The organism is Streptomyces sp. NPDC021115 (genome assembly GCF_044333065.1).
Classification (GTDB): Bacteria; Actinomycetota; Actinomycetes; order Streptomycetales; family Streptomycetaceae; genus Streptomyces.
The window spans coordinates 334,930-378,072 of sequence record NZ_JBIRQF010000008.1 but is presented as its reverse complement, the minus strand read 5'-3'; the positions used below and the strand labels follow the sequence as shown (position 1 = coordinate 378,072).

41 protein-coding genes (1 of these 41 only partly in view) are annotated in these 43,143 nt (G+C 72.3%); 26 read left to right on the top strand and 15 right to left on the bottom strand.

Features of this window, described 5'->3' with window-relative positions:
- Positions 1–91: 91 nt before the first annotated feature.
- Positions 92–613, bottom strand: coding sequence for an ATP-binding protein (locus ACH4TL_RS25990; protein WP_398318751.1), 522 nt, complete (start codon positions 611–613; stop codon positions 92–94).
- A 308-nt stretch (positions 614–921) separates the two neighbouring features.
- Between ACH4TL_RS25990 and ACH4TL_RS25985 the strand changes: the two genes are divergently transcribed.
- The 6 genes from ACH4TL_RS25985 (at position 922) to ACH4TL_RS25960 (ending at position 6,350) form a co-directional block, all read left to right on the top strand.
- Positions 922–1,785 (top strand): helix-turn-helix domain-containing protein, encoded by an 864-nt coding sequence (locus ACH4TL_RS25985; protein WP_398318754.1) that lies wholly within the window; start codon positions 922–924, stop codon positions 1,783–1,785.
- 91 nt (positions 1,786–1,876) lie between these two features.
- Positions 1,877–3,334: an aldehyde dehydrogenase family protein gene (locus ACH4TL_RS25980; RefSeq protein ID WP_398318757.1), complete on the top strand. Its 1,458-nt coding sequence runs from the start codon at positions 1,877–1,879 to the stop codon at positions 3,332–3,334.
- Between the two features lie 125 nt (positions 3,335–3,459).
- On the top strand, positions 3,460–4,032 hold the full coding sequence (locus ACH4TL_RS25975; protein ID WP_398318760.1) for a DinB family protein: 573 nt from the start codon (positions 3,460–3,462) through the stop codon (positions 4,030–4,032).
- A 58-nt stretch (positions 4,033–4,090) separates the two neighbouring features.
- A complete protein-coding gene (locus ACH4TL_RS25970; protein WP_398318762.1) occupies positions 4,091–4,720 on the top strand; it encodes a PadR family transcriptional regulator in 630 nt (209 codons plus the stop codon).
- Positions 4,720–4,857, top strand: a complete 138-nt coding sequence (locus tag ACH4TL_RS25965; RefSeq protein WP_398318765.1) for a hypothetical protein — start codon at positions 4,720–4,722, stop codon at positions 4,855–4,857. Before ACH4TL_RS25970 ends, ACH4TL_RS25965 begins: the two co-directional genes overlap by 1 nt.
- 77 nt (positions 4,858–4,934) lie before the next feature.
- Complete coding sequence (locus ACH4TL_RS25960; RefSeq protein WP_398318768.1) at positions 4,935–6,350, top strand: hypothetical protein; 1,416 nt, start codon at positions 4,935–4,937, stop codon at positions 6,348–6,350.
- 27 nt (positions 6,351–6,377) lie between these two features.
- Here the strand turns inward: ACH4TL_RS25960 and ACH4TL_RS25955 are convergent, their stop codons facing one another.
- Entirely contained in the window at positions 6,378–7,790 is a 1,413-nt protein-coding gene (locus ACH4TL_RS25955) for a glutamate decarboxylase (protein WP_398318771.1), read from the bottom strand.
- A 48-nt stretch (positions 7,791–7,838) separates the two neighbouring features.
- Positions 7,839–8,534 carry a leucine efflux protein LeuE gene (leuE, locus tag ACH4TL_RS25950; protein ID WP_398318774.1) on the bottom strand — a complete coding sequence of 232 codons (696 nt, stop codon included), beginning with the start codon at positions 8,532–8,534 and terminating at the stop codon, positions 7,839–7,841.
- Positions 8,535–8,674: 140 nt separating this feature from the next.
- On the opposite strand from leuE, the gene ACH4TL_RS25945 reads away from it, so the two are divergent.
- The 3 genes from ACH4TL_RS25945 to ACH4TL_RS25935 all read left to right on the top strand — a co-directional run bounded on the left by ACH4TL_RS25945 (position 8,675) and on the right by ACH4TL_RS25935 (position 12,245).
- Entirely contained in the window at positions 8,675–9,433 is a 759-nt protein-coding gene (locus ACH4TL_RS25945; RefSeq protein WP_398318777.1) for a MerR family transcriptional regulator, read from the top strand.
- Between the two features lie 199 nt (positions 9,434–9,632).
- Complete coding sequence (locus tag ACH4TL_RS25940) at positions 9,633–10,325, top strand: DedA family protein (protein WP_398318780.1); 693 nt, start codon at positions 9,633–9,635, stop codon at positions 10,323–10,325.
- 210 nt (positions 10,326–10,535) lie between these two features.
- On the top strand, positions 10,536–12,245 hold the full coding sequence (locus ACH4TL_RS25935) for a threonine/serine exporter ThrE family protein (RefSeq protein WP_398318783.1): 1,710 nt from the start codon (positions 10,536–10,538) through the stop codon (positions 12,243–12,245).
- A gap of 88 nt (positions 12,246–12,333) precedes the next feature.
- Here ACH4TL_RS25935 and ACH4TL_RS25930 read toward each other — a convergent pair whose 3' ends face one another.
- A complete protein-coding gene (locus ACH4TL_RS25930) occupies positions 12,334–12,825 on the bottom strand; it encodes an inorganic diphosphatase (protein ID WP_009716864.1) in 492 nt (163 codons plus the stop codon).
- 86 nt (positions 12,826–12,911) lie between these two features.
- Here ACH4TL_RS25930 and dacB point away from each other — a divergent pair, with 86 nt between their 5' ends.
- The 6 genes from dacB to folE all read left to right on the top strand — a co-directional run bounded on the left by dacB (position 12,912) and on the right by folE (position 20,787).
- Positions 12,912–14,570 (top strand): D-alanyl-D-alanine carboxypeptidase/D-alanyl-D-alanine-endopeptidase, encoded by a 1,659-nt coding sequence (gene dacB, locus ACH4TL_RS25925; RefSeq protein WP_398318786.1) that lies wholly within the window; start codon positions 12,912–12,914, stop codon positions 14,568–14,570.
- Between the two features lie 119 nt (positions 14,571–14,689).
- Positions 14,690–15,829 (top strand): zinc-dependent metalloprotease, encoded by a 1,140-nt coding sequence (locus ACH4TL_RS25920; RefSeq protein WP_398318789.1) that lies wholly within the window; start codon positions 14,690–14,692, stop codon positions 15,827–15,829.
- A gap of 200 nt (positions 15,830–16,029) precedes the next feature.
- Positions 16,030–17,160: a tRNA lysidine(34) synthetase TilS gene (tilS, locus tag ACH4TL_RS25915; RefSeq protein WP_398318792.1), complete on the top strand. Its 1,131-nt coding sequence runs from the start codon at positions 16,030–16,032 to the stop codon at positions 17,158–17,160.
- Positions 17,161–17,222: 62 nt separating this feature from the next.
- Complete coding sequence (gene hpt / locus ACH4TL_RS25910; protein WP_398319681.1) at positions 17,223–17,762, top strand: hypoxanthine phosphoribosyltransferase; 540 nt, start codon at positions 17,223–17,225, stop codon at positions 17,760–17,762.
- A 256-nt stretch (positions 17,763–18,018) separates the two neighbouring features.
- Positions 18,019–20,061 carry an ATP-dependent zinc metalloprotease FtsH gene (ftsH, locus tag ACH4TL_RS25905; protein WP_398318795.1) on the top strand — a complete coding sequence of 681 codons (2,043 nt, stop codon included), beginning with the start codon at positions 18,019–18,021 and terminating at the stop codon, positions 20,059–20,061.
- 120 nt (positions 20,062–20,181) lie between these two features.
- A complete protein-coding gene (folE, locus tag ACH4TL_RS25900) occupies positions 20,182–20,787 on the top strand; it encodes a GTP cyclohydrolase I FolE (RefSeq protein WP_398318798.1) in 606 nt (201 codons plus the stop codon).
- 76 nt (positions 20,788–20,863) lie between these two features.
- Here the strand turns inward: folE and ACH4TL_RS25895 are convergent, their stop codons facing one another.
- From ACH4TL_RS25895 to ACH4TL_RS25870, 6 genes are all read right to left on the bottom strand, one after another.
- Positions 20,864–21,361: a DUF3180 domain-containing protein gene (locus ACH4TL_RS25895; RefSeq protein WP_398318801.1), complete on the bottom strand. Its 498-nt coding sequence runs from the start codon at positions 21,359–21,361 to the stop codon at positions 20,864–20,866.
- A gap of 64 nt (positions 21,362–21,425) precedes the next feature.
- A complete protein-coding gene (gene folK, locus ACH4TL_RS25890; protein ID WP_398318804.1) occupies positions 21,426–22,019 on the bottom strand; it encodes a 2-amino-4-hydroxy-6-hydroxymethyldihydropteridine diphosphokinase in 594 nt (197 codons plus the stop codon).
- Positions 22,016–22,375: a dihydroneopterin aldolase gene (gene folB / locus ACH4TL_RS25885; protein WP_398318807.1), complete on the bottom strand. Its 360-nt coding sequence runs from the start codon at positions 22,373–22,375 to the stop codon at positions 22,016–22,018. Before folB ends, folK begins: the two co-directional genes overlap by 4 nt.
- A gap of 262 nt (positions 22,376–22,637) precedes the next feature.
- A complete protein-coding gene (locus tag ACH4TL_RS25880; RefSeq protein ID WP_398318810.1) occupies positions 22,638–23,117 on the bottom strand; it encodes a nuclear transport factor 2 family protein in 480 nt (159 codons plus the stop codon).
- Positions 23,114–24,016 carry a dihydropteroate synthase gene (folP, locus tag ACH4TL_RS25875; RefSeq protein WP_398318813.1) on the bottom strand — a complete coding sequence of 301 codons (903 nt, stop codon included), beginning with the start codon at positions 24,014–24,016 and terminating at the stop codon, positions 23,114–23,116. Before folP ends, ACH4TL_RS25880 begins: the two co-directional genes overlap by 4 nt.
- Positions 24,017–24,086: 70 nt before the next feature.
- Positions 24,087–25,919 (bottom strand): phosphatidylglycerol lysyltransferase domain-containing protein, encoded by a 1,833-nt coding sequence (locus ACH4TL_RS25870; RefSeq protein ID WP_398318816.1) that lies wholly within the window; start codon positions 25,917–25,919, stop codon positions 24,087–24,089.
- A 166-nt stretch (positions 25,920–26,085) separates the two neighbouring features.
- Between ACH4TL_RS25870 and ACH4TL_RS25865 the strand changes: the two genes are divergently transcribed.
- Positions 26,086–27,216 (top strand): alpha/beta hydrolase, encoded by a 1,131-nt coding sequence (locus tag ACH4TL_RS25865; protein WP_398318819.1) that lies wholly within the window; start codon positions 26,086–26,088, stop codon positions 27,214–27,216.
- A gap of 327 nt (positions 27,217–27,543) precedes the next feature.
- Here the strand turns inward: ACH4TL_RS25865 and ACH4TL_RS25860 are convergent, their stop codons facing one another.
- Positions 27,544–28,701: a betaine/proline/choline family ABC transporter ATP-binding protein gene (locus ACH4TL_RS25860; protein WP_398318822.1), complete on the bottom strand. Its 1,158-nt coding sequence runs from the start codon at positions 28,699–28,701 to the stop codon at positions 27,544–27,546.
- A 129-nt stretch (positions 28,702–28,830) separates the two neighbouring features.
- Here ACH4TL_RS25860 and ACH4TL_RS25855 point away from each other — a divergent pair, with 129 nt between their 5' ends.
- The 4 genes from ACH4TL_RS25855 to ACH4TL_RS25840 all read left to right on the top strand — a co-directional run bounded on the left by ACH4TL_RS25855 (position 28,831) and on the right by ACH4TL_RS25840 (position 32,438).
- Entirely contained in the window at positions 28,831–29,508 is a 678-nt protein-coding gene (locus ACH4TL_RS25855) for an ABC transporter permease (RefSeq protein WP_398318825.1), read from the top strand.
- 5 nt (positions 29,509–29,513) lie between these two features.
- On the top strand, positions 29,514–30,251 hold the full coding sequence (locus ACH4TL_RS25850; protein ID WP_398319684.1) for an ABC transporter permease: 738 nt from the start codon (positions 29,514–29,516) through the stop codon (positions 30,249–30,251).
- Between the two features lie 46 nt (positions 30,252–30,297).
- Entirely contained in the window at positions 30,298–31,257 is a 960-nt protein-coding gene (locus ACH4TL_RS25845) for an ABC transporter substrate-binding protein (protein ID WP_398318827.1), read from the top strand.
- A gap of 74 nt (positions 31,258–31,331) precedes the next feature.
- A complete protein-coding gene (locus ACH4TL_RS25840) occupies positions 31,332–32,438 on the top strand; it encodes a hypothetical protein (protein WP_398318830.1) in 1,107 nt (368 codons plus the stop codon).
- A gap of 32 nt (positions 32,439–32,470) precedes the next feature.
- Here ACH4TL_RS25840 and ACH4TL_RS25835 read toward each other — a convergent pair whose 3' ends face one another.
- On the bottom strand, positions 32,471–33,613 hold the full coding sequence (locus ACH4TL_RS25835; RefSeq protein ID WP_398318833.1) for an NADH-quinone oxidoreductase subunit D: 1,143 nt from the start codon (positions 33,611–33,613) through the stop codon (positions 32,471–32,473).
- Positions 33,614–33,675: 62 nt separating this feature from the next.
- Entirely contained in the window at positions 33,676–34,725 is a 1,050-nt protein-coding gene (locus ACH4TL_RS25830; protein ID WP_398318836.1) for an SAM-dependent methyltransferase, read from the bottom strand.
- Between the two features lie 84 nt (positions 34,726–34,809).
- On the opposite strand from ACH4TL_RS25830, the gene ACH4TL_RS25825 reads away from it, so the two are divergent.
- Together ACH4TL_RS25825 and ACH4TL_RS25820 are read left to right on the top strand one after the other, a co-directional pair.
- Positions 34,810–36,006, top strand: a complete 1,197-nt coding sequence (locus ACH4TL_RS25825) for a sensor histidine kinase (RefSeq protein ID WP_398318839.1) — start codon at positions 34,810–34,812, stop codon at positions 36,004–36,006.
- A gap of 79 nt (positions 36,007–36,085) precedes the next feature.
- A complete protein-coding gene (locus ACH4TL_RS25820; RefSeq protein ID WP_398319686.1) occupies positions 36,086–36,781 on the top strand; it encodes a response regulator in 696 nt (231 codons plus the stop codon).
- A 462-nt stretch (positions 36,782–37,243) separates the two neighbouring features.
- Here the strand turns inward: ACH4TL_RS25820 and ACH4TL_RS25815 are convergent, their stop codons facing one another.
- On the bottom strand, positions 37,244–38,335 hold the full coding sequence (locus ACH4TL_RS25815; RefSeq protein WP_398318842.1) for a DUF5937 family protein: 1,092 nt from the start codon (positions 38,333–38,335) through the stop codon (positions 37,244–37,246).
- Between the two features lie 99 nt (positions 38,336–38,434).
- On the opposite strand from ACH4TL_RS25815, the gene ACH4TL_RS25810 reads away from it, so the two are divergent.
- Positions 38,435–38,767 (top strand): hypothetical protein, encoded by a 333-nt coding sequence (locus ACH4TL_RS25810; RefSeq protein ID WP_398318845.1) that lies wholly within the window; start codon positions 38,435–38,437, stop codon positions 38,765–38,767.
- A gap of 20 nt (positions 38,768–38,787) precedes the next feature.
- Here the strand turns inward: ACH4TL_RS25810 and ACH4TL_RS25805 are convergent, their stop codons facing one another.
- Complete coding sequence (locus ACH4TL_RS25805) at positions 38,788–40,023, bottom strand: threonine aldolase family protein (protein WP_398319689.1); 1,236 nt, start codon at positions 40,021–40,023, stop codon at positions 38,788–38,790.
- 179 nt (positions 40,024–40,202) lie between these two features.
- Between ACH4TL_RS25805 and ACH4TL_RS25800 the strand changes: the two genes are divergently transcribed.
- The 3 genes in view from ACH4TL_RS25800 to ACH4TL_RS25790 are tightly spaced (each overlapping or abutting the next) and all read left to right on the top strand, a layout consistent with a single transcriptional unit that may run on beyond the window.
- Positions 40,203–41,138, top strand: coding sequence for a Rossmann-like and DUF2520 domain-containing protein (locus ACH4TL_RS25800; RefSeq protein WP_398318848.1), 936 nt, complete (start codon positions 40,203–40,205; stop codon positions 41,136–41,138).
- Positions 41,135–42,112, top strand: a complete 978-nt coding sequence (gene panC / locus ACH4TL_RS25795; protein WP_398318851.1) for a pantoate--beta-alanine ligase — start codon at positions 41,135–41,137, stop codon at positions 42,110–42,112. The genes ACH4TL_RS25800 and panC overlap by 4 nt, the downstream gene beginning before the upstream one ends.
- A protein-coding gene (locus ACH4TL_RS25790; RefSeq protein WP_398318854.1) for an L-aspartate oxidase crosses the window boundary here: on the top strand, positions 42,109–43,143 show its 5' portion. The gene runs 699 nt beyond the window's last position; 1,035 of the gene's 1,734 nt are visible here — the first part of the coding sequence; the start codon lies at positions 42,109–42,111; its stop codon lies beyond the right edge, outside the window. The genes panC and ACH4TL_RS25790 overlap by 4 nt, the downstream gene beginning before the upstream one ends.

The window sequence follows — 43,143 nt, the reverse complement described above, 5'->3', positions numbered from 1 at the left end:
CCGGTCCGGGAGTAACGGCTCGATCCGCGCCCACTGCGCATCAGTCAACGGCACACCCGAACCAACGACCTGCTGATCCAAACGAAACTGCCTAGGTGCGGGGCAGCCGGAACAGGGCCCAGACGATCTTGCCGGGCAGCGTTCCGGCCAGCGGATGCCAGCCCCAGCCGTCGGTGAACGACTCCACCAGGTGCAGCCCCCGCCCCGACTCCGCGCAGGAACCGGCCTCCCCGGCGACCGGTCCGTCCTCGCTGGGGTCGCGTACGGCGCACACCAGCCGGGAGGCGGAGTACATCAGGTGCAGCCGCACCAGGGGCGGTTCGGGTCCGTCGTCGGACGGACCGGGCGCACCGGACGCACCGCCCGGCAGCGCCCCGGAGACCGCGTGCCGCAGCGCGTTGGTGACCAGTTCGGAGACGACGATGGCCACTTCGTCGAGCAGTTCGGGGATGTCCCACTGCCGCAGGGTGGCCCCGGTGAACTGCCGGGCCCCCTTGACCGCGTCGTAGCGCGCGGGAAGCGAACAGGAGACGGCGCCGGAGACGGCGGACGGATCGACCGCGGGAAGTCCTCTCCACAGCGGTTCCAGCAGGGCCGTACCTTCGCTCCCCATGCGAGCACTCCTGCATCCGTGGCCCTGACGAATCCTGGCCAGATCTCGTACGAGCTTGCACGTGCGCGTATCTCATCGTTTCGAATGCCGACGGCGAATGCAAGGGCAAATGCACGTGCACGCAGAGGTATTGAGCTGGTGCGCCCGGCTTTGCCATGCTTTCTTGCTACGTACATATGCGTAGCACTCCCGGTCGGGTAACTACTTGGACACAGCCGGGAGCCCGAAAAGTGGCAGACTTCGGCCTGCCGGGTTGCGGGGGCCCATCGCCGGAAGAGCGCGTTCCGCACAGGGAGGGTCACGGACAGATGACCGCAAGCGAGTCGAGTGGGTCGGTGGTGCGCCGCATTCTCCTGGGCTCCCAACTCAGGCGGCTGCGCGAGGCCAGAGGCATCACCCGCGAGGCGGCCGGATACTCGATCCGCGCCTCCGAATCCAAGATCAGCCGGATGGAGCTGGGCCGGGTGAGCTTCAAGGCGCGCGACGTCGAGGACCTGCTCACCCTGTACGGGGTCACCGAGGAGGCGGAGCGCGCGGCGCTGCTCGGGCTGGCCCGCGAGGCCAACCTCACCGGCTGGTGGCACAGTTACGGCGATGTGCTGCCGGGCTGGTTCCAGACGTACGTCGGGCTGGAAGGCGCCGCGTCCCACATCGCCGTCTACGAGGTCCAGTTCATCCACGGCCTGCTCCAGACCGAGGGCTACGCCCACGCCGTGGTCACCCGCGGCCAGCCGCAGGCGTGCGGCTCCGAGGTGGACCGGCGGGTCGCGCTGCGTCTTGAGCGGCAGAAGCTGCTGGTCTCCGAGCGGGCGCCGGAGTTCCACGTGGTGCTGGACGAGGCCGCGCTGCGCCGTCCCTACGGCGGGGCGGAGGTGATGCGCGCCCAGATGCGGCATCTCATCTCCGTCTCGGAAGCGCCGAACGTGAGGCTCCAGGTGATGCCGTTCGCCTTCGGCGGGCACGCGGGGGAGAGCGGTGCGTTCACCCTGCTCCGGTTCCCCGAGTCCGACCTCCCGGACATCGTCTATCTGGAACAGCTCACCAGCGCGCTCTACCTGGACAAGCCCGATGAAGTGGGGCAGTACGAGCGGGTGTTGGAGCGGCTGGGGGCGGACAGCCTCTCCCCGGAGAAGAGCCGGGACCTGCTCCGGGGGCTCCTGCATGAGCTCTGACCGATCAGTAGGATGACGTCCTGTCAGGAATTACCCCCCACGCGTTCGCGGGTGTCCGGATGCGGTCCCGCGTCCTCCAGATAGGGATGGCATGTCCTACTTCTCCGAGCTGGCCTTTCAGTACATCGGCGGTGAGTGGCGCACCGGCAGCGGTTCCTGGGACATCGTCGACTTCAACCCGTACGACGGGGAGAAGCTGGCCTCCATCACCGTGGCCACCGTCGACGAGGTCGACCTCGCCTACCGCACCGCCGAGCGGGCCCAGCCGGAGTGGGCGGCCCGCAACCCGTACGCCCGGCGGACGGTGTTCGAGCGGGCGCTGCGGATCATCGAGGACCGCGAGAAGGAACTGACCGGGGCGATCATCGCGGAGTGCGGCGGCACCCACGTCAAGGCGGGGTTCGAACTGCACCTCGCCAAGGAGTTCCTGCGCGAGGCGGTCCAGCTGGCGCTGCGCCCCGAGGGCCGCATCCTGCCGTCTCCGAGCGACGGCAAGGAGAACCGCCTCTACCGGGTGCCGGTCGGCGTCGTCGGCGTGATCAGCCCGTTCAACTTCCCCTTCCTGCTGTCGCTGAAGTCGGTCGCCCCGGCGCTGGCCCTCGGCAACGCCGTCGTCCTCAAGCCGCACCAGAACACCCCGATATGCGGCGGCGGTCTGGTCGCGAAGATCCTCGAGGAGGCCGGGCTGCCCGCCGGGCTGCTCAATGTGGTCGTCACCGACATCGCGGAGATCGGTGACGCACTGATCGAGCACCCGGTCCCGAAGGTCATCTCGTTCACCGGCTCCGACCGGGTCGGCCGCCATGTCGCCACCGTCGCCGCCTCGCACTTCAAGCGCTCCATCCTGGAGCTGGGCGGCAACAGCGCCCTGATCGTGCTGGACGACGCCGACCTCGACTACGCGGTGGACGCCGCGGTGTTCAGCCGCTTCGTCCACCAGGGACAGGTCTGCATGGCGGCCAACCGGGTGCTGGTGGACCGGTCGGTGGAGCGCGCGTTCACCGAGAAGTTCGTGGCCAAGGTGAAGACGCTGACGGTGGGCGACCCCGGCGACCCGGCCACCCACATCGGCCCGCTGATCAACGAGGGCCAGGCCGAGTCCATCACCGCGCTCGTCGACCAGACGATCGCCGACGGCGCGACCGCGCTGGTGCGGGGGCGGGCCGAGGGCACCCTGGTCGAGCCGACCGTGCTCGCCGACGTCCCCGAGGGCTCGGCCATCCTCACCCAGGAGGTCTTCGGCCCGGTCGTGGTGCTGATCCCGTTCGACGGTGACGAGGAGGCCGTACGGATCGCCAACGTCACCGATTACGGCCTCAGCGGCGCCGTGCACACCGGCGACATCGAGCGCGGCGTCCGCCTCGCCCAGCGCGTCCACACCGGCATGATCCATGTGAACGACAGCACCGTGCACGACGAGCCGATCGTGCCCTTCGGCGGGGAGAAGCACTCGGGTGTCGGACGGCTCAACGGGGAATCGATGATCGAGGACTTCACCACCACCAAGTGGATCTCGATCCAGCACGGCCGCAGCCAGTTCCCGTTCTGAATCCGCTGGGAGGAAGGCTTGCGGATTTCCGCGCTTGCGGACAGAAGCTGACCGCAAGCCTTCCTAACGTGGGGTTCGTCGAAGGGCACCCGACCCGGGCGCCCTCCAGGTGAAAGGCGGCAGCCATGCCCACCGTCGTGAACTCCGAAGCCTGCAAGGACGAGCGCTCCGCGCTGCTGGCCTATCTGGACGCGCAGCGCGGCGGCATCCGGCGCGCCGTGCACGGACTGACCGAGGAGCAGGCCCGCAGCGCGCCCAGCGCCAGCGCGCTGTCCCTCGCCGGGCTGGTCAAGCACGCGACCTCCGCCGAGGAGGGCTGGATCCTCAAGGGCCAGGGCAAGGCGGAGCCCGGGCTGTCGCCCGAGGCGCTGGCGGAGTTCGAGCAGAGCTTCGTCCCCACGGCCGACGAGACGGTGCCGGTGCTGCTGGAGCGGTACGAGGCGGTGGCGCGCGCGACCGATGAGGCCGTGCGCGCCCTGTCCTCGATGGACGAGACGTTCGAGTCGCCCCGCTACCCGTGGGACGAGGGCGGCACCCGCACCTGGCGCTGGCTGGTCCTCCACCTGATCGAGGAGGTCGCCCGGCACGCGGGGCACGCGGACGTCATCCGCGAGACGATCGACGGGAAGAACGCGTTCGAGCTGGTCTTCGAGACCGGTGCGATGCCCGAGCCCGACTGGTCGCTCATGGAGGGCTGACACCCCTACTCTGGACCCCAGCGCAGGTCAGGCGGGGGCAGGATGGGGAGACGGGCACATGTCGGCGATCCGGCTGCTGGTGCTGGGAGCGGTGCGCCGGCACGGGCGCGCACATGGCTATCAGGTCCGTAACGACCTGGAGTTCTGGGGCGCGCACCAGTGGTCCAACGCCAAGCCCGGATCGATCTATCACGCGCTCAAGCAGATGGCGAAGCAGGGCCTGATGCGCGCCCACGACGTGGCCCCGAGCACCGCGGGCGGCCCGCCGCGCACCGAGTACGAGCTGACCGCGGCGGGCGAGGAGGAGTACTTCCGGCTGCTGCGGGACGCCCTGCTGCGGCACGACCAGAAGATCGACGAGCTGACGGCCGGGGTCGGGTTCATCGTCGATCTGCCGCGCGCCGAGGCCATCGGGCTGCTCAAGGAGCGGGTGGCGGCACTGGAGGCGTGGCGGACCGAGGTCACCCGCCACTGGTCGCCGCCGCAGGGCGCCCCCGATGCGTGGGGCCACATCGGCGAGATCATGAAGCTCTGGGTCCACTCGGCCGACAGCGGCGCCGAGTGGACCCGCGGGCTGATCGAGCGGCTGGAGGGCGGGGCGTACGTCATGGCGGGCGAGGGGGAACGCTCGGTGGACGTCCTGCCGGAGGGCGCGCCGTACCCTCACGCGGCGGAGCCCCGCGAGTAATGGCCGTGAGCCCCGAGGGCGGGGCTGGCTCCCGGGTTGCGGACCTCGCCGGACTCCTCGCCGTCCGCTGGCGGTTGGCGCTCCTCGTGGTCTTCTTCCCGCTCACCGGGGGCCGTTACCGGGGGCTCGGCCGCTGAGTCGCCGATCCGCCGTCCCCGATGCCACGTATGTCACACCCACACCCGCCGTCGCCGGATGCGGATACGGTGCACGTATGGGGAACGACACGGCTGGCACGGGGGCGGCTACGACGAGAGGGCCGGGTTATGCCCTGCTCCTCGCCGCCGGTCCGATGGGCAAGCAGCGGCTGATGGACGCGGCCGCCGCGCTGCCACAGCTCGCGGCCGTGCCGCCGGCCGCGCTGCTGGGCACGCCCGGCGGCGCCAGCGTCGTCCAACTCGTGGACCCCGCCGACCCGCAGACCGTACTGACGCATCTGCGCACCGCGGCCGCCCATCCGGGGCCGGTGCTCGTCTATCTCGCGGGGCAGCTCACCATCGACCACAAGCAGCGGCTGCCGCATCTCGCGCTGGCCCGTACGACGCCGAGGACCGCCCGCTACACCGCGCTGCCGTGGCACTGGCTGGCCGCCGAGCTGGCCCAGCGGCCGCCGGGCGGCACCACGGTGCTCGCCGATCTGGTGGCCGACGAGACGGCCTGGCCACGGCTGTCCGACGGACGGCTGCCGGTCGACACGCTCGCGGGCGGGCTGACGCTGTACGGGACGATCGCCCCGGCTCCGCCCAAGCGCCAACTCGCCGCGCCGGTCTACAGCCGCGCCCTCGCCGGGCTGCTGCGCGGCGGTGCCCCGGACGGCCCGCCGTTCGCCCTGCTGCACCAGCAGGCCGCCGCCGAGGCGGGTCTTGGCACCGGTCCCGCGCTGTTGCTGGGCGCGCCGGTGGAGGGCTACGCGGCGTACGAGGTGCCGGGGACGTACGGGGTCCCCGGCGCGTACGAGCCGCAGGGGGCGCCCGGTGCGTACGAGCCGCCCGGGGCGAGCGCTCCGTACGACGCCCGGATACCCGAGGGCGGCCGGCACCCCGGCGGAGGGCCGACCGCCCACGCCCCGGCCGCCCCGTCCGCCGCGCCGCACCCGCCCGGGCCGCCGCCTCCGGCCGCCGCGCCCGCGCCCGGGAGCGCCCCGGCGCCCGAGCCCGCACCACCGGCCCGGCGGCCCGAGCCCGCACGCGCGCCCATCCCCGATCCGCACGCCGCGATATTCGAGGCCGCGCACGCCGGACGGCACAGCGAGGCCGCCTCGATGGCCGCCGCCTGGGAGCAGGAGGCCCTGCGGTCGGCCGGTCCGCGCTCCTCCGACGCGATCCACTGGCTGGAGGTCCGCGCCGACCTCGCCCGGATCGCCGGGGATCCGGCCCGCGCGTGTGAACTGTGGCTGGCGGTGGCCGACGCCCGGCTGGGCAACGGCGAGCCGACCGGACACCCCGAGGTGGAGGGCGCCGTGGACCGGGCCCACCACCAGTGGCAGTTCGTCCAGGAACCGGCCAGGGCGCATGCCCTCGCGCCGATGCTCATCGATCTGCGGGGCCGGGTCCCGGGCCGCAGGCCGGGCGCCCTGGAGGCCGTGCGGCGCAGGGTCGAACTGCTCCGCGCCACCGCCCAGCCGGGCTGACCCCCGGCGCGTGCCCCAAGACACCCCCTAGTGGTGGAAGGCCGTGGCGACGGCCTCGGGCCGCCCCATCGGCGCGGGCTGCTTCCGCAGTTCGGGCAGGAGCGTCCGCAGATCGTCCAGGAAGAGGTCGGACAGGTCCGCCGAGAAGCCGTTGCGGCACACCACCCGCAGCACCGACAGGTCCTGGCGGTTGGCGGGGAACGCGTACGCGGGCACCAGCCAGCCGTGTTCGCGCAGCCGCCGCGACACGTCGTACACGTCGAAGTTGGTGATCTCCTCCGCCGTGGTGAAGGCGAAGACCGGCAGCTGGTCGCCGCGGGTGAGCATCCTGAAGTCGCCCAGCTCCGCGATCCGTGCCGAGAGTGAGCAGGCCACGTCGCGGGAGGTCTGCTGGACGGCGCGGTAGCCGTCCCGTCCCAGCCGCAGGAAGGTGTAGTACTGGGCGGCCACCTGGGCGCCGGGCCGGGAGAAGTTGAGCGCGAAGGTCGGCATTTCGCCGCCCAGGTAGTTGACCCGGAAGACCAGCTCCTCGGGCAGGCACTCCGGCGTCCGCCACAGCGCCCAGCCCACCCCCGGGTAGACCAGGCCGTACTTGTGACCCGAGGTGTTGATGGAGGAGACGCGGGGCAGCCGGAAGTCCCACAGCAGTTCCCCGTCGAGGAAGGGCGCCACCATCGCGCCCGAGGCGCCGTCCACATGGACCGGTACGTCGAGCCCGGTGCGCTCCTGGAGGTCGTCCAGCGCCGCGCACACCTCGGCGACCGGCTCGTACGACCCGTCGAAGGTCGAGCCGAGCACGGTGACGACGCCGATGGTGTTCTCGTCGCACAGTTCGGCGGCGGCCCGCGGGTCGAGGTGGAACCGGTCGCCCTCCATGGGGACTTGCCGCGGCTCCACCTCCCAGTAGGCGCAGAACTTCTCCCAGCACACCTGGACGTTGATCCCCATGACCAGATTGGGCCGGGCGGTGGCCGGATAGCGGACGGGGTTCCGCTGGGCCCAGCGCCGCTTGAAGGCCATCCCGGCGAGCATGCACGCCTCGCTCGACCCGGTCGTGGAGCAGCCCATCACGGCATGCGGATCGGGGGCGTGCCACAGGTCGGCGAGGATGGTCACGCAGCGCCGCTCCAGCTCCGCGGTGCGCGGGTACTCATCCTTGTCGATCATGTTCTTGTCCCGGCAGTCCGACATCAGCAGCCCCGCCTGCGCCTCCATCCAGGTGGTGACGAAGGTGGCGAGGTTCTGACGGGCGTTGCCGTCGAGCATCAGCTCGTCGTGCACCAGCTGGTACGCGGCCGAGGGCGCCATGGGCCCGTCCGGGAGGTGACGGCGCGGCGGGTTGGTCGTCATGCCGCTGACCGGGTCGGCCACTCCGTAGAAGGGGTTGACCGAGATGTCGGACCGCTTTGCCGCGCCGTGCTTGCCTCCGTGAAGTGCCATGTCCATTAAATTACGGACATACGGCACAAACACCCGGCTCCCGCGCCGTCAGCCCGCGCTGCTGAGCGACAGCTTCGCCGCGAAGCCCAGGAACGCGGCCCCCGCGCCCGCCGACAGCCCGGCCGTCAGCCGCTTGCGCCGCCGGAAGAGGGCCGAGAGATACGTACCGCCGAAGATCAGCAGGGAGAGATAGGTGATGCTGAACAGCTCCGCCCAGAGCCCCAGCGCCACGAAGGACAGCGCCGGATGGGCGTACTCCGGGTCGACGAACTGCACGAAGAAGGAGATGAAGAACAGGATCGCCTTCGGGTTCAGCAGGCTCACGACCAGCGCCCGGCGGTACGGCCGCTCGACCGCCCCGGCCGCCACGGCGTCCGCACCCACCGCACCGTCCCCGGCGGGCTCGGCGGACTCGGCGGCGGCACGCGCGCTGCCGGGACCCTGGCGCCACAGCTTCCGCGCCCCGCGCAGCATGCCCACCGCGAGCCAGGTCAGATAGCCCGCACCGGCGAACTTCACCACGGCGAAGAGCGCCGGGCTCGCTTGGAGCAGCGACGCCACGCCGCCCGCGGACAGCGCCATCAGCACCGCGTCCCCGCACAGCACCCCGCCCGCCGCCCGGTAGGCGGTCCGGGGGCCGCGGCGGGCGGCGACGGACACCACATAGAGCGAGTTCGGGCCCGGCAGCAGGATGATCAGCGCGAGACCCGCCAGATACGTCGAAAGATCGGTTATCCCCAGCACGATCGGCAGGATGCCAGGGAGCGCGGCGGCGGCCCACATCATTTCGGCATCCGGACTTGCACCTCACGCGACGTGAGGCGCCACCGTGGAGCCCGTACGGAACACCCCGTACGGCACACAGGGAAGAGCGGACCAGGGGCATGAGCTACTCGGTGGGACAGGTCGCGGGCTTCGCCGGGGTCACGGTGCGCACGCTGCACCACTACGACGAGATCGGGCTGCTGCGCCCGAGCGCCCGCAGCGCGGCCGGGCACCGGCGGTACGACGACGCCGACCTCGACCGGCTCCAGGGCGTCCTGTTCTACCGGGAACTCGGCTTTCCGCTCGACGAGGTGGCGGTCCTCCTGGACGACCCGGACGTGGACCCGCAGGCCCACCTGCGGCGCCAGCACACGCTGCTGACCAGCCGGATCGAGCAGCTCCAGAAGATGGCCGCCGCCGTCGAACACGCCATGGAGGCACGGAAGATGGGCATCAATCTGACCCCGGAGGAGAAGTTCGAGGTCTTCGGCGACGCCGACCCTGAGCAGTACGCGGACGAGGTCGAGGAGCGCTGGGGGAACACCGAGGCGTACCGGGAGTCCCAGCGCAGGGCGGCCACGTACACCAAGGAGGACTGGCAGCGGATCCAGGCCGAGGGCGACGCGATCAACGGGCGCTTCATCGCGCTGATGGAGTCGGGCGCCCCGGCGGAGTCCGAGGCCGCGATGGAGCTGGCCGAGGAGCACCGGCGGTGGATGAGCCGGAACCACTACGACTGCCCTCACCGGCTGCACGCCTGCATCGGTGAGATGTATGTGACGGACCACCGCTTCACCGAGAACATCGACAAGGCCAAGCCGGGCCTCGCCGCCTACCTCAGGGGTGCGATCCTGGCCAATGCGGAGCGCCACGGGTAAGCGCCACGGGTAAGGGTGCGTCCCGGGGGACACCCGGGGAGGGCGAGGGGACAGCGGGAACCATGGGCACGCACATGGCGTTGATAGCTTTGGGCGGCACACTGCGAAGCGATACCCCGCAGTCAGTCCGTACCCGACCCTGCGGCCGGGCCTCGCACGAGCACGAGCCTGCACCCCTCGACCCAGGAGCCTGTGACCCGTGACCACCCTCGCGCTCGGCCCTCAGTGGCTGGACCCGGACTATCTGATCGAAACCTTCGGGCTGCTCGGCGTGCTGGCCATCGTCTTCGCGGAGTCCGGCCTGCTCATCGGCTTCTTCCTGCCGGGCGACTCGCTGCTGTTCACCACCGGCCTGCTGGTCACCACCGATGTGATCAAGCAGGAGCTGTGGCTGGTGTGCGTGGGTGTCGCCGTCGCGGCGATCGTCGGTGACCAGGTCGGCTATCTCTTCGGCCGGAAGGTCGGCCCGGCGCTGTTCAAGCGCCCGGACTCCAAGCTCTTCAAACAGGAGAACGTGGAGAAGGCGCACGAGTTCTTCGAGAAGCACGGCCCGAAGTCGCTGATCCTGGCCCGCTTCGTGCCCATCGTGCGGACGTTCACGCCGATCATCGCGGGCGTGAGCCGGATGAACTACCGCTCCTTCATCATCTTCAACATCGTCGGCGGTGTGCTGTGGGGCACCGGCGTCACCCTGCTGGGCGCGGCGCTCGGCAAGGTCGACTTCGTCCACAAGCACATCGAGCTGATCCTGGTCGGGATCGTCCTGCTGTCCGTCATCCCGATCGTGATCGAGTTCCTGCGGGCCCGGAGCCAGTCCAAGAAGGCGGCCGCCGAGGCACCGGCCGGGCCGTCGGCCGACCAGGGCGCGCGCGGCCGCCACGCCAAGCGCTGACCGGACGGCGTTCCGGGCCCCGGCGTTCCGTTCCGGCACGGATCTTCACCCTCACTTCACAGGCGTCACTCCACTACACACCCGTCGCGCACACTGCCCCCACTCCCACTCGGCGGCCACCTCCCCGCACAATGGGGTTCCGGTGGCCGTCGATGTTGCATCGTGGCTGCTGGAAGAGTGCACGGGGAGGCGGTCGAGGAGCGAGGAAGAGTGGGGTCGGACCGACAGTACGGGCAGCGTGTCGCGGGCACGCAGGACGTGGATACGGCGGAGAACCGCAAGCCGCAGTCCGACGAGGCGCACAGCGCCTTCACCCCGCCCCAGGGCGTACCGAGGCCGCCCTCGCCCGATGGCGAGCACCCGACCTCGGAGTTCGCCATCCCCGAGGGGCTGGCGGCCGAACTGACCGGGCCCGAGCTGGAGAGCTCGGCCTTCGTACCGCCCCCCGGGGTCACCACCTCGGTCAACCAGACCACCGGCGGTTTCCCGGCCTTCACACCGCCGAACGGCATACCCATGGTCCGGCTGACCAAGGATTCGCCCTGGCAGGACCGGATGCGCACGATGCTGCGGATGCCGATCAGCGAGCGTCCGACGCCCGCCGAGCGCGCCGATTCGCAGGACGACACGGGGCCCGCCGTCCCCCGTGTGCTCGATCTCACGCTCCGCATCGCCGAGCTGCTCCTCGCGGGCGGCGAGGGCGCCGAGGACGTCGAGGCGGCGATGCTCGGCGTGGCGCACGCGTACGGGCTCGACCGCTGCGAGCCGACCGTGACGTTCACCCTGCTGTCGGTCAGCTACCAGCCCTCGCTGGTCGACGACCCGGTCACCGCGAGCCGTACGGTGCGCCGCCGGGGCACCGACTACACCCGGCTGGCCGCGGTCTTCCGGCTGGTCGACGACATCACCTCGCAGCAGGACTTCACGCTGGAGGAGGCGTACCGGCGGCTCGCCGAGATACGCCGTAACCGCCACCCGTACCCCGGCTGGGCGCTCACCGTGGCCGCGGGCGGGCTGGCCGGTGCGGCGAGCATGCTCGTCGGCGGCGCGTGGCCGATGTTCTTCGCGGCGGCGATGGGCGCGATACTCGGCGACCGGCTGGCGTGGCTGGCGTCCGGGCGCGGACTGCCGGAGTTCTACCAGTTCGTGGTCGCCGCGATGCCGCCCGCCGTGATCGGGATCGCGCTCAGCCTCCTGGGCGCGGGGCTCCAGTCGTCCGCGGTGATCACCGGTGGGCTGTTCGCGCTGATCCCCGGGCGGGCCCTGGTGGCGAGCGTCCAGGACGGGCTGACCGGGTATTACATCACCGCCGCCGCCCGGCTGCTGGAGGTCGGCTACCTGATCGTCGGCATCGTCTGCGGCGTGCTGACCGTGCTGTACGGCGGGCTCCAGCTGAACGCCAAGCTGAACCCGGAGGCGGCGCTGGGCCACGACGTGCGGCCGGTCACCCAGACCCTGGCGGCGATGCTGCTGGCGCTGACGTTCTGCATCCTGCTCCAGCAGGAACGTCACACCGTGCTGTTCGCCACCCTCAACGGCGGGGTCGCCTGGGTGGTCTACGGCGCGCTCGCCGACACCGCGAAGGTGCCGCCGGTCGCCGCCACGACCGTGGCCGCCGGGCTGGTCGGCCTCTTCGCGCAGCTGCTCTCCCGCTACCGCTATGTGTCCGCGCTGCCGTACGTCACGGCGGCCATCGGACCGCTGCTGCCCGGTAGCGCGACGTACTTCGGACTGCTCGCGCTCGCCCAGGGAAATCTGGACCGCGGCATCCCGCATCTCACCCAGGCGGCGGCACTGGCCCTGGCGATCGCCATCGGGGTGAACCTGGGTGGCGAGGCGGCCCGGCTGTTCCTCAGGATCCCGGGCAGCGGGGACGACCCCTCGGGCCGTCGCGCGGCCAAGCGCACCCGCGGCTTCTGACCCGCGGCCATCCCGCTCCGACCTGCGAAAACGCGAACGGGCCGGTCCTGAAGACCGGCCCGTTCGGGGTGCGTTCGGGAGTCGGGGCTCAGTGGCCGCCGGACGCCTCCAGGCGCTTGATGGAGGCCTCGACCTCGGCCTCGGCCTCGGCGCGTCCCACCCAGTTGGCCCCCTCGACCGACTTGCCGGGCTCCAGGTCCTTGTAGACCTCGAAGAAGTGCTGGATCTCCAGGCGGTCGAACTCGGACACGTGGTGAATGTCACGCAGATGCTCGACCCGCGGGTCAGACGCGGGCACGCACAGCAGCTTGTCGTCGCCACCCGCCTCGTCCGTCATCCTGAACATGCCGATCGCACGGCACTTGATCAGGCAGCCGGGGAACGTCGGCTCGTCGAGAATGACCAGGGCGTCCAGCGGGTCGCCGTCCTCGCCGAGGGTGTTCTCGACAAAGCCGTAGTCCGCCGGGTAACTGGTCGAAGTGAAGAGCCGACGGTCGAGACGGATGCGCCCCGTCTCGTGGTCCACCTCGTACTTGTTCCGCGAACCCTTCGGGATCTCGATGGTGACGTCGAACTCCACGGGTGGCTCCTCCATGATCAACACATACGTCTGGTGATTAAGTGTCCCCCACGCAGGTGTGTGGTGGCGAAAGGGGCTGGTCCGTCGTGCCTGAAGCCAGATCACGGCAGTTCAGGGAGTTGCTCGCGCGCGGGCGGACCCTCGTGCGGGACCAGTGGCGCCGCGCCCGGCTCCGCGGCCCGGGCCGGGCGCTCGAACGGCTTCGCGAGCGCTGGTGGAACGCCCCGGTCCGGGAACCGCTCCACGAACGCCTCCGGACCCGCTGGCGCGGCAGCCGGACCCGGGTGCGCTGGGAGCGCACCCCGCCCCAACAGCGCGGTACCTGGCGGCTGGTGGCCGTCTCCGGCACGGTCGGCCTGGCCGTCGCGGCCGGATCGGTGCTCGTCGCCGGGCCCTGGGACACCGGCCAGCGTACGGCCGAACGGGCCCGCGCGGCCCGGGGCCCGGCGGCGGGTGGCGAGCGTCACCCCGGTACGTCGGCGCCCAGCGCCGCGCCCGTGCTGGCCGCCCTCGGCGCGCCCGGCGCGGTGCCGTCGCCGGACAGCGGCGAGGACGCGGTCCCGCCGCCCACCGGCAACGGGCTGGCCGACGCCCTGGAACCGCTGCTGGACGACCCGGCGCTGGGCGCCGACCGCTCGGCGTCCGTCGTGGACGTGACGACGGGCCAGCAGGTGTTCGGGACCGGCGCGAAGGACGCCGTGGTGCCCGCGTCGACCATCAAGCTGGCGACCGGCGCCGCCGCGCTCTCCACCCTCGGCCCCGACCACCGGATCAAGACCACCGTCGTCCAGGGAGGCGACGGCGGCATCGTGCTGGTCGGCGGCGGCGACCCGACCCTGACCGCCCGCGCCGCCAAGGGCACCGACAGCCCCGCCTCGCTGCGCGCCCTGGCCGACGGCACCGCCCGCGCCCTGAAGAAGCGCGGCACGGCGTCGGTCCGGCTCGGGTACGACACCTCGCTGTACTCGGGGCCGAAGCTGCACCCCATCGGCCCCAACGAGAACATCTCGCCCGTCACCCCGCTGATGGCCGACGAGGGCCGCATGGACGACAGCGACCACGGCCCGGCCGCGCGCGCCGAGGACCCCGCCGCCGACACCGCGGGAGCGTTCGCCTCGCTGCTGCGCGACCGCGGCGTGAAGGTGACCGGGGACCCGCGGCCCCAGGAGGCCGGAAAGCACCCCGGGGCGCTGGCCACCGTCCGCTCCCAGCCGCTGTCCGCGCTCGTCGAGCGGATGCTGACCAACAGCGACAACGACATCGCCGAGGCCCTGGCCCGGCAGACCGCCGTCGCCTCCGGTGAGCCCGCGAGCTTCGACGGCGCGGCGAAGGCCGTGACCGCCCGGCTGAAGAAGCTCCGGCTGCCGCTCTCCGGCGCCCGGATCGCGGACGGCAGCGGGCTCGACCGCGAGGACCACGTCTCCGCCGCGCTGCTCGCCCAGGTGCTGGTGCGGGCCGCGGACATCGGCCACCCCGAGCTGCGGCCGCTGCTCACCGGGCTGCCGGTGGCCGGATTCAGCGGCACCCTGCGCACCCGCTACGGCGCGGACACCGTCGGCCGCGGCGTGGTGCGCGCCAAGACCGGCACCCTGACCGGGGTCAACACCCTGGCGGGCAGCGTCGTCGACGCCGACGGGCGGCTGCTGGTCTTCGCCTTCATGACCAACGGCACCACCGACCCGCAGGGCGCCCAGCGCGCCCTGGACACCATGGCCTCGGCGCTCGCCAACTGCGGATGCCGGTGAGGCGGGAGCGCGATGGGGTGGGCCCGGGGTGACGCGTCGCCCGGTCGGGCCGGGTGCGGCCGCGTGTGCGGGGGACCCGTCTCCTCCCGGATGGGGCGCGAGCCACGTACCGTGAAGCCATGACGAGCATCGGTGGTGTGGAGATGGTCGACTGGAACCTGGCCGTCGCGACCGCGACCCGGCTGGTGCGCCCGGGCCCCGAGGTGAGCCGGGACGAGGCGCGCGCGGTCGTCGCGGAGTTGCGGCGGCACGCGAAATCGTCGGAGGAGCACGTACGCGCCTTCACCCGGATGGCCGTCCCCGGCGGCCCGGCGTCCGACACCCCCGTCCTCGTCGTGGACCGCGCGGGCTGGATCCGGGCCAATGTCGCGGGCTTCCGCCAGATCCTGTCGCCGCTGCTGGGCAAGATGCAGGACCGGCGCGGCGGGCTGCCCGGCGGGGCGGTGCTGGGCGCGGTGGGCGGCAAGGTGACCGGCGTCGAGCTGGGGATGCTGCTGTCGTTCCTGGCGTCCCGGGTGCTCGGCCAGTACGAGACCTTCGCGCCCGCCAGCCGTGAGCTGCCCGCGGGGGCGGCGGGCGGCGGGCGGCTGCTGCTGGTGGCCCCCAACATCGTCCATGTGGAGCGCGAGCTGGACGTGGCCCCGCACGACTTCCGGCTGTGGGTCTCACTCCACGAGGAGACGCACCGTACGCAGTTCACCGCGGTGCCCTGGCTACGCGACCACATCGAGTCCGAGATCCAGGCGTTCCTGGGCGAGACCGACGTGGATCCGGCCACCCTGCTGGAGCGGATCCGGGAGGCCGTCCAGTCGCTGGGCGGCGGGCGGCCGGACGGCGAGGAGGCCGCGGAGCGCGGTGGCTCGCCCAGCATCATCGAGCTGGTCCAGACCCCGGCCCAGCGCGAGATCCTGGCCCGGCTGACCGCCGTGATGTCGCTGCTGGAGGGGCACGCGGACTATGTGATGGACGGGGTCGGGCCGGACGTCGTGCCCACCGTGGCCGAGATCCGCGAGAAGTTCCAGAAGCGGCGGGCCAGCGGCGCGGGACGGCTCGACCAGGCGCTGCGCAAGCTGCTGGGGCTCGACGCCAAGCTGCGGCAGTACCGTGACGGTGAGCGGTTCGTACGGTCCGTGGTGGACCAGGTCGGCATGGACGGCTTCAACCGGGTCTGGACGTCGCCGAACACGCTTCCCACCAAGTCGGAGATCAGCAAACCCGCGGAGTGGGTCGCGCGGGTGCACCGTAAGGCAGAGTCGTGAAACCGGCTCACTTGGGAACGGATGAATGCTCCCGTTAATCACTCGTCCGAGGGACCGTTGACGGCGGGTAGGCGTGCGATGCTCGGGGAACAGCTCGCTTCTGTCACCATCGACATACACAGCGTGACGAATCCCCCCGCGTGACGACATCTCGCACGCTCCCCCGAGGCACCCCCTCGCATGACAGATGGGAAACGGACATGGGTCCCCATCCAGCGGTCGCCGCGATACGCCTGGCGGTCCGCCGCGTCCTCCACGACCTCCTGATCGACTTCCCGGCCGCCCCCGCCTCCGCGCCGTCCGCCGCGTCCTCCCCGGGATCCCCGGCCGCTCCGGCCCAGGCGCCCGCGCCCCGCGGCTCCGCCTCCCTCGACGGCCGCCCCCTCGTGCTCGCCGCCTGCTCCGGCGGCGCCGACTCCATGGCCCTCGCCTCCGCGCTCGCCTTCGAGGCCCCCCGGCTCGGCCTGCGCGCCGGAGGCGTCACCGTCGACCACGGCCTCCAGCCGGGCTCCGACGTGCGCGCCGCCGAGGTCGCCGAGCGGATGCGGGAGCTGGGCCTGGCCCCCGTCGAGTCCGTCGCCGTGGTCGTCGGCCGGGACGGCGGTCCCGAGGCCGCCGCCCGGGACGCCCGCTACGCCGCCCTCGACCTCGCCGCCGAACGCCACGACGCCGCCGCCGTGCTGCTCGGCCACACCCGCGACGACCAGGCCGAGACGGTTCTGCTGGGCCTCGCCCGCGGCTCCGGCACCCGCTCGCTGTCCGGCATGGCCCGCGTCTCCGGCACCGGCGGCCGCTACCGCCGCCCCTTCCTCCAGCTCGACCGGCACACCGTCCGCCAGGCCTGCCTGGCCCAGTCGCTGCCCGTCTGGGACGACCCGCACAACGTGGACCCGGCCTACACCCGCTCCCGGGTCCGCCACGAGGCGCTGCCCGTCCTGGAGAAGGCCCTCGGCAAGGGCGTCGTCGAGGCGCTGGCCCGCACCGCCCAGCTCTCCCGCGACGACGCCGACGCCCTCGACGCCTGGGCCGCCCGCGCCGAGGCCGACGTCGTGCGCACCGCCCCGACCCCCGCCCCCGGGGCCGGGTCCGGCGCCGCCGACGCCGTCGAACTGGACACCGTCGGCCTGCACGGGCTGCCGCCCGCCGTCCGCCGCCGGGTGCTGCGCCGCGCGGCCATCGCCGCGGGCGCGCCCGCCGGTTCGCTCTTCGCCCGCCACATCGAGGAAGTCGACCGGCTGATCACCGGCTGGCGCGGCCAGCGGGCCATCAACCTCCCCGGCCGCGTCGAGGTCCGCCGGGAGGGTGGCAGACTGGTCATCCGGCAGGGCTGATCCGCCCGAGCCAGATGAGCCGGTTACGTCGAACGAGAGTGGCGCGGGTGGACGACAAGGACATGGGCACCGACCTCAAGTCGGTCCTCATCACCGAGGAAGAGATCAACGCGAAGCTGGCCGAGCTGGCCGCCCGCATCGACGCCGAGTACGAGGGCAAGGACCTGCTGATCGTCGGCGTGCTCAAGGGCGCGGTGATGGTGATGGCTGACCTGGCGCGGGCCCTCTCGACACCCGTCACCATGGACTGGATGGCCGTGTCGTCGTACGGCGCGGGCACCCAGTCCTCGGGCGTGGTGCGCATCCTCAAGGACCTGGACACCGACATCAAGGGCAAGCACGTCCTGATCGTCGAGGACATCATCGACTCCGGTCTGACGCTGTCCTGGCTGCTGTCGAACCTGGGTTCGCGCGAGCCCGCCTCGTTGAACGTGTGCACGCTGCTCCGCAAGCCGGAGGCGGCCAAGGTCGCCATCGACGTGAAGTGGGTCGGCTTCGACATCCCGAACGAGTTCGTCGTCGGATACGGCCTCGACTACGCGGAGAAGTACCGCAACCTGCCGTTCGTCGGCACCCTCGCCCCGCACGTCTACGGCGGCTGAGGCACACCGTCTTCCCCTGGGAACCTGGCGCGGTTTTCCGCCGTTGGAGCAGGGGAAGGCGGATGTGTTAACACTCCACGGCGGCGTCGGGTGACAATGCTGGGGTACCGTCCGAAGGTCAGTCTTTTTCGAGACTGAGGATTACACAGCTCATACACCACTAAATACACCGCAATACACCGCACGCACAGGCGCCCCTCCAGGGCTGCCGTGCCTCACTGTGGCAGGAGGGACGGGGCGGTTTCGCCCCGTATGGATGGACGTGAAGCGCTACTTCCGTGGGCCGGTCATGTGGATCGTGCTGGCCGTCCTCGCCGTGGTCGTGTTGATGCAGGTCGTCGGCTCGTCCGGCGGCTACAAGTCGGTGGACACCAGCCAGGTCGTCAAGGCGATCAACAGGAACCAGGTCCAGTCCGCCGAGCTGACGACCGGCGACGAGCACAAGATCAAGGTCGAACTCAAGGACAACGTCGCCAAGGTCTCCGGCAGCAACAAGCTCCAGGCCACCTACATCGGCGACCAGGGCGTCGACCTCGCCAGGACCCTTCAGGCCAATGCCCAGAAGGACAACGGGATCCCCGACGGGTACAACGTCTCGACATCGAAGCAGAACCCGTTCGTCGGGATTCTGCTCTCGCTGCTTCCGTTCGTACTGATCGTCGTGGTCTTCCTGTTCCTGATGAACCAGATGCAGGGCGGCGGCTCCCGGGTGATGAACTTCGGGAAGTCGAAGGCCAAGCTGATCACCAAGGACACGCCGAAGACGACCTTCACCGATGTGGCGGGGTCCGACGAGGCGGTCGAGGAACTCCAGGAGATCAAGGAGTTCCTCCAGGAGCCGGCGAAATTCCAGGCCGTCGGTGCCAAGATCCCCAAGGGTGTGCTGCTGTACGGCCCGCCCGGTACGGGTAAGACCCTGCTCGCGCGCGCCGTCGCGGGCGAGGCGGGCGTCCCGTTCTACTCGATCTCCGGTTCCGACTTCGTCGAGATGTTCGTCGGTGTCGGTGCCTCCCGGGTCCGTGACCTGTTCGAGCAGGCCAAGACCAACGCCCCGGCCATCGTCTTCGTCGACGAGATCGACGCGGTCGGCCGGCACCGTGGCGCGGGCATGGGCGGCGGTCACGACGAGCGCGAGCAGACGCTGAACCAGCTGCTCGTGGAGATGGACGGCTTCGACGTGAAGGGCGGCGTCATCCTGATCGCCGCCACCAACCGGCCGGACATCCTGGACCCGGCGCTGCTGCGCCCCGGCCGCTTCGACCGGCAGATCGCCGTCGACCGCCCGGACATGCAGGGCCGCCTGGAGATCCTCAAGGTGCACCAGAAGGGCAAGCCGGTCGCGCCGGACGTCGACCTGTCGGCCGTCGCCCGCCGTACCCCCGGCTTCACCGGTGCCGATCTGTCGAACGTGCTGAACGAGGCCGCCCTGCTGACGGCCCGCAGCGACAAGAAGCTGATCGACAACCACTTCCTGGACGAGGCGATCGACCGTGTCGTGGCCGGCCCGCAGAAGCGGACCCGGATCATGAGCGACAAGGAGAAGAAGATCACCGCGTACCACGAGGGCGGTCACGCCCTGGTCGCGGCGGCGTCTCCGAACAGCGATCCCGTGCACAAGGTCACGATCCTCTCCAGAGGCCGGGCCCTGGGTTACACCATGGTCCTGCCGGACGAGGACAAGTACTCGACCACGCGCAACGAGATGCTGGACCAGCTCGCCTACATGATGGGCGGCCGGGCGGCCGAGGAACTGGTCTTCCACGACCCGACCACGGGCGCCTCGAACGACATCGAGAAGGCGACCGCGACGGCCCGCGCGATGGTCACGCAGTACGGCATGACCGAGCGGCTCGGCGCGATCAAGTTCGGCTCCGACAACTCCGAGCCGTTCCTGGGCCGGGAGATGGCCCACCAGCGCGACTACTCGGAAGAGGTCGCCGCACTGGTGGACGAGGAGGTCAAGAAGCTCATCGAGGCCGCGCACAACGAGGCGTGGGAGATCCTCGTCGAGAACCGCGACGTCCTCGACAACCTCGTGCTGGCGCTGCTGGAGAAGGAGACGCTGAACAAGGAGGAGATCGCCGAGATCTTCGCCCCGATCGTGAAGCGTCCGGCCCGCCCGGCGTGGACCGGCTCCTCGCGGCGTACGCCCTCCACCCGCCCGCCGGTGCTCTCCCCCCGGGAGCTCGCCCCGGCGAACGGTGCCCAGCCCACCTCGGCGGCCTCGCTCACGAAGGCCACCGCGCCCGAGGACGGCGCTGAGCGGCCCGAGGAGTCGGGCTCCGGCTCCGAGAGCTGATCCCGGCCTCCCAGGGCCTCCACGGGCCCCGGGAGGACCCGGAATGAATGCCGCGTCACCCAGGTTCTAGCCTGGGGGACGCGGCATTCCGCATTTGTGCACAAGGAACGAGGCAGCTCCATGACGGACCCCGTGACGCTGGACGGCGAGAGCACCCTCGGCGTGTTCGACGAGAAGCGCGCCGAGAACGCCATCCGTGAGCTTCTGATCGCCGTCGGCGAGGACCCGGACCGTGAGGGGCTGCGGGAGACGCCGGGCCGGGTGGCCCGCGCGTACAAGGAGATCTTCGCGGGGCTGCGGCAGGAGCCCGAGGACGTCCTGACCACCACCTTCGACCTGGGCCACGACGAGATGGTGCTGGTGAAGGACATCGAGGTGATGTCCTCGTGCGAGCATCACCTGGTGCCGTTCGTGGGGTACGCGCACGTCGGCTACATCCCGTCCCACGACGGCAAGATCACCGGACTGTCGAAGCTGGCCCGGCTGGTGGACGTGTTCGCCCGCCGCCCCCAGGTCCAGGAGCGGCTGACCACCCAGATCGCCGACTCGCTGATGCGGATACTGGAACCGCGCGGGGCGATCGTCGTGGTCGAGTGCGAGCACATGTGCATGACCATGCGCGGGGTGCGCAAGCCCGGCGCCAAGACCCTCACCTCGGCCGTGCGCGGCCAGCTGCGCGATCCGGCCACCCGGGCCGAGGCGATGAGCCTCATCATGGCCCGCTGACGGCCCCCAGAGCCCCGTTCAGGGCCGGGCCGGGCAAGGACAGGGCCACCGGGCCAGGGTCGGTTTCAGGCCGGGCTCAGGCCCGTGCCGAGGCGCCCGACCCTGGCCGGTTCTCGTCGTCGTCCTCCGGCAGCTTGCAGACCCGCTCCAGGAAGAGCGCGGCGGCCACCACGCCCGCCCCGGCGAGCACCGAGGCGCCCGCGTAGATGGCCTGGTCCTGGCGGGCCGGTACGTCCAGCTGCTCCAGGACCAGGAAGAGCCCGGCCCCGCCGTACATCCCCGCGACCAGCGCCGCCACCAGCGCGCTCGCCTGGCCGAAAACCACCGCGCGGGCGGCCACCATCGGGTCCACGCCCTTCGCGTCCGGCTCCCGCTCCCGCTGGGCGCGCAGCCGCGACCGCAGCGAGAGCGCGGTCGCGACCAGCACGACCGCGATCAGGGCCAGCACGATCGGCGCCGCGACCGGAATGCTCGGCAGCGAGCCCAGCGTGTCCCACAGCCGGGCCCCCGCCCACGACACCACAGCGGCCACGACGAACAGCCCGACCAGCACCCTGATCCGAAGTTGCTTCACCGAGCGGTCGCCCCTCCATGCATCCGTAAAGCTGCCATCCCCGGTTGTCTACCCGGGTCAACGTCTATTCGGGCAGTCGCAGTTCCAGATCCCCGCGGACCTGTACGCCGTCCTGGCCCACCTCGTCCAGCAGTGCCGAGACGCTGCCGCGGCCTGGGAACTCGGCCTGCGGGTCCACGTCGTTCCACGGCACCAGGACGAAGGCCCGCTGGTGGGCGCGCGGATGCGGCAGGGTCAGCAGCGGGTCGTCGGAGACCACGCCCTGGTACGCCACGATGTCCACGTCGATGGTGCGCGGACCCCACTGCTCGTCCCGCACCCGCTCGAACGCCTCCTCGATGGCGTGGCCGCGCTCCAGCAGCGAGACGGGCGGCAGGGTGGTCTTCACCAGCACCACCGCGTTGAAGTACGTCGCCTGGGTGCCCGGATCGACACCCCACGGCTCGGTCTCGTACACCGGGGAGACGGCCTTGACCCGCAGGCCCGGGGTGTCCTCCAGCGCGTCCACCGCGCCCTGAAGGGTCTCCAGGCGGTTGCCCAGGTTGCTGCCGAGGGAGATCACTGCCCGTTTGGGGTTGGACAGGGTCACATCGGCGGCGTCCACCTTCTCCACCACGGAGGCGGGAACGGGCTGCACGGTCGGGTCGCTGCTGCTCATACTCGGCTCCGGGTAATGGTGATGGTGACATCGTCGAAGGGAACGGTGATCGGGGCCTGCGGCTTGTGGACGACGACCTCGACCTCGCGCACCACATCATGCTTCAGGCAGGTGTCCGCTATCCGTTCGGCCAGGGTCTCGATCAGCTCCACCGGCTCGCCCCGCACCACCTCCACGACCTCCTCCGCCACCACGCCGTAGTGGACGGTCTTGGTCAGGTCGTCGTCGGCGGCGGCGGGACGGGTGTCCAGGCCGAGCACGAGGTCCACGACGAACGTCTGGCCCTCCTCGCGCTCCTCCGGGAACACGCCGTGGTGCCCACGAGCCCTCAGGCCGCGCAGCGCGACACGATCCACCCGAATCACTCCTGCTGGTCGTCGGTTACGCGGGCACGCCCCGGCCGGTCCGGAGCGCACCAATGACCCCCTGCCGTCGGCGGGGAACCTCCTCGAATCTACCTGCGAATGACGGCCGCACATGCCCACGGGGTCGCGGCGGATGCCTCCCACAGCCCCGCGCCACCTTCACCTACCCGCACCTCGCACGGCTCGAACGGAACCCATTCGAGCCATCGCGGAGCCCTGCTCGGGGCCGGGAACAGGGCCCCGAGCAGAGCTCTCAGCCCGGCATCAGCCGGTCGTCGTCATCGGGCCCCTCCGGACCCTCGTCGTCACGCTCCGCGAGCACCGGGGAGCCATGGTGCGACCACACCTTCCAGCCCTCGTCGGTGCGCCGGAACACGTTCGTGGCCACCACCAGCTGCCCGACCAGCGGGCCCAGCTGCCCCTCCTCCTCGGCCGGGGCGCCGCTGAGGATGTTCTCCGTGCAGGTCACCAGCGCGGTGTCGGCCACCACCGACACCTCGACGTCGGTCAGGAAGAACTGGATGTAGTCCGTGTTCGCCATGATCAGCGCGTACGAGCGGAGCACCTCGCCCCGGCCGCGCAGCACCGGCCAGCCCGGGTGCACACAGGACACCTCGGTCTCCGCGGAATCCAGCCACAGCCGGTCCAGCGCCCCGTGGTCGCCCTGCTCCATGGCCTCGTACAGGGCGGTGTTCACCAGCGCCACTCGCTCGCTGTCCGTAAGGGAAGTCACAGCGCTCCCGCCGCGTCCGCCACGTTCTCGGGGTACCCGGCCTCGGCCATCTCGACGGCCCGGGCCACCCGCACCGCGTCCGCGCTCGCCCGCACCTCGTGCACCCGCACCGCCCAGGCGCCCTCGCGCGCGGCGATCGCGGTCACCGCGGCGGTCGCCGCGTCCCGCGCCCTGGCGGGTGGCGGCGCGCCCCCGTCCCCGGCCAGCACCCGGCCCAGGAACCGCTTCCGGGAGGCCGCCACCAGCAGCGGACGGCCCAGTTCGCGCAGCGTGCCCAGATGCGCCACCAGCGCCAGGTCGTGCTCCGCTTCCTTGGCGAAGCCGAGACCCGGGTCCAGCACGATCCGCTCCGGGGCGATCCCGCCCTCGACGGCCCGGTCCACGCTGTGGCGCAGCTCGGCGACGACCTCGCCGACCACGTCCTCGTACACCGCCCGGTTGTTCATGTCGATCGACTGGCCGCGCCAGTGCATCACCACGAACGGCACCTCCGCAGCGGCCACCGCGGGCACCATCGCCGGGTCGGCGCGGCCGCCGCTCACGTCGTTGACCAGCAGCGCGCCCGCCCCGACCGCCCGCTCGGCGACCGTGGCCCGCATGGTGTCCACGCTGACCGGGACACCCGCCGCAGCCAGCTCCCGCACCACCGGGATCACCCGGCGCAGCTCCTCGGCCTCGTCGACGCGCGCCGCGCCCGGCCGGGTCGACTCGCCTCCGACATCCACCAGGTCGGCCCCGGCCTCGACCAGGTCCAGACCGTGCTTGACGGCCAGGTCGGTGTCGAACCACTGGCCGCCGTCGGAGAAGGAGTCGGGCGTGACGTTCACCACGCCCATGACCGCACACCGGTCCCATTCCGGCAGTCCGGCCACTCGGCCCCGCTCGCGCAACGTCCTCATGACCTTAAGGCTAGACGTACGGGCAGCCCGGACGCGGGACGCGGGGGCGGGGTGCTTGTTCGGATCCGCCCTAGGCGGCCTGCTCCAGTTCGCGGCGGCGGGCCGGGGCCTGGTGTGCGCAGGGCCTGCGCTCGGCGCGCCGACCGCGGCGCAGCAGCCGGGGCAGCGCGAGGGAGACGAACCCCTCGGCCTGCATCGCGGCCAGGCCGATGCGCGGCAGGTCGCGGGTGGTGCGGAAGACCACGAAGCGCGGCTCCCAGCGCGGCCCGAACTTGGCGTTGAACTTGTACAGCGACTCGATCTGGAACCAGCGGGACAGGAACACCAGCAGCCCCCGCCAGCCGCGCAGCACCGGGCCCGCGCCCAGCTTCTCGCCGCGCGCCAGCGCCGAGCGGAACATCGCGAAGTTCAGCGACACCCGGGTGACGCCCAGCGCCGGGGCGGCCTGGAGCGAGGCGACGATCAGCAGCTCGTTCATGCCCGGGTCGGCGCTGCGGTCGCGCCGCATCAGGTCCAGCGACATCCCGTCCCGGCCCCACGGCACGAAGTGCAGGACGGCCTTGAGGTCTCCGTACGGACCGTCCTCGGCGCCGTCCTCGGCGGTCTTGTGGGCGGTGGCGATCACCGCGTCGCCGTCCGCCGGGTCGCCGATCCGGCCCAGCGCCATCGAGAAGCCGCGCTCGGTGTCGGTGCCCCGCCAGTCCGCCGCGGCGCGCCGGACGGTCTCCAGCTCCTCCGCGCCGAGGTCGGCGACGCGCCGCACCTTCGTCGCGTAACCGGCCCGCTCGATGCGCTTGACCATCTGGCGGACGTTGCGCATGGCGCGCCCGGACAGGGTGAAGTCCGCGACGTCCACGATCGCCTCGTCGCCCAGCTCCAGGGCGTCCAGTCCGGTCTCCCGGGTCCACACCTCGCCGCCGGTCTCGCTGCACCCCATCACCGCGGGCGTCCAGGAGTGCGCCCGCGCCTCCTCCATGAACGCCGCGATCGCGCCCGGCCACGCCTCCACGTCGCCGACCGGGTCGCCGCTGGCCAGCATCACGCCGGAGACCACGCGGTAGCAGACGGCGGACTTGCCGCTGGGCGAGAAGATCACCGCCTTGTCGCGGCGCAGCGCGAAGTGGCCGAGCGAGTCCCGGCGCCCGTGGGCGTCCAGCAGCTCCCGCAGCCTCTCCTCGTCGGAGGGGGTCAGCCGGGCGGCCGGGTGCTCGGGGCGGAAGGCGAGGTACGCGGTGGTGGCGACGGTCAGCAGGCCGAGCGCGCCGAGCGAGTAGCCGACGGTGTAGTCCGCGCCGTCGCGGTAGCCGACCGGGCCCTCGAAGCCGAACAGCCCCCACAGCACGTGCTCCAGCTGCTCCGCCAGCGACGGACTACCCTCGATGGTGTCCGGGTGCGACCGCACGATGAGCAGTCCGACCCCGACGCTCACCCCGCCCATGACCACGAAGTTGGCCAGCGCCCTCCAGCGGCTGCGGGGGTCGGGCAGCGCCGCGAACTCACGGCGGTAGCGGATCAGCACCAGCATGAGGACGAGCGAGAAGACGGTGCCCAGGACCGAGTGCCGGTACAGCAGCTGGGCTGCCGCGCCGACCGGCAGCAGCGCCACCGCCGCGACCCAGGCGCGCCGCTTACGCCGCTTCAGGCCGTGCGCCAGCATCAGCAGCAGCAGCCCGACCACGATCGACGCCGCGGCGGCCAGCGAGCTGACCGCGCCGGGCAGCAGCTCCGCCAGCGAGTGCACCCGGCTGTGCCTCAGCCGCGGGAAGACGATGTCCACGAATCCGATCAGCATGCAGGCCGTACCGACGGCCGTGGGGACCGCCTCCGGCCGTGGCCCGCGCAGCACGCGCCGTATCCGGTTGGGAACCCCTCCGGACTTTTCGGCATCTGGACTGTCAGACATTCGCATTCCCGTCGCTTCGGTCAAAGGATCTTTGGTTCTCTGACGCAGCTTCCGCACGATTTGCGTCTATCTAGATGCGGTTCGAGGCGGCGGGGTTCCGCACCCGGCTCCCGCCGGGAGCGCCACCCCGCGGCACGGACGACCGCCGCCCGGCAGAAAGATAGTGATGGGTCTCACGAGCAACAACGTCGTGATCATGGCTGTCGTCGCGGCGGTGCTGCTGTTCGCGGCCACGATATGGCTGTGGCCGCGGGTGGCCGGACGCGGGGTGACCGCCGTGCTGGGCCGGGTCGGCATGCTACTGGCTACTCAGGTGGCGGTGTTCGCGGCTTTTGGATTGTTCGCCAATCAGTCTTTCGGCTTCTACGGCTCCTGGTCCGACCTCCTCGGCACGGAGGACGAGGTGGGGGTGGTGGTGGACCATGACACCCCCGGCACCAGGGTGAAGGTCACCGAAACCCGCAAGCTCAAGGTCTCCGGCGGCTCGTCGCCGGAGACCGCAGGGCGCATCGACAAGGTCACCTTCCGGGGCCCGGTCTCGCGGATCGCTAGTCCAGCGTACGTCTACCTGCCGCCGGAGTACTTCCAGCCCCGGTACGCCGAGCGGCAGTTCCCGGCGGCCCTCGTGCTGACCGGTTACCCGGGTACGACCGAGGCCCTCATCAATGGCCTGAAATACCCCCAGAAGTCCCAGAAGCTGGTCAAAGAGGGGAGGATGCAGCCGACCATCCTGGTCATGATGCGGCCCACGGTGGCGCCGCCGCGGGACACGGAGTGCATGGACGTCCCCGGCGGGCCGCAGACCGAGACCTTCTTCACCAAGGACGTGCCGAAGGCCGTCTCCGAGCACTACCGGGCGGGCACCCGGGCCCGTAACTGGGGCGTCATCGGAAATTCCACCGGCGGCTACTGCGCCCTGAAGATGGCGATGCGCCACCCCGACGCCTTATCCGCCGCCGCCGGTCTGTCCCCCTTCTACCGGGCCCCCACCGACCCGACCACCGGTGACCTCTTCGGCGGCAGCCGCCGGCTGGAGCGCGAGAACGACCTCATGTGGCGCCTCGACCACTGCCCCGCCCCGCCGGTCTCGCTGCTGGTGAGCAGCAGCGAGCGCGGCGAGAAGAACTACGGGGCGACGATGCGGTTCGTCGCGAAGGTGCGGGACCTGAACCGCCGCGGCGAGCCGACCCGCATCTCGTCCATGATCCTCGGCACGGGCGGCCACAACTTCAACACCTGGAAGCGCGAGGTTTCCCCCGCCCTGGAATGGCTGGGCACCCGCCTCGACCCCAACTGACCCGGGTTTCCTTCCCCGCCCCGCCCCTCCCCGAACCCGGGGCTCCGCCCCGGACCCCGGCGGGGCCGGACCGCCCGCACTCGGGTGTGCCCTGGTCGGGTGCGGGCGGCGACAGGGGTGGCCCGGCTGCGAGCCGACGCCCGCCCGCAACCGGGCGCGGGGTCCGGGGCTTGCCCCGGTTTCGGGAAGGGGCGGGACAGGGGACAGACCCGTCCGGCAGGCGCGGCGGGCTGCGTGGGGCGCGGCGGGGCCGAGGGCTGGCTGCGGGCCCAGCCCCCTGCGGCGGGCTGCTGGACGCGCGGCGTGGGGCTGGGCCCGGTGTGGGGGTTACGTGTCGGCGACCGTCTGGAGGTTTACGTCGCCTCGGGCGATTCCGCCGGCGTCGGCGTCGATCGAGCGGCGCAGGGCCTCGTGGAGGCGGCCCGGGGTGAGGACGCCGAGGAAGCGGTCGCCGTCCAGGACGGCGATCCACCCCGCGTCGTGCTGGAGCATCGTGCTGAACGCCTGCTTCAGCGGCGCCCCCACCGGCAGCCACGCCTCCATGCGGCGGGCGTGATCCCGTACCGTCCCGTCCGGCCCGTCGGCCGAGTCCGCCGGGATCCAGCCGTGCAGATGGTCCGCGTCGTCCAGGACGACGGCCCATCGGGCGCCGTCCGAGGCGAGGCGGGCGGCGGCCTTGGTGAGCGGGTCGTCGAGGTGGACGACGGGGGGCTGCCAGAGGTCGCCGGGTTCGATGGGGGTCACCGAGAGCCGCTTGAGGCCGCGGTCCGCGCCGACGAAGTCGGCCACGTACGGCGAGGCGGGGGCGCCCAGCACCGCCGCCGGGGTGTCGAACTGTTCGATGCGCCCGGAGCCATACACCGCGATGCGGTCGCCGAGCCGCACCGCCTCCTCGATGTCGTGCGTCACGAAGAGCACGGTTTTCCGCACCTGCGACTGAAGCCGCAGGAATTCCGTCTGGAGATGTTCGCGGACGACCGGGTCGACGGCGCCGAAGGGCTCGTCCATGAGCAGCACCGGAGGGTCGGCGGCCAGGGCCCGGGCCACCCCGACCCGCTGCCGCTGACCGCCGGAGAGCTGGTCCGGATAGCGGTCGCCGTAGACGGAAGGGTCGAGTCCGACCAGATCGAGAAGCTCGGCGGCCCGGTCCCGCCCCTTCTTCCGCTGCCACCCCAGCAGATGCGGCACGGTCGCGGTGTTCTCCAGCACGGTCTTGTGCGGGAAGAGACCGACTTGCTGAATGACGTAGCCGATACGGCGGCGCAACGCGACCGGATCGGTCTCGGCGATGTCCTCGCCCTCCACCAGAATCCGGCCGGAGGTCGGCTCGATGAGCCGGTTGACCATTTTCATCGTGGTGGTCTTGCCGCACCCCGAGGGTCCGACGAGCGTGACCAGCTCACCCTCCGCGACCTCGAAGGACAGATCGTCCACGGCGGTCGTGCCGTCGGCGTAGCGCTTGGTGACATGCTCGAAACGGATCATGGCTCCCCATTGTTGCCGCATTCGTGGCAGACATTGTTGCTGTTGTGTGGCGATCGGACGAGATTGTCATCTCCCGGGGATAGGGTCACCCAGGAATTGGACGACCACGTGCCCGGGGGAGGTGAGCGTATGGCGGACCAGAACTGTCTGATCAGTAACGAATGGATTTGCGGCGAGTATGTGCGCACGCGCGGTCAGGAGCTGACGGACGCGACGCTTCAGCATGTCGGGATCACCCTCGCGTCGGTCGCGATCGGTCTCGTGATCGCCTTTCCGCTCGCGCTGCTGGCCCGCCGCCGCCAGGGCGTTGCGGGCCCGGTGCTGGGGCTGACGACGATCCTCTACACGGTCCCGTCGCTCGCGATGTTCTCGCTGCTGCTGCCCGTCTTCGGGGTGTCCCAGGCGGTCGTGATCACGGGTCTGGTGCTCTATTCGCTCACCATCCTGGTGCGCAACATCATGGCGGGCCTCGCCTCCGTGCCGGAGGACGCGCGGGAGGCCGCTCGCGGCATGGGGTACGGGCCGCTGCGGCTGCTCCTCGGCGTCGAACTGCCGCTCGCGCTGCCCGCCCTGATGGCCGGGCTGCGCATCACCACGGTCTCCACCGTCTCGCTCACCACCGTCGGCGCGATCATCGGCTACGGCGGGCTCGGCAACCTCATCTACGAGGGCATGCACAGCTTCTTCAAGGCGCAGGTGCTCACCGCCTCGGTGCTGTGCGTGGCGCTCGCGGTCGTGGCGGACCTGCTGTTGCTCGGCGTGCAGCGGGTGCTGACGCCCTGGGCGCGCAAGAAGAGGAGGGCCTGATGGGCCTGGGGGTCATCGGCGACGCGTGGCAGTGGCTGGCCACCGGATCGCACTGGTCGGGCGGGGACGGGGTGTGGCACCGGCTGGGCCAGCACCTGTTCCTGACGTTCGTCTGCCTGGCGATCTCGTGCGCGGTCGCGCTGCCGGTCGCCGTCCTGCTCGGCCACATCGGCAAGGGCGGCGCGATCGCGGTCAACATCTCCAACGCGGGCCGGGCCGTGCCCACCTTCGCCGTGCTGGTGCTGCTGCTCCTCAGCCCGCTGGGCACCCACGGCCAGTGGCCCACGATCATCGCGCTGGTGCTGTTCGCCGTCCCGCCGCTGCTCACCAACGCGTACGTCGGGGTGAGCGAGGCCGACCGGGAGGTCGTGGAGGCGGCCCGGGGCATGGGGATGACGGGTGGCCAGCTGATCCTCCGGGTCGAGCTGCCGCTCGCGTTCCCGCTGATCATGACGGGCGTACGGACCGCCGCGGTGCAGGTGGTCGCCACCGCGACGCTGGCGGCGCTGCCCGGCGGGGGCGGGCTCGGCCGGATCATCACGGCGGGCTTCCGGCTCACCGACACCCCCCAGGTGGTGGCCGGGGCGGTGCTGGTCGCGGCGCTCGCGCTGCTGGTCGAGGGCGCGTTCGTGGTGCTGGGGCTGCTGCTGGACCCGATGCGGCGGAGGACGGGCCGCCGGTCGGTCGCGTTCCGCCGCCCGCCCGCCGACCAGGCGCCCAAGGCGCCCGCGCTGACGTCGTAAAACCCGTCGTCACGTGTGTGTACGTATATCTATGGATGGGGAACCCATGAGCAAGATCTTCAGAGTGGTGGGGGCGGCGGCGAGCGCCGTGGCGCTGGCGGTCGGCGCGACCGGATGCGGCGGCGAGAGCCTGGAGAAGTCCGGCGGCGGCGACAGTTCGGGCAAGCCCGGCAAGGGCTCACTGGTGATCGGCACCGCCTCCTTCGCCGAGTCGAAGGTCCTCGCCGAGCTGTACGCGGGGCTGCTGGAGGACGCCGGCTACTCGACCTCCATCAAGACGGTGGACACCCGCGAACTGTACGAACCGGCCCTGGAGAAGGGTCAGATGGATGTCGTACCGGAGTACGCGGCGACGCTCGCCGAATTCCTCAACCAGAAGAAGAACGGGCCGAATGCCGAGCCCGTGGCCTCCTCCGACGTGGACGCCACGGTGAAGGCGCTGAAGAAGCTCGCCGAGCCGCGCGGGCTGAAGGTGCTGGACGTCGGCAAGGCGGTCGACCAGAACGCCTTCGCGGTGAGCGGCAAGTTCGCGGAGGAGCACGACCTCAAGACGCTCTCCGATCTCGGAAAGTCCGGTCAGAAGGTCAAGCTGGCCGCGGGGGACGAATGCCCGAAGCGGCCGTTCTGCCAGCCCGGTCTGGAGAAGCGCTACGGCATCGACATCGCGGGCATCGACCCGCTGGACATCGGCAGCGTGCAGGCCAAGCAGGCGGTCAAGGACGGCAAGGACCAGATGGTCCTGACGACCACCACGGACGCCACGCTCGACCAGTTCGGACTGGTCCTGCTCGACGACGACAAAAATCTCCAGAATGCCGACAACGTACTTCCCGTGGTGAATGCGAAGTCCGCCGGTTCACCCAAGATCGAAAACGCGCTGAACAAGCTCGGCCGCGTGCTCACCACGGCCGATCTCACCGAACTCAACAAGAAAGTTGACGCCGAGCGGCTCAAGCCCGCCGATGTCGCGGCCGACTACCTCAAGGAGAAGGGGCTCGTGAAGTAGTTTGCCAACGGATTGACAACGGATGTGGCCTGCCGACCCCCCAAAACCGGCGTACGCACGGTAAGTTTCGGCCCATGCCACGTGGACGCCACCGCCAATCCCCACCCCTGCACAGGCTACTTCCCCCGCTGTCGGTCGCAGCCGCGTCAATAACCTGCGCCGCCGGTGCCTGGCTGGTCGGCGACACGGTTGTGATCCGTGGACTCGCCGCGACCGCGGCCACCGCCGCGGTCGTCGGCTCGGTCCTGACACGCCGTTGGGACCGCGCCGCCGGCCGCCGGGTCGCGGAGGCCGCGAGCGAGACCGCCCGCCAGGAGATGAAGTACGAGGAGCGGATCGCGGAGCTGGAGGCGGACGCCGAGAAGGCGACCGAGCTGCGCACCGCGCTCAACACCAGCCTGCGCGCCAAGCGGGCCGAACTGGCCCGGCTGCGCAACGAGCACGCCGAGCTGCTGCGCCGCTACGCCACGGCCGAGACCGAGCGCGCCAGCGCCCTGGAGGGCCGCCGCAGGCTCGCCCTGGAGGCCGCGGCTCCGTCGAAGGAGCTGACCGCGGGCGCGTCGCCGTCCGACAAGGCCGACGAGAACGGCGAGTCCGCCGAGCCGGTGGAGTCCCTCGGTGACGACCTCGACGCGTACGCCCGCGCCGACCAGGCGCTGAGCCGCCTCGTCGCCAGCGCCCGCCAGCAGCGGGAGCGGGCCGAAGCGGAATCGCGGACCCTGGCCGTCGAGCAGGAAAAGGCCGAGGCCGAGGCCAAGGAGCAGGAGAAAGCGGAAGCGAAGGACGGCAAGGCCGGGAGAGCGGCCGCGGACCCGGACGAGGACGGTGCAGCCGTCCCGGGGAAGCGCCCGGCGGCCGACGAGCGTGACGGCCCGGGCAGCTCCCCGGTGCCGCCGCCACACGCCCGTACGGCCGCCTCCGCCGTGGTGCCGTATGCCGCGGCACGCCGGGCCGCCTCCCGTTCGCAGGGCGGTTTCGACTACTTCGGCACCCAGAAGACCCCGCCGAAGCAGCAGGAGCCCGAGCCGGAGGCCGAGGAGGACCTCGCCGATGTGATCGGCGCGGAAACCCTCGCCGAGACCCGCAAGGGAGCGGTGGGCGAGGTCATCGACCTCACCGCGCACGAGGAGAACGAGCACGAGCACCTGGGGATCGACGGGCTGCGCAGCGCGATCTCCTGAGACACCCCGTGGGCGTCGCCTTACTTGTCGATTTACTTGTCGATGTCGCCGACGACGAAGAACAGCGATCCCAGGATCGCCACCATGTCGGCGACGAGCGTGCCCGGCAGAAGCTCCGTGAGCGCCTGGATGTTGTTGAACGAGGCTGAGCGGAGCTTCAGCCGGTACGGCGTCTTCTCGCCCTTGGAGACGAGGTAGTAGCCGTTGAGGCCGAGCGGGTTCTCGGTCCAGGCGTAGGTGTGGCCCTCGGGAGCCTTGAGCACCTTCGGCAGCCGCTGGTTGATCGGCCCCGGCGGCAGCTCGGCGATCCGGTCCAGGCAGGCGTCGGCGAGCGCCAGGGCGTTGTGCGTCTGCTCCAGCAGGCATTCAAAGCGGGCGAGGCAGTCGCCCTCCTCGCGCACCACGACCTTCAGGGTGTCCTGGAGCTCCCCGTACGCCAGATACGGCTCGTCGCGCCGCAGGTCGAAGTCCACGCCCGAGGCGCGGGCGATGGGGCCGCTGACCCCGTACGCGTGCACGGCCTCCGCGGACAGCACGCCCACCCCGCGGGTGCGGCCCCGGAAGATCTCGTTGCCGAGGACGAGCCCGTCGTACACGTCCATCCGCGACCGGACCTCGGCCACGGCCGCCCGGGCCCGGCCGAGCCAGCCCGCGGGCAGGTCCTCCTTGAGCCCGCCGACCCGGTTGAACATGTAGTGCATCCGGCCGCCGGAGATCTCCTCCATGACGTGCTGGAGATCCTCGCGCTCCCGGAACGCGTGGAAGATCGGCGTGATGCCGCCCAGCTCCAGCGGGTACGACCCCAGGAACATCAGATGGTTGAGCACCCGGTTCAGCTCGGCCAGCAGCGTCCGCATCCATACGGCGCGCTCCGGGACCTCCATCCCGAGCATCCGCTCGACGGCGAGCACGACGCCCAGCTCGTTGGAGAAGGCGGACAGCCAGTCGTGACGGTTGGCGAGCATGATGATCTGGCGGTAGTCGCGCGCCTCGAACAGCTTCTCGGCGCCGCGGTGCATGTAGCCGATCACCGGCTCCGCGTGCTGCACGCGCTCCCCGTCGACCACCAGCCGGAGCCGCAGCACGCCGTGGGTGGACGGGTGCTGCGGGCCGATGTTCAGCACCATGTCGGTGCTTTCCGCGGCGCCGCCGATGCCGACTGTCGTCTCCGTCATGGGAACAGTCTGTCCCGACACCCGCCCCGTCCAGAAACCGGGTCCAGCCCCTGGACCCGGCGTCAGGGGAGCAGCGCGTCGTGCGGGACGCCCGCCGGGAGGCCCACCGGGCGGGCCAGCCAGCGGAAGCCGCCCAGGCCCGCCGGGTCCAGCAGCTCCGCCGCCTCGCCCGCCGCGCTCAGGGCCCGTACGTAGGCGGCCGGGTCCGATGCGGCCATGGCGAGCGGCGGGCGGCCGCCGTCGAGGCCCAGGTGGCGCAGCGCGTCGCGCTGGGGGATCAGCCGGGCGTCCGTCCCGGCCGCGCACGCGTCCAGCGCCACATGCGCCGTGAGATCGCATGAGCCGTCCGGCACCGGCCGCACCTCCCGCCCCTCCCGGAAGCCGGTCAGCGTGCCGAAGGGCGGCCGGGCGGCGCGCTCGTGGCCGTAGTCCACGGCCACCGCGAGCCCGGCCCGCACGCATCGCACCGCCTCCGCCCAGGCCGCGTCGCGCGGGTGGCCGATCTCGGCCCGCAGCCCCGGTTCGGCGCCGGACAGCGGCCACCAGCGGGCCAGCCACGCCGCGTCCTCGCCGGTCACCTCGGCGCCGAGCCGTTCGGCGCCGTCCGCCGCCGAGACCTCGACCCGGCGCGGGACGCCGTCGGAGTCCGTTTCGGCGACGTCCACGGGGACGTTGTCCAGCCACTCGTTGGCGAACAGCAGCCCGGTGAACCCCTCCGGGACCGTCTCCCGCCATTCCACCCGCCCGTCGAGCCCTTCCGGCCGCGCCGCCCGCTCGACCGCGTACGGCCGCAGCCGCGCGGCCAGCCCGTGCGGCAGCCCCGCGACTTCCGCCAGCACCCCGGTCAGCAGCTCGCCGCGGCCCGCGCCCATGTCCACCAACGCCAGCTTCGGCGGCCGTCCCAGCGTCTCGTCCACCCGCCGCAGCAGCTCCGCGACCGCCCGCGCGTACAGCGGTGAGGCGTGCACCGAGGTGCGGAAGTGACCGGCCGGTCCCTCCGCTCGCCGGAAGAAGCCGTCCGTCCCGTAGAGCGCGCGTTGGGCGGCTGCCCGCCACCCGTGCCATTCCTGCTGTTCACTTGCCACATCCACCACGCTAAAGCGGAGCGGCATCCACCTTGGGGAGTAGGGCGGGGCTGCACGGATCGCTCCTCGGGCTGACCCGCCCGGGTATCCGTACTGCCTACTCTGGGTGACGTGCAGCGCCTCTACGATTTCCTCCGCAGCCATCCGACAGGGGTGGACGCCTTCTGGGGCGTCCTCCTCTTCGGCTGCGGTCTCCTGTGGCTCGTAGGGGCGGCCCCGGGCAACGAGCCACCGCTCGCGGCCGTGCCGATCACCCTGGCGCTCTGCGCCACCGTCGCGCTGCGCCGCCGCGCCACCACGATGATGCTGTGGCTGGCCATCGCGTGCGGCGTCGCCCAGCTCGCGCTGGACGTCAGGACCAACATCGTCGACTTCGCGATGCTGGTGATCGTCTACACCGCCGCGTGCACCGCCGGGCGCCGCACCTCCCGGCTGGCGCTGGGCGCCGCGATCTGCGCGCCGTCGCTCGCCACCCTTCGCTGGCCCAGCGAACACGAGTCCGCGTGGGCGGCCGTCGTCTCGACGGTCTTCATCACCATCCCCTTCGTCCTGGCCTGGGTGCTCGGCGACTCGATCCGCACCCGCCGCGCCTACTACGCCCAGCTGGAGGAGCGCGCCTCCCGGCTGGAGAAGGAGCGCGAGGCGCAGTCGAAGGTCGCGGTCGCCGCGGAACGCGCCCGTATCGCCCGCGAATTGCACGACGTCGTCGCGCACAACGTGTCGGTGATGGTCGTTCAGGCGGACGGCGCCGCGTACGTGCTCGACGCCTCCCCGGACCAGGCCCGGCAGGCGCTGGAGACGATCTCCGGCACCGGCCGCCAGGCCCTCGCCGAGATGCGGCGGCTGCTGGGCGTGCTGCGCACCGGGGAGCCGGGCGAGGCCAGCGACTACGTCCCGCAGCCGGACGTCGAGCAGATCGACGAACTGGTCCAGAAGGCCCGCGGATCCGGGCTCCCGGTCGACTTCAGGGTCGTCGGCAGCCCGCGCCAGCTGCCCAGCGGCGTCGAGCTGACCGCGTACCGCATCGTGCAGGAAGCGCTCACCAACAGCCGCAAGCACGGCGGCCCCGACGTCGGCGCCAGCGTCCGCATCACCTACTTCGATGACGGGCTCGGCCTGCTCGTCGAGGACGACGGCCGGGGCGCCCAGCGCGAGTTGTACGAGGACGGCGGCGCCGACGGCAGCGGCCACGGGCTGATCGGAATGCGTGAACGCGTCGGCATGGTGGGTGGCACGCTCGACGCGGGCCCGCGCCCGGGCGGCGGCTTCCGCATCAGCGCGCTGCTGCCGCTGAAACCGGCGGGCTGAACCGCGGACACGTCCGCTCGCCGCGTACGTACGCGGCGAGCGCCGCACGGAGGGAAACCGAATGAAGGGACCCGACCGGATGTCGATCCGCGTCATGCTCGTCGATGACCAGGTGCTGCTGCGCACCGGTTTCCGCATGGTGCTCGCCGCCCAGCCCGATATGGAGGTCGTCGCCGAGGCGGGCGACGGGCAGGAGGCGCTGGAGGCGGTGCGCTCCGCCGAGGTGGACGTCGTCCTGATGGACGTCCGCATGCCCAAGCTGGACGGGGTGGAGGCGACCCGGCGCATCTGTGAGCGCGAGGGGGCGCCGCGGGTGCTCATCCTGACCACCTTCGACCTGGACGAGTACGCCTTCTCCGCCCTCAAGGCGGGTGCGAGCGGCTTCATGCTCAAGGACGTGCCGCCGGGCGAACTCCTCACCGCGATCCGCGCCGTCCACAGCGGCGACGCGGTCGTCGCCCCCAGCACCACCCGCCGCCTGCTGAACCGCTTCGCCCCCATGCTCCCGGGCACCGGCGGCCCCCTCGGCGGCCGTTCGGGCGCCGCGGCCCGCCCCGAGCTGGAACGCCTCACCGAGCGCGAGCGCGAGGTGATGATGCTCGTCGCCCAGGGCCTGTCGAACGGCGAGATAGCGGGCCGCCTGGTGCTGTCCGAGGCGACCGTGAAGACCCACGTGGGCCGCATCCTCACGAAGCTGGAACTCCGCGACCGCGTGCAGGTGGTCGTCATGGCCTACGAAACCGGCCTGGTCCGAGCCGGCGGCACCCCCCGCTGAGCACGGCGTCCGGGGGATCCCCCTCCTGGCCCCCAGGCGCGGGGTTGGCCGCGGGCCCCCGGGCGGGCCCGCCCCGGAGTGCCCGGCTCCGCCGGTGGGGCCCGCTCCACGGGCAGTGCCCCGCCCCGGCGCGTCGGGCCACCGCGCGGCGCCGCCGGGGCTTCCCCTACCCCGCCCCTTCCCGAAACCGGGGGATTCCCCCGGCGCCCCCCAGAGGCGGGGCTTGCCGCGGGCCCCGGGCGGGCCCGCTCCGGAGCGCTGGGCCCCGGCGTCGCGGCCCGGCCCCACTGCCTGTGGGGCCGCAGGGCTCCGCGCCAGCACCCGCGTGGGCGTGGCCGTTGCGGCGCGGCCCGCGGCAGTGGTCTGCCACCTGCGGGGCGCTGGGGCGGAGCCCCGCATTCGGGGGCCGGGGGTTGCCCCCGGTTCGGGAAGGGGCGGGGTGGGGAAGACGCCGCGTCAGGGCTAGCGGAGGACGCCCTCCAGGAAGTCGCTGCCCAGCCGGGCCACCACTCCCAGCTCCAGTTGGTGCAGGACGTACCGTCCCCGCCGGCGGGTGTGGAGGAGGCCGGCCTTCTTCAGGACGGCGATGTGGCGGGAGACCTCCGGGGGTGTGATGGCGTACGCCTCGGCCAGCTCGCCCGTGGTGTGCGGGCCACGGGCCAGGGTGCGGCAGATGCGCATCCGCATCGGGTGGGCCAGGGCCTCCAGCCGCTGCTGGACGAGCTGGAGGGCGGCGGGCGGGGCGAGTTCGGGTGCGGCGATCGGGTACTGGATCACCGGGCGCCAGCCCGGCGCGTGCACCAGCAGCAGATGCGGCCAGCCGAAGGTTGTCGGGATGAGGGTCAGCCCGGACCCGGTCGCCGTCGTCCGCCCCGCGGCCAGCTTGTCGACCAGGACGCGCGTCCGCCCGTCGGCGCCCTCCTCCAGCGACAGCGCGGCCGAGGCCGCCGACAGCGCCTCCGCAAGCCCCTTGCGCTGCAACAGCTCGCCCTTGTGGCGGGCGTCGGCGGCCAGTTGGATCCGCACCCGCCGCCAGGTGTCGGCGAAGAACGCCTGGTCGCAGTCCTCCAGCAGCCGCCGCAGCCACACCCGCAGCCCGTCCGGGTCGGCCAGCATGCGGTCCACGAAGGCCAGTTGCCGCGGTCCGCGGGCGCGGGCCATGTCCCGGACCCGGTCCCGCTCGTCCCGGTCGACCAGCGGCGACGGCGTCGGCCGGTCGTAGTTGGCGGAGCAGCTGATCTCGAAGGCGGCAGCGACGAACGCCTCGTCGTCGATCCGGTCCAGCGAGTCCAGGTCCTCGGCGAGTGTCGCCCCGGGGGCGGAGGGCAGCAGCAAATCGGAGCGGGCGGTGCCCCACAGGAAGTCCGCCTCGCACAGCCGGTCGGCGAGATCCGGTTTGAGGGCGGCGGCGGTCGCGGTGGCCCAGCCGTGCAGCCCGGGGTGGTGGGCGGGCTCGGACAGCACGTGCAGCGCGGCGCCCAGTTCGGCGAGCGGCGACGGACTGAAGACGATGCGCTCGGGCGGCAGCCCGGTGATGTCCACGACATTGGCCATGACCCCATGGTGCGGCAGCCCGCGCCGCGCCCCGGCCTCGTTTGACGGCGATCGTCAAACGAGGTGACGGGCGGCGGCGGGTGGTCCGACGCTCATGCCATGTCCATCACTCAGCAGTACGCACTCGACCTGTACCGGGCCGCCCAGCGTGGCGAGCCCGCCCCGCCAGCTCCCGGCCACGGCGACTGGCGCGCCCTCCGGTCGCTGCGCGAGTACCGCGACTTCCAGGCCGTCATCGACGAAATCGACGACCGCCCGGCCCGGCGCCGCCGCGGGGCCGTCCTGCGGGCGCTGCGGGCGCTGCGCGCGGCAGCGGCGGGCGCGGCCCGCCCCGTACGCGCCGCACAAGCAGCCGGGACCGTACGTGCCGCACAGCCGTCGGCCGCCGGGACGTCGTGCGGGGACGCCCCCGTCCGCCCGACCACCGGTTGAGCCGCCGCCCGGCCCGCGGCTCAGGTGCCCTCGTCCGCGCCGTCCTCGGCCAGCACCGCCCGCACCCGCGTCAGGAACGCGGCGACCGCCTCCGTCACCTCCTCCGCCGTCCAGTCCAGGGCGGGCGCGGCCACCGTCACCTCGGACATGGCCAGACCGGGCGGCCCCGGTTCCCACCAGCGCCGGAACAGCGTCGTCCGGGTCTCCTCGGCCAGCCGTAGCCCCGCCTCGTCCAGCACCCGCGCCGGATACGGCAGCCACACCTGGAACTGATGGGTGTGCGGCACCTCCGGATGCACCCGGGACCAGGCCACCCCGGCACCGGCCGCCGCGAACGCCTCCCGCATCGCCCGCGCGACGACGGCCGCATGGGCCACGTACGACGGCAGCCGCGGCAGTTCGCGGTCGAGACCGGCCAGGGCGGCGAGCGCCGTCGGCCACTGCTGGAACAGCTGGCCGCCGTACCGGTGGCGCCAGGCCGCCGCCTCCGCTATCAGCGTCTCCGGGCCCGCGAGCGCGGCGCCCGCGATGCCGTCGAGGGACTTGTAGAAGGACACGTACACCGTGTCCGCGAGGGCGGCGATCTCCGGGAGCCCGCGCCCGAAGTGCGTCGTGCACTCCCACAGCCGGGCCCCGTCGAAGTGGACCACCGCCTCCCGCTCCCGGGCGGCCGCCACGACGGCGACCAGATCGTCCCACTCCGGCAGCACGAAGCCCGCGTCGCGCAGCGGCAGTTCGAGGGCGAGGGTGCCGAAGGGCTCGTCCAGGTCGCGGATCTCGGCGGCGGTGGGCAGCCGGGGCTCGCTGGTCGGCCGCACCGCGCGCAGCCCGCTCACCGTCAGATACGCGTCCCGCTCGTGGACCTCCAGATGAGCCAGCGGATGGACGGCCACCACCGGGTTTCCGGTGCGCCCGGCCCAGGCGCGCAGCGCGACCTGCTGGGCCATGGTGCCAGTGGGGAAGAAGGCCGCGGCCTCCATGCCGAGCAGGTCGGCGACCCGCCGCTCCAGCCTCTCGACCACCCCGTCCCCGTACATGTCGACCCAGTCGTCGAGGGCGCCGTCGAGGTCAGGGGCGGCGGTCAGGTCCGCCAGCCGCTCGCCGATCCGCCGCTCGACCGGGCCCCGCACCAGGGTCCGCTCGGAGCCGCGCCAGGCCGCGAGCCTGCGCGCCCGCACCGCCTCCTCGGTCTCGTCAGAAACCTCCGCTGCCTCCGTCACGTCCACCACGTCCACCACATCCCCCACATCCGCCATGTCGGCCATGACCCGATGATGACCCACGGACGGCGCGCGCCCGGAGTTATCCACAGGCCGCCTTGCCCAGCGTCCAACGGCGTTGTTCACAGGCACCCGGGCCCCGCCGGGGCACTCGCGTAGCATGGCGGGGAATCGTCCGGTACCCCCTGAGGACTGGAACGGAAGGCCGCAGTCGCGTGAACGCACAACCACTTCCCGATCCGCGGGACCGCCCGGCCCGGCTCACCGTCGGCGTCGTCGGCGCCGGTCGCGTCGGTCCGCCGCTCGCCGCCTCGCTGCGGCTGGCCGGGCACCGGCCCGTCGCCGCGTCCGGTGTCTCCGACGCCTCCGTGAGCCGGGCCGCCGCCCTGCTCCCCGAGGTCCCGATCGTCCCGCCGGCCGAGGTGCTGGCGCGGGCCGAGCTGGTGCTGCTCACCGTCCCCGACGACGCCCTGCCGGAGCTGGTCGCGGGCCTCGCCGAGACCGGTGCGGTGCGCCCCGGCCAGCTGCTGGTGCACACCTCGGGGCGCTACGGCACCGGCGTGCTGGAGCCCGCTCTGCGGGCCGGTGCGCTGCCGCTCGCGCTGCACCCGGTGATGACCTTCACCGGCACCCCGGTCGACGTCCAGCGGCTCGCGGGCTGCTCCTTCGGCGTCACCGCCCCCGAGGAGCTGCGGCTGGCGGCCGAGGCGCTGGTCATCGAGATGGGCGGCGAGCCCGAGTGGATCGCGGAGGAGTCCCGTCCGCTGTATCACGCGGCCCTCGCCATCGGCGCCAACCACCTGGTCACCCTGGTCGCCCAGAGCATGGAGCTGCTGCGCGCGTCCGGTGTCGAGGCGCCCGACCGGATGCTGGGCCCGCTGCTCGGCGCGGCCCTGGACAACTCGCTGCGCAGCGGCGACGCCGCGCTCACCGGCCCGGTCGCGCGCGGCGACGCGGGCACGGTCGCCGCGCACGTCCAGGAGCTGCGGCGGCACGCGCCGCACGCCGTCGCCGGATATCTCGCGATGGCCCGTGCCACGGCGGACCGGGCGCTCGCGCACGGGATGCTCAAGCCGGAGCTGGCCGAGAACCTGCTGGGCGTTCTGTCGGACGCATCGGACGCCCGGGGCCGGGGAGGAGCGGGATCATGAGCCCGAAGCTGTGGACCAAGCCGGGCCCCGGCGAGCCGGACGCCGAGCTGTTCGCGCGCCGCGCGGACTTCGACGCGGCGCTGGAGCGGTTCGCCGTGCCGGGGCGTACGGCCGTCGTCATGACCATGGGCGCGCTGCATGACGGGCACGCCTCGCTGATCCGCGCCGCGCGCGCCCGGGTCGGCGCCGAGGGCCTCGTCACCGTCACGGTCTTCGTCAATCCGCTCCAGTTCGGCGCGGGCGAGGACCTGGACCGCTATCCGCGCACCCTCGACGCCGACCTGAAGGTCGCGGCCGCCGCCGGGGCGGACATCGTCTTCGCGCCCTCGGCCGACGAGGTCTACGGGAGCGGCGAACCGCGGATACGGATGTCCGCCGGGGCCATGGGCGAGGGGTACGAGGGCGCCACCCGGCCCGGCCACTTCGACGGGGTGCTCACCGTCGTCGCCAAGCTGCTCCACCTCACCCGCCCGGATGTCGCCTTCTTCGGCGAGAAGGACGCCCAGCAGCTCGTGCTGGTCCGCCGGATGGTGCACGACCTGGACTTCCCGGTGGAGATCGTCGGCGTCCCCACGGTCCGGGAGGGCGACGGGCTCGCCCTCTCCAGCCGCAACCGCTACCTCTCGGCGCGGGACCGGGAGACCGCGCTGGCCCTGTCCCGGGCGCTGTTCGCCGGGCGGGACGCGGGGGTGTCGGCGGCGCGGTCCGCCGGAAGCGCCGAAGGCGGGGAAACCCACGGCCTGGTCCGGGTCGCCTCACCCGGCGCCGTACGGGCCGCGGCGCGCGCGGTGCTGGCGGAGGCGGCGCTCCTCGATCCGCCGCTCGTCCTCGACTACGTGGACCTGATCGACCCGGAGAGCTTCACCGAGGCGCCCGAGGACCACACCGGCGAGGCCATCCTGGCCGTCGCCGCCAAGGTCGGCTCCACCCGGCTGATCGACAACATCCGGCTGTGGTGCGGAGCCGCCCGATGACCGCCCTGTCCGGCGCCACTGCGCCCGCCACCGCCCTGCGCGCCCCCGCGCCCGGCTGGGCCACCGAGGCTGATGTCGTGGTCGTCGGCTCGGGCGTCGCGGGCCTGACCGTGGCGCTGCGCTGCGCCGCCGCCGGGGCGAAGGTCACCGTCGTCACCAAGGCCCGCCTCGACGACGGCTCGACGCGCTGGGCCCAGGGCGGCATAGCCGCTGCCCTCGGCGAGGGCGACACCCCAGGGCAGCACCTGGACGACACGCTCGTCGCGGGCGCCGGGCTGTGCGACGAGCGGGCCGTGCGGATGCTGGTCACCGAGGGCCCCGGCGCCGTGCGGCGGCTCATCGCCACCGGCGCCCGCTTTGACGCCGACGACGAGACCGGCGAGATCCTGCTGACCCGCGAGGGCGGCCACCACCGCAGCCGCATCGCCCACGCGGGCGGCGACGCGACCGGTGCGGAGATCTCCCGCGCCCTGGTCGACGCGGTGCGCGCGGCCGGGATCGACATCGTCGAGCACGCGCTCGTGCTCGACCTCCTCAAGGACGCCTCCGGCCGCGCCGCGGGCGTCACCCTGCACGTCATGGGCGAGGGCGCGCGGGACGGCGTGGGAGCGGTCCGCGCGGGCGCCGTCGTCCTCGCGACGGGCGGCATGGGCCAGGTCTTCTCCGCCACCACCAACCCCGCCGTCTCCACCGGCGACGGCGTCGCCCTCGCGCTGCGCGCCGGGGCGGAGGTGAGCGATCTGGAGTTCGTCCAGTTCCACCCCACGGTGCTGTGGCTCGGCCCGGAGGCCGAGGGGCAGCAGCCGCTGGTGTCGGAAGCGGTGCGCGGCGAGGGCGCGCATCTCGTGGACGCCCAGGGGGTGCGCTTCATGGTGGGGCAGCACGAACTGGCCGAGCTGGCCCCCCGCGACATCGTCGCCAAGGGCATCATGCGGCGGATGCGGGAGCAGGGCGCCGCCCACATGTATCTGGACGCCCGCCACTTCGGCGCCCGGATGTGGGAGCACCGCTTCCCGACGATCCTGGCCGCC

Coding starts and splice junctions, on each gene's coding strand:
- ACH4TL_RS25990 (WP_398318751.1), bottom strand. CDS start 613: ATGGGGAGCGAAGGTACGGCCCTGCTGGAACCGCTGTGGAGAGGACTT.
- ACH4TL_RS25985 (WP_398318754.1), top strand. CDS start 922: ATGACCGCAAGCGAGTCGAGTGGGTCGGTGGTGCGCCGCATTCTCCTG.
- ACH4TL_RS25980 (WP_398318757.1), top strand. CDS start 1,877: ATGTCCTACTTCTCCGAGCTGGCCTTTCAGTACATCGGCGGTGAGTGG.
- ACH4TL_RS25975 (WP_398318760.1), top strand. CDS start 3,460: ATGCCCACCGTCGTGAACTCCGAAGCCTGCAAGGACGAGCGCTCCGCG.
- ACH4TL_RS25970 (WP_398318762.1), top strand. CDS start 4,091: ATGTCGGCGATCCGGCTGCTGGTGCTGGGAGCGGTGCGCCGGCACGGG.
- ACH4TL_RS25965 (WP_398318765.1), top strand. CDS start 4,720: ATGGCCGTGAGCCCCGAGGGCGGGGCTGGCTCCCGGGTTGCGGACCTC.
- ACH4TL_RS25960 (WP_398318768.1), top strand. CDS start 4,935: ATGGGGAACGACACGGCTGGCACGGGGGCGGCTACGACGAGAGGGCCG.
- ACH4TL_RS25955 (WP_398318771.1), bottom strand. CDS start 7,790: ATGGCACTTCACGGAGGCAAGCACGGCGCGGCAAAGCGGTCCGACATC.
- ACH4TL_RS25945 (WP_398318777.1), top strand. CDS start 8,675: ATGAGCTACTCGGTGGGACAGGTCGCGGGCTTCGCCGGGGTCACGGTG.
- ACH4TL_RS25920 (WP_398318789.1), top strand. CDS start 14,690: ATGACGAGCATCGGTGGTGTGGAGATGGTCGACTGGAACCTGGCCGTC.
- tilS (WP_398318792.1), top strand. CDS start 16,030: ATGGGTCCCCATCCAGCGGTCGCCGCGATACGCCTGGCGGTCCGCCGC.
- hpt (WP_398319681.1), top strand. CDS start 17,223: ATGGGCACCGACCTCAAGTCGGTCCTCATCACCGAGGAAGAGATCAAC.
- ftsH (WP_398318795.1), top strand. CDS start 18,019: ATGGACGTGAAGCGCTACTTCCGTGGGCCGGTCATGTGGATCGTGCTG.
- folE (WP_398318798.1), top strand. CDS start 20,182: ATGACGGACCCCGTGACGCTGGACGGCGAGAGCACCCTCGGCGTGTTC.
- folK (WP_398318804.1), bottom strand. CDS start 22,019: ATGAGCAGCAGCGACCCGACCGTGCAGCCCGTTCCCGCCTCCGTGGTG.
- folP (WP_398318813.1), bottom strand. CDS start 24,016: ATGAGGACGTTGCGCGAGCGGGGCCGAGTGGCCGGACTGCCGGAATGG.
- ACH4TL_RS25870 (WP_398318816.1), bottom strand. CDS start 25,919: ATGTCTGACAGTCCAGATGCCGAAAAGTCCGGAGGGGTTCCCAACCGG.
- ACH4TL_RS25865 (WP_398318819.1), top strand. CDS start 26,086: ATGGGTCTCACGAGCAACAACGTCGTGATCATGGCTGTCGTCGCGGCG.
- ACH4TL_RS25860 (WP_398318822.1), bottom strand. CDS start 28,701: ATGATCCGTTTCGAGCATGTCACCAAGCGCTACGCCGACGGCACGACC.
- ACH4TL_RS25855 (WP_398318825.1), top strand. CDS start 28,831: ATGGCGGACCAGAACTGTCTGATCAGTAACGAATGGATTTGCGGCGAG.
- ACH4TL_RS25845 (WP_398318827.1), top strand. CDS start 30,298: ATGAGCAAGATCTTCAGAGTGGTGGGGGCGGCGGCGAGCGCCGTGGCG.
- ACH4TL_RS25840 (WP_398318830.1), top strand. CDS start 31,332: ATGCCACGTGGACGCCACCGCCAATCCCCACCCCTGCACAGGCTACTT.
- ACH4TL_RS25835 (WP_398318833.1), bottom strand. CDS start 33,613: ATGACGGAGACGACAGTCGGCATCGGCGGCGCCGCGGAAAGCACCGAC.
- ACH4TL_RS25830 (WP_398318836.1), bottom strand. CDS start 34,725: ATGCCGCTCCGCTTTAGCGTGGTGGATGTGGCAAGTGAACAGCAGGAA.
- ACH4TL_RS25820 (WP_398319686.1), top strand. CDS start 36,086: ATGTCGATCCGCGTCATGCTCGTCGATGACCAGGTGCTGCTGCGCACC.
- ACH4TL_RS25815 (WP_398318842.1), bottom strand. CDS start 38,335: ATGGCCAATGTCGTGGACATCACCGGGCTGCCGCCCGAGCGCATCGTC.
- ACH4TL_RS25810 (WP_398318845.1), top strand. CDS start 38,435: ATGTCCATCACTCAGCAGTACGCACTCGACCTGTACCGGGCCGCCCAG.
- ACH4TL_RS25805 (WP_398319689.1), bottom strand. CDS start 40,023: ATGGCGGATGTGGGGGATGTGGTGGACGTGGTGGACGTGACGGAGGCA.
- panC (WP_398318851.1), top strand. CDS start 41,135: ATGAGCCCGAAGCTGTGGACCAAGCCGGGCCCCGGCGAGCCGGACGCC.